Source organism: Pseudarthrobacter sp. Pseusp20 (assembly GCF_059492155.1).
Genome location: NZ_CP168521.1, coordinates 1,751,747 through 1,806,527, shown reverse-complemented (window position 1 = coordinate 1,806,527; position 54,781 = coordinate 1,751,747). Strand labels below are relative to the sequence as shown.

General features: G+C 67.3%; 58 protein-coding genes and 3 tRNA genes (2 of these 61 cut by a window edge). 21 read left to right on the top strand and 40 right to left on the bottom strand.

What is annotated here, in order from left to right; all coding sequences use genetic code 11:
• A protein-coding gene (locus ACEN9K_RS08390; protein ID WP_495635536.1) for a lipase maturation factor family protein crosses the window boundary here: on the top strand, window positions 1-320 show its 3' portion. It extends 1,150 nt beyond the left edge of the window; the window shows 320 of its 1,470 coding nt (coding positions 1,151-1,470); the start codon falls outside the window, past its left edge; it ends in the stop codon at window positions 318-320.
• 18 nt (window positions 321-338) lie between these two features.
• Here ACEN9K_RS08390 and ACEN9K_RS08385 read toward each other — a convergent pair whose 3' ends face one another.
• From ACEN9K_RS08385 to ACEN9K_RS08355, 7 genes are read right to left on the bottom strand one after another with little or no spacing between them, the layout of a single operon-like run.
• Entirely contained in the window at window positions 339-1,172 is an 834-nt protein-coding gene (locus ACEN9K_RS08385; protein ID WP_018771677.1) for an HpcH/HpaI aldolase/citrate lyase family protein, read from the bottom strand.
• Window positions 1,169-1,726, bottom strand: a complete 558-nt coding sequence (locus ACEN9K_RS08380) for a MaoC family dehydratase (protein ID WP_018771676.1) — start codon at window positions 1,724-1,726, stop codon at window positions 1,169-1,171. Before ACEN9K_RS08380 ends, ACEN9K_RS08385 begins: the two co-directional genes overlap by 4 nt.
• On the bottom strand, window positions 1,723-2,505 hold the full coding sequence (locus ACEN9K_RS08375; RefSeq protein WP_478222076.1) for a CoA transferase subunit B: 783 nt from the start codon (window positions 2,503-2,505) through the stop codon (window positions 1,723-1,725). The genes ACEN9K_RS08380 and ACEN9K_RS08375 overlap by 4 nt, the downstream gene beginning before the upstream one ends.
• A complete protein-coding gene (locus tag ACEN9K_RS08370; RefSeq protein ID WP_018771674.1) occupies window positions 2,502-3,305 on the bottom strand; it encodes a CoA transferase subunit A in 804 nt (267 codons plus the stop codon). The genes ACEN9K_RS08375 and ACEN9K_RS08370 overlap by 4 nt, the downstream gene beginning before the upstream one ends.
• A 35-nt stretch (window positions 3,306-3,340) precedes the next feature.
• Window positions 3,341-4,504 (bottom strand): acyl-CoA dehydrogenase family protein, encoded by a 1,164-nt coding sequence (locus ACEN9K_RS08365; RefSeq protein WP_018771673.1) that lies wholly within the window; start codon window positions 4,502-4,504, stop codon window positions 3,341-3,343.
• A 2-nt stretch (window positions 4,505-4,506) separates the two neighbouring features.
• Window positions 4,507-6,732 (bottom strand): acetyl/propionyl/methylcrotonyl-CoA carboxylase subunit alpha, encoded by a 2,226-nt coding sequence (locus tag ACEN9K_RS08360; protein WP_495635535.1) that lies wholly within the window; start codon window positions 6,730-6,732, stop codon window positions 4,507-4,509.
• Window positions 6,733-6,739: 7 nt separating this feature from the next.
• A complete protein-coding gene (locus ACEN9K_RS08355; protein ID WP_134164477.1) occupies window positions 6,740-8,347 on the bottom strand; it encodes a carboxyl transferase domain-containing protein in 1,608 nt (535 codons plus the stop codon).
• A 144-nt stretch (window positions 8,348-8,491) separates the two neighbouring features.
• Here ACEN9K_RS08355 and ACEN9K_RS08350 point away from each other — a divergent pair, with 144 nt between their 5' ends.
• Window positions 8,492-9,172 (top strand): SACE_7040 family transcriptional regulator, encoded by a 681-nt coding sequence (locus tag ACEN9K_RS08350; RefSeq protein ID WP_082581696.1) that lies wholly within the window; start codon window positions 8,492-8,494, stop codon window positions 9,170-9,172.
• A gap of 8 nt (window positions 9,173-9,180) precedes the next feature.
• Here ACEN9K_RS08350 and ACEN9K_RS08345 read toward each other — a convergent pair whose 3' ends face one another.
• The 3 genes from ACEN9K_RS08345 to pdhA are packed head-to-tail and all read right to left on the bottom strand — an operon-like array spanning window position 9,181 to window position 12,793.
• Window positions 9,181-10,617 carry a dihydrolipoamide acetyltransferase family protein gene (locus ACEN9K_RS08345; protein WP_495635534.1) on the bottom strand — a complete coding sequence of 479 codons (1,437 nt, stop codon included), beginning with the start codon at window positions 10,615-10,617 and terminating at the stop codon, window positions 9,181-9,183.
• On the bottom strand, window positions 10,614-11,624 hold the full coding sequence (locus ACEN9K_RS08340; protein ID WP_018771669.1) for an alpha-ketoacid dehydrogenase subunit beta: 1,011 nt from the start codon (window positions 11,622-11,624) through the stop codon (window positions 10,614-10,616). The genes ACEN9K_RS08345 and ACEN9K_RS08340 overlap by 4 nt, the downstream gene beginning before the upstream one ends.
• A complete protein-coding gene (pdhA, locus tag ACEN9K_RS08335) occupies window positions 11,624-12,793 on the bottom strand; it encodes a pyruvate dehydrogenase (acetyl-transferring) E1 component subunit alpha (RefSeq protein ID WP_056389949.1) in 1,170 nt (389 codons plus the stop codon). The genes ACEN9K_RS08340 and pdhA overlap by 1 nt, the downstream gene beginning before the upstream one ends.
• A 192-nt stretch (window positions 12,794-12,985) precedes the next feature.
• Between pdhA and ACEN9K_RS08330 the strand changes: the two genes are divergently transcribed.
• The 4 genes from ACEN9K_RS08330 (at window position 12,986) to ACEN9K_RS08315 (ending at window position 15,347) form a co-directional block, all read left to right on the top strand.
• Complete coding sequence (locus ACEN9K_RS08330) at window positions 12,986-13,459, top strand: Lrp/AsnC family transcriptional regulator (protein WP_018771667.1); 474 nt, start codon at window positions 12,986-12,988, stop codon at window positions 13,457-13,459.
• A 144-nt stretch (window positions 13,460-13,603) separates the two neighbouring features.
• Window positions 13,604-14,149, top strand: coding sequence for a hypothetical protein (locus tag ACEN9K_RS08325; protein ID WP_018771666.1), 546 nt, complete (start codon window positions 13,604-13,606; stop codon window positions 14,147-14,149).
• 170 nt (window positions 14,150-14,319) lie between these two features.
• Window positions 14,320-14,724, top strand: a complete 405-nt coding sequence (locus tag ACEN9K_RS08320) for a DUF4383 domain-containing protein (RefSeq protein ID WP_056389952.1) — start codon at window positions 14,320-14,322, stop codon at window positions 14,722-14,724.
• 2 nt (window positions 14,725-14,726) lie between these two features.
• Entirely contained in the window at window positions 14,727-15,347 is a 621-nt protein-coding gene (locus tag ACEN9K_RS08315; RefSeq protein WP_196804799.1) for a hypothetical protein, read from the top strand.
• A gap of 140 nt (window positions 15,348-15,487) precedes the next feature.
• Here the strand turns inward: ACEN9K_RS08315 and ACEN9K_RS08310 are convergent, their stop codons facing one another.
• Both ACEN9K_RS08310 and ACEN9K_RS08305 read right to left on the bottom strand, forming a co-directional pair.
• A complete protein-coding gene (locus ACEN9K_RS08310; RefSeq protein WP_018771663.1) occupies window positions 15,488-17,104 on the bottom strand; it encodes a monocarboxylic acid transporter in 1,617 nt (538 codons plus the stop codon).
• Window positions 17,101-17,481 (bottom strand): DUF485 domain-containing protein, encoded by a 381-nt coding sequence (locus ACEN9K_RS08305; protein ID WP_056389964.1) that lies wholly within the window; start codon window positions 17,479-17,481, stop codon window positions 17,101-17,103. Before ACEN9K_RS08305 ends, ACEN9K_RS08310 begins: the two co-directional genes overlap by 4 nt.
• Window positions 17,482-17,713: 232 nt before the next feature.
• Between ACEN9K_RS08305 and ACEN9K_RS08300 the strand changes: the two genes are divergently transcribed.
• From ACEN9K_RS08300 to ACEN9K_RS08280, 5 genes are read left to right on the top strand one after another with little or no spacing between them, the layout of a single operon-like run.
• Window positions 17,714-18,895 (top strand): sensor histidine kinase, encoded by a 1,182-nt coding sequence (locus ACEN9K_RS08300; RefSeq protein ID WP_056390028.1) that lies wholly within the window; start codon window positions 17,714-17,716, stop codon window positions 18,893-18,895.
• Window positions 18,896-18,928: 33 nt separating this feature from the next.
• Window positions 18,929-19,645 (top strand): LytR/AlgR family response regulator transcription factor, encoded by a 717-nt coding sequence (locus ACEN9K_RS08295; protein ID WP_018771660.1) that lies wholly within the window; start codon window positions 18,929-18,931, stop codon window positions 19,643-19,645.
• Window positions 19,642-20,013 (top strand): DUF485 domain-containing protein, encoded by a 372-nt coding sequence (locus ACEN9K_RS08290; protein WP_018771659.1) that lies wholly within the window; start codon window positions 19,642-19,644, stop codon window positions 20,011-20,013. Before ACEN9K_RS08295 ends, ACEN9K_RS08290 begins: the two co-directional genes overlap by 4 nt.
• A 52-nt stretch (window positions 20,014-20,065) precedes the next feature.
• Complete coding sequence (locus ACEN9K_RS08285) at window positions 20,066-21,529, top strand: sodium/solute symporter (protein ID WP_377204789.1); 1,464 nt, start codon at window positions 20,066-20,068, stop codon at window positions 21,527-21,529.
• Window positions 21,530-21,533: 4 nt separating this feature from the next.
• Window positions 21,534-22,226: a hypothetical protein gene (locus ACEN9K_RS08280; RefSeq protein ID WP_495635533.1), complete on the top strand. Its 693-nt coding sequence runs from the start codon at window positions 21,534-21,536 to the stop codon at window positions 22,224-22,226.
• A gap of 21 nt (window positions 22,227-22,247) precedes the next feature.
• Here ACEN9K_RS08280 and ACEN9K_RS08275 read toward each other — a convergent pair whose 3' ends face one another.
• From ACEN9K_RS08275 to rpsB, 6 genes are all read right to left on the bottom strand, one after another.
• On the bottom strand, window positions 22,248-22,832 hold the full coding sequence (locus ACEN9K_RS08275; RefSeq protein WP_018771656.1) for a DivIVA domain-containing protein: 585 nt from the start codon (window positions 22,830-22,832) through the stop codon (window positions 22,248-22,250).
• Window positions 22,833-22,951: 119 nt separating this feature from the next.
• Window positions 22,952-23,872 carry a phosphatidate cytidylyltransferase gene (locus ACEN9K_RS08270; protein WP_018771655.1) on the bottom strand — a complete coding sequence of 307 codons (921 nt, stop codon included), beginning with the start codon at window positions 23,870-23,872 and terminating at the stop codon, window positions 22,952-22,954.
• Window positions 23,872-24,429 (bottom strand): ribosome recycling factor, encoded by a 558-nt coding sequence (frr, locus tag ACEN9K_RS08265; RefSeq protein ID WP_018771654.1) that lies wholly within the window; start codon window positions 24,427-24,429, stop codon window positions 23,872-23,874. Before frr ends, ACEN9K_RS08270 begins: the two co-directional genes overlap by 1 nt.
• A 129-nt stretch (window positions 24,430-24,558) precedes the next feature.
• Window positions 24,559-25,296, bottom strand: coding sequence for a UMP kinase (gene pyrH, locus ACEN9K_RS08260; protein WP_018771653.1), 738 nt, complete (start codon window positions 25,294-25,296; stop codon window positions 24,559-24,561).
• A gap of 134 nt (window positions 25,297-25,430) precedes the next feature.
• Entirely contained in the window at window positions 25,431-26,267 is an 837-nt protein-coding gene (gene tsf / locus ACEN9K_RS08255) for a translation elongation factor Ts (RefSeq protein WP_018771652.1), read from the bottom strand.
• Between the two features lie 128 nt (window positions 26,268-26,395).
• Complete coding sequence (gene rpsB / locus ACEN9K_RS08250) at window positions 26,396-27,253, bottom strand: 30S ribosomal protein S2 (RefSeq protein ID WP_018771651.1); 858 nt, start codon at window positions 27,251-27,253, stop codon at window positions 26,396-26,398.
• 458 nt (window positions 27,254-27,711) lie between these two features.
• Between rpsB and ACEN9K_RS08245 the strand changes: the two genes are divergently transcribed.
• Entirely contained in the window at window positions 27,712-28,308 is a 597-nt protein-coding gene (locus tag ACEN9K_RS08245; protein ID WP_495635532.1) for a M23 family metallopeptidase, read from the top strand.
• 137 nt (window positions 28,309-28,445) lie between these two features.
• On the opposite strand, the gene ACEN9K_RS08240 is transcribed toward ACEN9K_RS08245, so the two are convergent.
• The 6 genes from ACEN9K_RS08240 to ACEN9K_RS08215 form a co-directional block, all read right to left on the bottom strand.
• On the bottom strand, window positions 28,446-29,636 hold the full coding sequence (locus tag ACEN9K_RS08240) for an acyl-CoA dehydrogenase family protein (RefSeq protein WP_495635531.1): 1,191 nt from the start codon (window positions 29,634-29,636) through the stop codon (window positions 28,446-28,448).
• A 144-nt stretch (window positions 29,637-29,780) separates the two neighbouring features.
• Window positions 29,781-29,854: transfer RNA gene (locus tag ACEN9K_RS08235), tRNA-Ile, on the bottom strand.
• Window positions 29,855-29,928: 74 nt separating this feature from the next.
• Complete coding sequence (locus ACEN9K_RS08230) at window positions 29,929-31,125, bottom strand: glycosyltransferase (RefSeq protein ID WP_495635530.1); 1,197 nt, start codon at window positions 31,123-31,125, stop codon at window positions 29,929-29,931.
• A gap of 112 nt (window positions 31,126-31,237) precedes the next feature.
• Window positions 31,238-32,146: a DMT family transporter gene (locus ACEN9K_RS08225; protein WP_018771647.1), complete on the bottom strand. Its 909-nt coding sequence runs from the start codon at window positions 32,144-32,146 to the stop codon at window positions 31,238-31,240.
• A complete protein-coding gene (locus tag ACEN9K_RS08220) occupies window positions 32,146-32,769 on the bottom strand; it encodes a CDP-alcohol phosphatidyltransferase family protein (protein WP_018771646.1) in 624 nt (207 codons plus the stop codon). The genes ACEN9K_RS08225 and ACEN9K_RS08220 overlap by 1 nt, the downstream gene beginning before the upstream one ends.
• A gap of 66 nt (window positions 32,770-32,835) precedes the next feature.
• A complete protein-coding gene (locus ACEN9K_RS08215) occupies window positions 32,836-33,687 on the bottom strand; it encodes a phage holin family protein (protein ID WP_026266129.1) in 852 nt (283 codons plus the stop codon).
• 181 nt (window positions 33,688-33,868) lie between these two features.
• On the opposite strand from ACEN9K_RS08215, the gene ACEN9K_RS08210 reads away from it, so the two are divergent.
• The 3 genes from ACEN9K_RS08210 to ACEN9K_RS08200 all read left to right on the top strand — a co-directional run bounded on the left by ACEN9K_RS08210 (window position 33,869) and on the right by ACEN9K_RS08200 (window position 35,928).
• Window positions 33,869-35,092 (top strand): multidrug effflux MFS transporter, encoded by a 1,224-nt coding sequence (locus tag ACEN9K_RS08210; protein ID WP_018771644.1) that lies wholly within the window; start codon window positions 33,869-33,871, stop codon window positions 35,090-35,092.
• 99 nt (window positions 35,093-35,191) lie between these two features.
• Window positions 35,192-35,455: a YMGG-like glycine zipper-containing protein gene (locus tag ACEN9K_RS08205; protein WP_495635691.1), complete on the top strand. Its 264-nt coding sequence runs from the start codon at window positions 35,192-35,194 to the stop codon at window positions 35,453-35,455.
• Between the two features lie 65 nt (window positions 35,456-35,520).
• Complete coding sequence (locus tag ACEN9K_RS08200) at window positions 35,521-35,928, top strand: hypothetical protein (RefSeq protein ID WP_018771642.1); 408 nt, start codon at window positions 35,521-35,523, stop codon at window positions 35,926-35,928.
• Window positions 35,929-36,000: 72 nt separating this feature from the next.
• On the opposite strand, the gene ACEN9K_RS08195 is transcribed toward ACEN9K_RS08200, so the two are convergent.
• The 11 genes from ACEN9K_RS08195 to ACEN9K_RS08145 form a co-directional block, all read right to left on the bottom strand.
• Window positions 36,001-36,073, bottom strand: a tRNA-Asn gene (locus ACEN9K_RS08195).
• 124 nt (window positions 36,074-36,197) lie between these two features.
• Window positions 36,198-36,270: transfer RNA gene (locus ACEN9K_RS08190), tRNA-Asn, on the bottom strand.
• Window positions 36,271-36,363: 93 nt separating this feature from the next.
• The gene (gene dnaG / locus ACEN9K_RS08185) at window positions 36,364-38,310 is read right to left on the bottom strand and encodes a DNA primase (protein ID WP_495635529.1); all 1,947 of its coding nucleotides are present in this window, start codon (window positions 38,308-38,310) and stop codon (window positions 36,364-36,366) included.
• Between the two features lie 28 nt (window positions 38,311-38,338).
• Window positions 38,339-38,599, bottom strand: coding sequence for a ferredoxin (locus ACEN9K_RS08180; protein WP_134164485.1), 261 nt, complete (start codon window positions 38,597-38,599; stop codon window positions 38,339-38,341).
• Window positions 38,596-39,918, bottom strand: coding sequence for an NADH-ubiquinone oxidoreductase-F iron-sulfur binding region domain-containing protein (locus tag ACEN9K_RS08175; protein ID WP_495635528.1), 1,323 nt, complete (start codon window positions 39,916-39,918; stop codon window positions 38,596-38,598). Before ACEN9K_RS08175 ends, ACEN9K_RS08180 begins: the two co-directional genes overlap by 4 nt.
• Entirely contained in the window at window positions 39,915-40,472 is a 558-nt protein-coding gene (locus tag ACEN9K_RS08170; protein WP_223994590.1) for a ferric reductase-like transmembrane domain-containing protein, read from the bottom strand. The genes ACEN9K_RS08175 and ACEN9K_RS08170 overlap by 4 nt, the downstream gene beginning before the upstream one ends.
• Window positions 40,465-41,619: an FAD:protein FMN transferase gene (locus ACEN9K_RS08165; RefSeq protein ID WP_495635527.1), complete on the bottom strand. Its 1,155-nt coding sequence runs from the start codon at window positions 41,617-41,619 to the stop codon at window positions 40,465-40,467. Before ACEN9K_RS08165 ends, ACEN9K_RS08170 begins: the two co-directional genes overlap by 8 nt.
• Before the next feature lies 1 nt (window position 41,620).
• Window positions 41,621-41,989: a hypothetical protein gene (locus ACEN9K_RS08160; RefSeq protein WP_478222090.1), complete on the bottom strand. Its 369-nt coding sequence runs from the start codon at window positions 41,987-41,989 to the stop codon at window positions 41,621-41,623.
• Window positions 41,990-42,107: 118 nt separating this feature from the next.
• Entirely contained in the window at window positions 42,108-43,421 is a 1,314-nt protein-coding gene (locus tag ACEN9K_RS08155) for a deoxyguanosinetriphosphate triphosphohydrolase (protein ID WP_051081449.1), read from the bottom strand.
• Window positions 43,405-44,583, bottom strand: a complete 1,179-nt coding sequence (dusB, locus tag ACEN9K_RS08150) for a tRNA dihydrouridine synthase DusB (protein ID WP_018771634.1) — start codon at window positions 44,581-44,583, stop codon at window positions 43,405-43,407. The genes ACEN9K_RS08155 and dusB overlap by 17 nt, the downstream gene beginning before the upstream one ends.
• A gap of 154 nt (window positions 44,584-44,737) precedes the next feature.
• A complete protein-coding gene (locus tag ACEN9K_RS08145) occupies window positions 44,738-46,249 on the bottom strand; it encodes a YibE/F family protein (protein WP_495635690.1) in 1,512 nt (503 codons plus the stop codon).
• Window positions 46,250-46,291: 42 nt separating this feature from the next.
• On the opposite strand from ACEN9K_RS08145, the gene ACEN9K_RS08140 reads away from it, so the two are divergent.
• From ACEN9K_RS08140 to ACEN9K_RS08130, 3 genes are read left to right on the top strand one after another with little or no spacing between them, the layout of a single operon-like run.
• A complete protein-coding gene (locus ACEN9K_RS08140) occupies window positions 46,292-46,510 on the top strand; it encodes a hypothetical protein (protein ID WP_495635526.1) in 219 nt (72 codons plus the stop codon).
• Window positions 46,462-47,187: an alpha/beta hydrolase gene (locus ACEN9K_RS08135; RefSeq protein WP_495635525.1), complete on the top strand. Its 726-nt coding sequence runs from the start codon at window positions 46,462-46,464 to the stop codon at window positions 47,185-47,187. Before ACEN9K_RS08140 ends, ACEN9K_RS08135 begins: the two co-directional genes overlap by 49 nt.
• Before the next feature lie 11 nt (window positions 47,188-47,198).
• Window positions 47,199-48,056: a lysophospholipid acyltransferase family protein gene (locus ACEN9K_RS08130; protein ID WP_495635524.1), complete on the top strand. Its 858-nt coding sequence runs from the start codon at window positions 47,199-47,201 to the stop codon at window positions 48,054-48,056.
• 74 nt (window positions 48,057-48,130) lie between these two features.
• On the opposite strand, the gene ACEN9K_RS08125 is transcribed toward ACEN9K_RS08130, so the two are convergent.
• The 3 genes from ACEN9K_RS08125 to ACEN9K_RS08115 form a co-directional block, all read right to left on the bottom strand.
• Window positions 48,131-49,171 (bottom strand): GNAT family N-acetyltransferase, encoded by a 1,041-nt coding sequence (locus ACEN9K_RS08125; RefSeq protein ID WP_495635523.1) that lies wholly within the window; start codon window positions 49,169-49,171, stop codon window positions 48,131-48,133.
• Window positions 49,172-49,173: 2 nt separating this feature from the next.
• The gene (locus ACEN9K_RS08120; protein WP_018771628.1) at window positions 49,174-50,559 is read right to left on the bottom strand and encodes a glycine--tRNA ligase; all 1,386 of its coding nucleotides are present in this window, start codon (window positions 50,557-50,559) and stop codon (window positions 49,174-49,176) included.
• Window positions 50,560-50,691: 132 nt separating this feature from the next.
• Window positions 50,692-51,690, bottom strand: coding sequence for a DMT family transporter (locus ACEN9K_RS08115; protein WP_495635522.1), 999 nt, complete (start codon window positions 51,688-51,690; stop codon window positions 50,692-50,694).
• A 32-nt stretch (window positions 51,691-51,722) separates the two neighbouring features.
• On the opposite strand from ACEN9K_RS08115, the gene ACEN9K_RS08110 reads away from it, so the two are divergent.
• A complete protein-coding gene (locus ACEN9K_RS08110; protein WP_144600388.1) occupies window positions 51,723-51,953 on the top strand; it encodes an RNA-binding S4 domain-containing protein in 231 nt (76 codons plus the stop codon).
• Between the two features lie 41 nt (window positions 51,954-51,994).
• On the opposite strand, the gene ACEN9K_RS08105 is transcribed toward ACEN9K_RS08110, so the two are convergent.
• A complete protein-coding gene (locus tag ACEN9K_RS08105; protein WP_056390009.1) occupies window positions 51,995-52,645 on the bottom strand; it encodes an alpha/beta hydrolase in 651 nt (216 codons plus the stop codon).
• Window positions 52,646-52,723: 78 nt separating this feature from the next.
• Here ACEN9K_RS08105 and ACEN9K_RS08100 point away from each other — a divergent pair, with 78 nt between their 5' ends.
• Complete coding sequence (locus tag ACEN9K_RS08100) at window positions 52,724-53,593, top strand: SGNH/GDSL hydrolase family protein (RefSeq protein WP_018771624.1); 870 nt, start codon at window positions 52,724-52,726, stop codon at window positions 53,591-53,593.
• 49 nt (window positions 53,594-53,642) lie between these two features.
• Window positions 53,643-54,248 carry a hypothetical protein gene (locus ACEN9K_RS08095; protein WP_056390012.1) on the top strand — a complete coding sequence of 202 codons (606 nt, stop codon included), beginning with the start codon at window positions 53,643-53,645 and terminating at the stop codon, window positions 54,246-54,248.
• A gap of 64 nt (window positions 54,249-54,312) precedes the next feature.
• On the opposite strand, the gene ACEN9K_RS08090 is transcribed toward ACEN9K_RS08095, so the two are convergent.
• A protein-coding gene (locus tag ACEN9K_RS08090; protein ID WP_018771622.1) for a CoA-acylating methylmalonate-semialdehyde dehydrogenase crosses the window boundary here: on the bottom strand, window positions 54,313-54,781 show its 3' end. Its footprint extends 1,016 nt past the window's final position; only the last 469 of its 1,485 coding nucleotides appear in the window; its start codon lies beyond the right edge, outside the window — the gene reads right to left on this strand; it ends in the stop codon at window positions 54,313-54,315.

Sequence of the window (54,781 nt, the reverse complement as noted above, 5' to 3'; positions counted from 1 at the left end):
GCCGGATTCCGCGGCAGTGGGCCCCGTACCACCTGCGGCTGGACTGGCTGATGTGGTTCCTGCCGCTGCGCAGCGTGCACGAGGAATGGTTCTACGCGTTCCTGGCCAAGCTGCTGGCGGCGGACCGGCAGATGCTGCGGCTGCTGCGGCATGACCCGTTCGACGGCGCCGCGCCGCACTGGGTGCGCGTGCGCAGTTACCATTACCGCTTCGCCACGCGGAAGGAGTTCCGGGAGACGGGGAACCGGTGGGTGCGGACCCTGCTCTACGAGCCCATCCCGCCAACGTCCCTGCGCAGGTCCCCGGGACGCCAACGCTAGCCGAACGTCCCGCTATGCCTACACAGCGGCGCGGCGCACGATCTCCTGGGCGTGCTTGAGGATTGGCCCGTCGATCATTTTCCCCTGGTACTGGAACACTCCCGATCCGGCTGATGCTGCGGCATCCAGGAGGGCAACCGCGGCGGCCACCTCGTCTTCCGAAGGCGCGTAGGCCTTGCGGACCACGGCGGCCTGGCTGGGGTGGATGCAGGCCTTCGAACTGAAGCCCGAGGCCACGGCGTCGGCAGCCTCGGCTGCCAGTCCGTCAAGGTCGGGGATGTTGGTGTAGACCGCATCCACCGCTTCCTTGCCGTAGGCGCGGGCTGCCAGCAGGACGGCGGAGCGGGCGTGCAGCGCAACCGCCCGGTAGGCGCCGTCGTCCTTCCGGCTGGACGTTCCACCCAGGGTGGCCAGCAGGTCCTCGGCGCCCCACATCAGGCCCACCACGTTAGGGGCGGCGGCGATGGCAGGCGCATTGAGCACGCCAAGCGCCGTTTCGCACAGGGCAATCACCTGGTAGCCCTCCAGCGCTTTGAGCTGTTCGGCGGATTCGGCCTTGGCCAGCATCACCGTGCGGTAGGGGGTGTGGGCCAGGCAGTGCAGGTCCTTTTCGAAGTCCTCAGTCCCCACGGGATTCACCCTGACAATGGTGCAGCTGGGTTCGAGCTCAGGTTCCACACCGGTGGTTCCCAGCTGGGCCAGGATGGCGCCTCGGGCGCGCTGCTTGTCGGCCGGCGCCACCGCGTCTTCAAGGTCCAGGATCACGGCGTCTGCCCGGGCGGCGGCTTTCTGGTAGCGCTCCGGCCTGTCGGCGGGGCAGAAAAGCAGTGCGGGGCCCATTACGAAAGTCATACCGGCATTGTCCCCTGTCCGGCGTCCTGCGTCTTGGCGTGGGCGTCGCGCGTCCACATGAGGCAGCTGCGGGTGGCCCGGGCCACGACTGTTCCGTCCTGGTTGCGCCCGGTGTGCTCCATGGTCACGATGCCCTGGCCGGGCCGTGAGGAGGAAAGCCGCTTTCCGGTGACGGCTGTCTCCGTGTAGAGCGTGTCTCCGTGGTAGAGCGGGTGCGGGAAGGAGACGTCGGTCAGGCCCAGCTGGGCGATGATGGTTCCCTGCGTGAGCTGGGTGACGGACTGGCCCACCATGGTGGCCAGGGTGAACATCGAGTTCATGAGCCGCTGGCCGAAGGGCTGCCCGGCGCTCCAGGCAGCGTCCAGGTGCAGGGCCTGGGTGTTCATGGTCAGCGTGGTGAAGAGGACGTTGTCGGCTTCGGTCACGGTGCGTCCGGGCCGGTGGGCGTACAGCACGCCCTCCTCCAGCTCGTCGAAGTACAGCCCGCGCTGCTCGATGACCCGCCGGCCGCCGTCGTCCTTTTGCCTGGAAACCGGACCGTTGCCATCCGTCATACGGTCAGTTCCTGGTCTTCCTCGAACAGGTCGGCGCCGGTGGCGGCCACCACGTCCTCGAGCGATACGTTGGGGGCCAGTTCGCGCAGCACCAGGCGTGAGGGGCCGCCGTCCTTCACGATGTCAATGACGGCGAGGTCCGTGATGATCCGGTCCACACAGCCCTTGCCGGTGAGGGGCAGGGTGCATTGTTTGACGATCTTCGGATTCCCGTTCCGGTCCACATGCTCCATCATCACGATCACCCTCTTGGCCCCGAACACCAGGTCCATGGCACCGCCCATGCCCTTGACCATCTTGCCGGGGATCATCCAGTTGGCGAGGTCGCCGTTCTCCGCCACTTCCATGGCGCCGAGGACGGCGAGGTCCACGTGGCCGCCGCGGATCATGCCAAAGGATGTCGCGGAGTCGAAGAACGCCGCTCCCCTGTTGACCGTCACGGTTTCCTTGCCGGCGTTGATCAGGTCCGGATCCACCGCGTCGTCCGCAGGGTAGGGGCCGACGCCGAGGATGCCGTTCTCCGAGTGCAGCACCACCTCCACCCCGGCGGGGATGTAGTTGGGGATCAGGGTGGGCATCCCGATCCCCAGGTTCACGTACTGGCCGTTGCGAAGCTCCCTGGCCACCCGCGCGGCGAGTTCGTTGCGCGTCCAGCCCTTCGTTTCGGCGGGGGACGTGGAGTCGCCGGGCCCTGCATGCTGCTGGGAACCGGCCCGCCGGTATTCCGCGCGGACGGCTTCGGGGCGCGGCGCTTCAGGGCTGTTCGGATCCATGGTCATGCTCCTGCCTGCTGGTGGCTGCCTGGTGTTCTTCCTCCTGGGCCCGGCGCCGTCAGGGCAACGGTCCGCTTTTCGATCCGCTTCTCCCCGTCCCGGGCCAGGACCACGCGCTGGACGAAGATGCCAGGAGTGTGGATGTGTTCGGGGTCCAGTTCGCCGGGCTCCACGAGTTCCTCCACCTCGGCGATGGTGATCCGGCCGGCCATGGCGCACAGGGGGTTGAAGTTCATGGCGGTGGCATGGAACACCAGGTTGCCGTGGCGGTCGCCCTTCCAGGCGTGCACCAGCCCGAAGTCCGGTGTGAGGGACTCTTCCAGGACGTAGTCCACGCCGCCGAATGACCGCACTTCCTTGGGCGCGGAGGCAACCGCGATGCCGCCGTTGGCGTCGTACTTCTGCGGCAGGCCGCCGTCGGACACCTGCGTGCCCACCCCCGCCTTGGTGTAGAAGGCCGGAATGCCCGCACCACCGGCCCGCAGCTTTTCAGCAAGCGTGCCCTGGGGTGTGAGCACCACCTCGAGCTCACCGGCCAGGTATTGGCGCGCAAATTCCTTGTTCTCGCCCACATAGGAGCTGATGGTGCGGCGGATACGCCCGTCCCGGAGCAGGATGCCCAGGCCCCAGTCGTCCACCCCACAGTTGTTGCTGACGGTCTCCAGACCGGAGGTGCCCGCCCGGTGCAGGGCGTCGATCAGGGCAACCGGAATTCCGCAAAGGCCGAACCCGCCCACCGCCAGCGAGGCGCCGTCCGGGATATCCGCAACCGCCGCGTCGGCGCTGGCAACAACCTTGTCAATCATCAGTGATCCTCTCAGGCCGGCTACGGTCCCAGGTCCTACAGACCCAGTTCGCGGGCGATCAGCATCAACTGGACCTCCGTGGTGCCCTCCCCGACTTCAAGGATCTTGGAATCGCGGTAGTGGCGCGCCACGGTGAACTCGTTGATGAAGCCATAGCCGCCGAATACCTGGGTGGCATCCCGCGCGTTGTCCATGGCCGCCTCGCCTGCGACCATCTTAGCGATGGCCGCCTGGGTCTTGAACGGCTTGCCGGCAAGCATCCGGAAGGCCGCGTCGTAGTACGCCAGGCGGGCGGTGTGGGCCCGGGCTTCCATGCGGGCGATCTTGAACGAAATGGCCTGGTACTTGCCGATGTTCTGCCCGAAGGCGCTGCGTTCCCTCGCATATTTGACCGAGAGGTCCACACAACCCTGGGCTGCGCCGGTGGCCAGCGCCGCAATGGCGATCCGGCCCTCGTCCAGGATGGACAGGAAGTTGGCGTAGCCGCGGCCTTCCACGCCCAGCAGGTTCGCTTCCGGGACGCGGACATCCTTCAGCGTCAGGGGGTGCGTGTCCGATGCGTTCCAGCCCACCTTGTTGTACGGCTTTTCCGCCTTGAAGCCGGGAGTGTCGGTGGGCACCAAGATGGTGGAGATGTCTTTTTTGACGGTGCCGTCCCCGCGTTCCTGCTGCCCGGTTACGGCAGTGACAGTGACCAGCCGGGTGATGTCCGTTCCGGAGTTGGTGATGAACTCCTTGGTGCCGTTGATGACCCAGTTGCCGTCTTCGCGCCGGGCGTGGGTCTTGGTCCCGCCCGCGTCCGACCCGGCCTCGGGCTCGGTAAGTCCAAAGCCTGCGAGCGCCTGGCCGGACGCCAGCATGGGCAGCCACTGCTGTTTCTGCGCGTCCGTGCCGAAGCGGTAGACGGGCATGGCCCCGAGGGACACCCCGGCCTCCAGCGTGATGGCGACGGACTGGTCCACCCGGCCGAGCTGTTCCAGGGCGAGGGCCAGTGCGAAGTAGTCCCCGCCCATGCCGCCGTATTCCTCGGGGAACGGCAGCCCGAAAAGGCCCATCTCGGCCATCTGCTTCACCACTTCGTACGGGAAGCTGTGCTCTTCGTCGTGCTTGGCGGAGACCGGGGCCACCACGTTGTCCGCGAAATCGCGCACGGTGTCGCTGAGGTCCCGGTATTCCTCGGTCAGTTCAAAACCGGTCATGGTCAGGCTCCTTCGCCTTGGATTGCAGCTGCGTCTGTTGCTGTTTCTGTGCTGTCTGTTTTTACGCCGGTGGCAGCGGGATGGATGGTGGCCAGCACCTGGTCGGCCTTCACCAGGTCACCGGTACGGGTGGCCAGGTGGACCGTCCCGGCCAGCGGGGCCACCAGGTGGTGCTCCATCTTCATGGCCTCCACGGAAACCAGGACTTCCCCGGCCTGGACGGCGTCCCCGTCGGCCACCGGGACGGCCACGACCGTCCCGGGCATCGGCGAGCGCACCTCCGGGTCGGCCGCCCCTTCCTGCCGCTGGATGGCGGCCAGCACGCGTTCCAGCCGCGCCTCCCGGGTCAGTACGTCCAGGCGGCAGGACCAGCCGTCGTTGCCGAGGTAGAGCTGTGTGGGGCCGTCGGGCACCGCGTTATCCCACGGTTGGACGGCAGCCCCTGTGGAGTCCGCAGCCAGCCGGTAGCCGTGGTGCTGGCCATCGAGGTCAAGTTCGAGGCCTTGCCGGCTGGACCACTGCAGGGCGGCCGGATGCTGCGGACCGCCGTTGACGGCGACCACGGCTCCGGCTCCCCCATTGGGACTGCCGCCGACCTGCACGGTGGCCACACCGCCGTCGGGCGTTCCCAGGCTGATCCGGCGTGATGCCGCTGCGCCGAGCCGCCAGCCATTCCTGCCCTGCCACGGCCCGCGCCCGGGGCCGGGGCCGGGGGTGTTCTGTGCTTGCAGCGACAGGACGAACAGCGCGGCGGCCACCAGTTCGGGGTTCCCGATGCGCCGGAATTCCAGTCCGGGCAGCTTCCGTTCGATCAGCCCGGTGTCCAGGTGCCCTGCCTTGACGTCGGAGTCGTTGACCAGGAGCCGCAGGTACTCGACGTTGGTCTCGATGCCCAGTGCCGTGTAGCCGGCCAGGGCACCATCCAGGGCGGCCAGGGCGGCGGCACGGTCCCCGGCCCAGGCGATCACCTTGGACACCATGGGGTCGTAGTGCGCCGACAGTTCCAGGCCTTCCACCAGCGAGGAGTCCACCCGTACCCGCCCCTGGGTGCCGGCGGGCAGTTCGTCGAGCATCAGCACGGTCCCGGTGGACGGGAGGAAGTTCTTTTGGGGCACCTCAGCGTAGACCCTTGCCTCCACGGCGTGGCCGGAAAGCTCCACGTCCGCCTGGCGGACGGTCAGCTCCCCGCCCGCTGCGATCCGCACCTGCCATTCCACCAGGTCGATGCCCGTGACCATTTCGGTGACGGGGTGTTCCACCTGCAGCCTGGTGTTCATCTCCATGAAGAAGAACTCGTCCGGCGCGTCATCGGAGACCAGGAACTCCACGGTCCCGGCGCCCACGTAGTTCACGCTGCGGGCCGCGTTGCAGGCGGCCTCGCCAATCCGGTCGCGCACTTCGGGGCCGTTGGGCAGGCCCTCGAGCAGGGGCGACGGGGCTTCCTCGATGACTTTCTGGTGCCGCCGCTGGAGGGAGCATTCGCGCTCGCCGAGGTGGATGACGTTGCCGTGGCTGTCCGCCAGCACCTGCACCTCGATGTGCCTCGGGGTGGTCACCAGGCGCTCCAGGAACAGGGTGTCGTCGCCGAATGCGGCGGCGGCGACGCGCCGGGCCGTGGCCAGGGCGGCGGGCAGGTCCGCCTGGTTTTCGACGGCGTGCATCCCCTTGCCGCCGCCGCCCGCGGACGGCTTGATGAGGAGCGGAAAGCCGACGGCGGCAGCAGCCTCCATCAGTTCGCTGTCCGTCATGCCGGGCTTGGCAATGCCGGGGACGACGGGCACGCCGTACCCCGCCACGTGGTTCTTGGCGCGGATCTTGTCACCCATGACGTTCAGCGCTTCAACGCCCGGGCCAATGAACGTGATGCCGGCCTTTTCCAGGGCCCTGGCGAAGTCCACGTTCTCGCTCAGGAAGCCGTAGCCGGGGTGTACCGCTTCCGCCCCGGACTGCCGGCACGCGTCCACGATGGCGTCCGCGTTCAGGTAGCTTTCGGTTGCAACGGCGGGGCCGATCCGCACGGAGGCATCGGCTTCGCGCACGTGCCGGGCGCCGGCGTCGGCATCGCTGTAGACGGCGACCGAACGGATGCCCAGCTGCCGCAGCGTCCGAATGACGCGGCAGGCGATTTCGCCGCGGTTGGCCACCAGCACGGTGCCGAAGAGGGGCTTGCCGTCGGCCGTTGCGGTGGGGACTTCCCCGGTTGTAGCTGTGTTGGTTTGCATGGTCATTGCTGGCTCACATCCGGAAGAGGCCGAAGGAGGTCTCCGGCAGGGGGGTGCGGGAGACGACGTCGAGCGCCAGGCCCAGGACGGTTCGGGTATCGGCGGGATCGATGACGGCGTCGTCCCACAACCGTGCAGTGGAGTAGTAGGGGCTGCCCTGGTCCTCGTACTGCTGCCGGATGGGCGCTTTGAACGCTTCCTCGTCATCGGCCGGCCAGTCCTCCCCCGCCGCTTCATACTGGTCCCGCTTAACGGTGGCCAGCACGCTGGCGGCCTGGTTGCCGCCCATCACCGAGATCCGGGCAGCAGGCCACATCCACAGGAACCTCGGCGAGTAGGCACGGCCGCACATGGAGTAGTTGCCGGCACCAAAGGAGCCGCCGATCACCACGGTCAGCTTGGGGACCCGCGCGGTGGCAACGGCCGTCACCATCTTGGCGCCGTTCTTGGCGATGCCGCCCTGCTCGGCGTCCCTGCCCACCATGAAGCCGGAGATGTTCTGCAGGAACAGCAGGGGGATACCGCGCTGGTCGCACAGTTCAATGAAGTGCGCGCCCTTGAGCGACGACTCGCTGAACAGGACGCCGTTGTTGGCCACGATTCCCACCGGGTGCCCGTGGATCCGGGCGAAACCTGTGACCAGCGTGGTGCCGTAGTCCTTCTTGAACTCATGGAACCTGCTGCCGTCCACCAGCCGGGCAATCACCTCGTGGACGTCGTAGGGAGCATTGACGTCCGTGGGCACCGCACCATAGAGCCCGTCCGGGTCCACGGCGGGTTCGACGGCGGCCTCCACCTGCCAGGCGGGCGCGGCGGGAGGCGGCAGGGTGGAGACGATGTCCCTGACGATCTGCAGGGCGTGCTCGTCATTTTCGGCCAGGTGGTCCGTCACACCCGAGACCCGGGAGTGCACCTCGCCCCCACCGAGTTCCTCGGCCGTCACGATTTCCCCGATGGCCGCCTTCACCAGCGGCGGTCCGCCCAGGAAGATGGTGCCCTGGTTCCGGACGATGACGGTTTCGTCGCTCATGGCGGGGACATAGGCGCCGCCGGCCGTGCAGGACCCCATCACGGCAGCGATCTGTGGAATTTTGGCGGCTGAGAGACGCGCCTGGTTGTAGAAGATCCGGCCAAAGTGGTCCCTGTCCGGGAAGACCTCGTCCTGCTTGGGCAGGAAGGCCCCGCCCGAATCCACCAGGTAGATGCAGGGCAGGCCGTTCTCCAGCGCGACCTCCTGGGCGCGGAGGTGCTTCTTCACGGTCATGGGGTAGTACGTGCCGCCCTTGACGGTGGCGTCGTTGGAGATGACCAGGACCTGCCGGCCGTGCACCAGGCCGATGCCGGCGATGACTCCGGCACCGGGTGCGTCATCGCCGTACATGCCGTTGGCGGCCAGCGGTGCGATCTCCAGGAACGGGCTGCCCGCGTCCAGCAACTGGTCGATGCGGTCCCGCGGCAGGAGCTTGCCGCGGGCCACGTGCCGCTCGCGCGACTTCCGGGGCCCGCCCAACGCTGCATCCGCCAGCCTCTTCCGCAGTTCGCCGGCGAGCGACAACTGCGCTTCCCGGTTGGCGCGGAAGGACTCGCTTGCGGGATCAAGCCGGGTGGCCAGGGTCTCCATCGACGGTCCGTCCTAAGGGTGGGCCAAGCCGGCCCAAGCCAACTCGGTTAGTGACTAATAACTGAAATTCAGGTTAGTCTCGATTAACTGTGATGTCCAACACACTGCTGCCTTGCTAGAATCTGCGGGGTCCAAGGAGGAAAAGTGCGCAGCAATACAGTGCAGCCGGCCCCTGCCACCCAGCCCGTTCCCACAACCCAGTCCGCTCCCACAACCCAGCGCGGCAAGGCCAAGGAGAACCGGCGGCAGGCTTTGCTGTCCGCCGCGGCCTCGTTGTTCGCGCTGAATGGCTTCAACCGCGTTTCGCTGGAGGACCTCGGCGCGGCGGCAGGCGTCAGCGGCCCTGCGGTCTACCGCCACTTTCCCGGCAAGCAGGCCGTCCTGGCCGACCTCCTGGTCACCGTGAGCCAGGAATTGCTGGACGGCGGGCGGCGGGTGGCGCAGAGCACGCCCAATCCCCTGGCTGCCCTGCGCCAACTGGTGGAATTCCAGGTGGATTTCGCGCTCGGAAAACCGGACGTAATCCGGGTGCAGGACCGTGACTTCAGCAACTTGTCGGAGCAGGACCAGTCCGCGGTGCGTACCCTGCAGCGCAGCTACGTGGAGGTCTGGGTGGACATCCTGGGCAAGGTGCACCCCGGCATCGGTGCGGCTGAACTGCGCATGCGGGCCCACGCGACATTCGGCCTGATCAACTCCACGCCGCACTCCGTCCGGCGCCACGGCACCGGATTGGCGGCCGGGGTTGCCCGCCCCCTGCTTGAACGGATGGCACTGGCAGCCCTGATGGTGGACAGCGCACCTACAGCCGAACGGGGCGCCTAGTCCCCCGGTCAGACCATCGTGAGGACCATTCCCGGCTCGGCAAGGATCGCTCCGACGTCGGCCAGGAACCGGGACCCCTGTTCGCCGTCCACCAGGCGGTGGTCAAAGGACAGGCTCAGCGTGAGCACCTGCCGCAGTGCCACCTCGCCCTTGTACTCCCACGGCATGGTCCGCACCGCACCCAGGCCCAGGATCGCCGCCTCCCCCGGGTTGAGGATGGGGGTACCCGCGTCGATGCCAAATACGCCGATGTTGGTAATGGAGATGGTACCGCCGGACAGGTCAGCGGGCTGGGTCTTGCCAGCCCTGGCGGTTTCCGCGAGCGCTGTCAGCGCCTGGGCAAGCTGCGGGAGCGCCATGGCGTCGGCGTCCTTGATGTTGGGGACCATCAGTCCGCGGGGTGTGGCGGCGGCAATGCCCAGGTTCACGTAGTTGAAGGTGACGATCTCCTGGTTGTCCTGGTCCCAGCGGGAATTCAGCGCCGGGTTCCGCCGCACGGCCACCAGGACGGCCTTGGCAGCGAGCGTCAACGGGGTGAGCCTGATTCCGGAGAACTCCCTGCTGTTCTTGAGTTTCGCCAGCAACTCAAGGCTGGGCGTGACATCCACGGTGAGGAATTCGGTGGCGTGCGGAGCGGTGAAGGCGCTCTGCACCATCGCCGCCGCGGTGAACTTGCGCACGCCCTTGATGGGAGTCCGGGTCTCCCGCTCCGCCGGCCGGGTTCCACCGGCTACCGGCACGGGTCCGGCCGGCGGCGCAGCAGGCTCGCCCTCGTGCCCTGCAAAGTCCTGGACGTCCTCCCGCGTGATCAGCCCGCCGGGACCTGTGCCGTGCACCTGCGCGAGGTCAACTCCCAGGTCTTTGGCCAGTTTGCGGACGGGAGGCGTGGACCGGGGTCGCTCGGCAGGCTGGACATGGCCAACCTGGATATCGGCAACCTGGACATCGGCAACCTGGACATCGGCAGGCCGGGCGGGCTCAACCACCGGCGCCAGGTTCCCGGAAGCCTCCACCGGGGCGAAGTTCCGCGGCCGCCGCGTTGGCCGGCCGGAACCTTCGACGACGGCGCCGTACCCCACCAGGTTGGGTTCCCGTTTCGGCGTCTCCCCTGCGCTTGGAGCTTCCGGGGGTGCTGCCTCCCCCATCCCCGGCGAAAAGGCGCCGGGCGCCTGCGCAGGTGACGCACCGGCGTCGTCCGCCACCTCGAAGGAGACGATCGGCTTGCCCACCTCCACCACGGAACCCGGCTGTTCGTGGAGTTCCTTGATGACGCCGGCAAACGGCGACGGGAGCTCCACCACGGCCTTGGCGGTTTCCACTTCGGCGATGACCTGGTTCAGGCTGACGGTGTCGCCAACGGCCACTTTCCAGCTGAGGATTTCGGACTCCGTGAGTCCTTCACCCAGGTCGGGGAGCCGGAATTCCTTGATCATGGTGGCGCTCATCCTTCCAGCCCGCTCAGGGAATTGGGGCGGCCCAGGGCGCGGTCCACGCCATCGAGGATGCGGTCCAGGCCCGGCAGGTGGTGCATTTCCAGCTTGGAGTACGGGTAGGGAATGTCGAACCCGGTCACCCTCACCGGAGCGGCCTCCAGATGGTAGAAGCAGCGCTCCGTAATGCTGGCCGCCACTTCCGCGCCCAGCCCGCCGGATTGTGCGGCCTCGTGCGTCACCACCAGGCGCCCGGTCTTCCGCACGGACGCCACCACGGGCTCATAGTCCACGGGCGCCAGCGAGCGCAGGTCGATGACTTCAATGGAGATGCCTTCGTCCGCCGCGGCGGAGGCGGCATCCAGGGCTGTCTTGACCAGGGGCCCGTAGGCCACCAACGTGACGTCGCTGCCGTCGGTCAGCACGCGTGCCTTGTCCATGGGCAGGGCGGAACTCGGGTCCACGGACTCGTCAACTTCGCCTTTGTCGTGGTAGCGGCGCTTGGGTTCGAAGTACAGCACGGGGTCGTCGCAGGCGATGGCCTGCTGGATCACGGTGTATGCGTCCTGCGGGTTGGCCACGGTCACCACCCGAAGCCCTGAGGTGTGGGTGAAGTAGGCTTCCGGGGATTCGGAGTGGTGTTCCGGCGAGCCGATGCCGCCGCCGAACGGCACCCTGATGGTGATGGGCATCCTGACCGCCCCGCGGGTGCGGTAGTGGAGTTTTGCCACCTGGCTGACGATTTGGTCGAACGCCGGGTAGATGAAGCCGTCGAACTGGATCTCCACCACGGGCCGGTAGCCGCGGTAGGCCAGGCCTACGGCGGTGCCCACGATGGCGGACTCCGCGAGCGGGGTGTCCACCACCCGGTGCTTGCCGAAGTCTTTTTGCAGGCCGTCCGTCACCCGGAAGACGCCGCCCAGGGCGCCGATGTCCTCGCCGAGGAGGACCACCTTGGAGTCGTTTTCCAGCGACTTGCGCAGCCCTGCATTGATGGCACGGGCAAAGGTCAACTGGGTCATCAGCGTGCACCTTCCTTGGAAACGGCTCCGTCGGGGTCACCGAAGGACGCCAGGTAACGGGCGTAATGCTCCTGCTGGCGTTCCAGCCAGGAATTGGGCGTGCTGTAGACGTGCTTGAAGATGTCCATGGGCTGGGGGTCCGGCATGGTGGTGCATCCTCGGCGCATCTCCGATGCAACGGCATCGGCTTTGTCCTTGACCTGCTGCTGCAGCTCCGCGGTCAGGATTCCCTTCCGGTCCAGGAGGCCGGCCAGCCGGGAGATGGGGTCCTTGGCGGCCCAGTCCTCCAGTTCATTGGCGTCCCGGTAACGGGTGGGATCGTCGGCGGTGGTGTGCGGGCCCATGCGGTAGCTGACGGCCTCGATGAAGGTGGGGCCGCCGCCGCGACGGGCCCGGTCCAGTGCCAGCCGGGTGGCAGCCATGACCGCCAGGACATCGTTTCCGTCCACCCGCAGGCTTGGGATGCCGAAACCCGTGGCCCGGTCCGCGAGCTGGATGTGGGTCTGCAGCCGTACGGGCTCGGAGATGGCCCAGTGGTTGTTGGTGCAGAAAAACACCACCGGGGCCTGGAAGCTGGCGGCGAACACCATGGCCTCGTTCAGGTCGCCCTCACTGGTGGCACCGTCCCCGAAGTAGGTAACGGCCACGGCGTCGGCGCCGTCATTCTGGATCCCCATAGCGTAGCCCGTGGCGTGCAGGGTCTGGGCGCCGATGATGATCTGCGGCGTTGCCATGTTGATGCTGTACGGGTCCCAGCCGCCGGAGGCGTTCCCCCGCCACACCCGGAGGAGGTCGGTCAGGTCAACACCGCGGCAGTACGCCACTCCGTTCTCGCGGTAGCTGGAGAACACGAAGTCGTCCGCCCGCAACGCCCTTCCGGACCCTATCTGGGCTGCCTCCTGGCCCAGGAGCGGGGGCCACAGGGCCAGTTCACCCTGCCGCTGCAGGGCCGTGGCCTCCACATCGATCCGGCGGATGACGGTCATGTCCTCGAAGAGGGAGCACAACTGATCGTCGGTAATGTCCCGGACCCAGAAATCAAACTCCGGGTGGCTGATGCGCTCACCTGACGGGGTGATCAGCTGGAGGAGATCCGGTCCGGCTTCGCCGGGGGTTTTCGTGCTTTCGGGGGTTTTTGCGCCGCCAGGGCCCGTTTCGTCTGTAGACACGATTGCCGCAACCTTCGTACGTCGTTGACCCGTGGTTTGCGGACTTTTGGCCCTGCCGCCACCGGCCTTCCGGGCGTCATTGCCCCAGATACTGTGACCCTACTCACAATGCCCAACGGGTACAACCACTGCGGCGCTTATTGAGCAGGATGCCCTGTCTGGAGAGCTGGCACCGTGCTAGCGTTGCGCATTATGCGAGCTTTGGATGGCACTGACACCCGCCTGTTGTCGGCACTCGCGCAGGATCCCCGCCGCACCGTGGTGGCCCTCGCGCAGAAGCTGGGTCTGTCCCGCAATACCGTCCAGGCGCGCATGGCCCAGCTGGAAAAGAAGCACGTCTTCCTGTCCTTTGAACGGCGCATCAATCCCGTGGCCCTGGGGTATCCGCTCATGGCTTTCATCTCCGTCCACGTGCAACAGCAGAGGCTCGGGCAGCTGGCGGAGGACATTGCCGCCATCCCCGAGGTGCTGGAAGGTTACGGGCTGACAGGATCAGCGGACCTGCTGCTGCGCGTGGTGGCCAGGGACGCAGAGGATCTCTTCCGTATCAACGGCAAGATCCTGGCCTGTGATGGCGTGGAGCGGGCTGACACCGCCCTGGCGATGGGTGAGTTGATCCCCTTCCGGGTGCAGCCCCTGCTGGACCGCGGCACGGAGGGCGCATAGCGCAGGCACCGGACCTTTCGCGCGGCGCTGCACGCACGACGGCGGGGGCAGGGTTATAGGCTGGATTCCGTCATATGCCGGGCCGGGAGAGGCCCGGGCCAGTACGCCGGCGCCACAGCGCCTGTCAGACGAGAGGCCTCCCTTTTGAGCAGTCCCCAGGATCCGTACCGGCAGGGCCGGGCGGGCTACACGCCACAGCAGTTTCCAGCACTGCCGGAGCAGCCCGCCCCGTTCGGCCTCCCGGGGGAACCGCCCCGGCAGCGGAGCCGGCGGAGGCTGTGGATCATCCTTGGCAGCATCGGCGGGGTGCTGCTCCTGGTGATCCTCGGCGTCGTCATCCTGGTGAACGTGGTGGGAAGCGCCACCAACCAGGCCAGGGGCCTGGCGGACGGCTTCACCAGGAAAGTCATCGCCGGCGACACCTCCCGCGCCTATGACGAATACCTTGACCCGGCCCTGCAGAAGCAGCTTTCCAAGGAGGCCTTCATCTCAGGGGTGAAGAGCCTGGAGATGGACAGTTCCTGCCAGCCCGCCTACAACGAGCTCAAGGTGGCCACCGACAACGGGATGAAGTCGGCCGAGGTAGTGGGCCAGATCAGCTGCACCGGCAAGAAGGTGGACCTCGCCTACCGCTTCGAAGGCACGGACCGGCTGCTGATGACCAACATCAAACTGCGGCCGGCAGCCTAGCCGGACGGCCGGCGCCCCGGGCAGCGCGGCACCGATCGGGAAAGTGGAAAGGGTACTGATCTTTTTACCCATCCATGCGCGGCCATGATCCGAATCGCTTCCGAGGGTCCCGACCAGGGGCCTGTTTATCCGGCGGGAACTGCTGCCCGCCCTATCGGAAGGAACCGGCCATGCGCAACTCACCCAACCGCCTCGTCGCCACCGTTTTCGGAGCCGTCTACCTGCTGGTGGGCCTCCTGGGCTTCGCTGTCACGTCCGGCGTCGGTTTCGCCGCCACCGAAGGCGCGAACCTCATCATCTTCGAAGTCAATCCGCTGCACAACGTCATCCACCTGGCCATCGGCGCCGCGCTGCTCTTCGCCGGGCTTCGCGGAACGGCCACCGCCCGAACCGTGAACGCCACGGTAGGCGCCGTCTACCTCCTGGTGGGCATCGTGGGTCTGTTCCTGCTCAACTCGCCGCTGAACATCATCGCCCTGAACGGCGCCGACAACGTCCTGCACCTCGCCAGCGCCGTACTCCTCCTCGGCGTGGGCCTGTCGCTGGACAAGTCCCCGGCCACCGCAAGGGCTTAGCCGTGGCGGTCCCGGTACCGGTCCGGCCGATGGCGCCGGACCAGCCAGGCCTGCAGGCGGGCAGTGCTGTTCGACTCGTCACCGGGTTTGCGGGCTTTGGTGCGGGATCGGTCAACCTCGCCATTTCGTCCAGTATCTTTTCGGCAGCAGCGGGACCTGCGGCCACCCCAGCGGTTGCCGCAGGTGTTGCGGCCGGGGCCTGGGGGCTGATGCTGCTCGCCGCTGCCGTGGTGTTCCTGGCAAGGGACCGGCTGCCGGGCGGCCGGAAGTCGCGGTATGTGCTGGCCGGTGCAGCCGCCGTCCACCTGGCCGCGATGGCATCACCTCCCGTTGCCGGCCCGGCCTCGGGCCTCAGCCTGACCCACCTTTCGGCGTTGCTGCTCACGCTGATGATCCTCGCGTCGCTCGGGTGGCTCCAGCGCGAACGGCAGCACCGCGAACCGCGGGTTCCGTCCGCAGGGGCCGGAGGGCGGCCGGGCCGGCTGTTGCTGGGAGCTTTCGCCGGCGCCGTCCTGGTGGCAGGGATTGCGACGCCGGGCCTCGCCGCCTCGACGGCCGGCCAGTACGCCGTCCCGCACGGCGGGCACGGGAACCCGGCGCCGGGCGGCCACCACCAGCACTGAATCCCCCCTTCCGGTAAACCGCGCGGGGGGCGGCAAACGCAAAGAGCCTCCAGGCCGCGGTATGCGGCTGGAGGCTCTTCGCTGTCATGCCGACGCTGCCGGCATATCCACCAGTGGCCAGCCAGTCAGTGGTCCGGCTGTCAGTGGTCCACGGCCTTTTCGGCTCCGATGCCCGTGAGCGAGCGGACTTCCATTTCCGCCTGCTTCGCGGGGTCTTCCGTCCTCTTGTCCAGGGTGGTGCCCAGCCAGCCCAGGAAGAAGGCCAGCGGAATGGACACAATGCCCGGGTTGCTGAGCGGGAAGAGGGCGAAGTTGGCCCCGGGGATCATTGAGGTCTTCGCACCGGAAACCACCGGGGAGAACACGATGAGCAGGATCGCCGCGGCCAGGCCGCCGTACATGCTCCACACGGCGCCCTGGGTGGTGAACTTCCGCCAGAACAGCGAGTAGATGATGGTGGGCAGGTTGGCTGAAGCGGCGACGGCGAAGGCCAGCGCCACCAGGAAGGCAACGTTCTGGCCGTTGGCGAAGATACCGCCCAGGATGGCCAGGATGCCGATTACCACCACGGTGCGCCGGGCCACCCGGACTTCAGTCGCCGCGTCGGCCTTGCCCTTGGCGATGACGTTGGCGTAGATGTCATGCGCAAAGGATGCGGCAGCCGTGATGGTCAGGCCTGCCACCACCGCCAGGATGGTGGCGAAGGCGACAGCGGAGATGAAGCCGAGCAGCAGCGGCCCGCCCAGGTGGAAGGCCAGCAGCGGGGCGGCAGCGTTGACGCCGCCCGGGGCGCCCTTGATGGTGTCCGGACCCACCAGGGCCGCAGCACCGTAGCCCAGCACCAGGGTGAACAGGTAGAACAGGCCGATCAGCCAGATGGACCAGACCACGGACTTGCGCGCTTCCTTGGCCGTGGGCACCGTGTAGAAGCGCATCAGGACGTGCGGCAGGGCTGCCGTGCCCAGGACCAGCGCCAGGCCCAGGGACATGAAGTCCAGCTTGGAGGTCTCGGTCTTGCCGTACTGCAGGCCCGGGTTGAGCACGGCCGGGTTGTTGGCCGTCTCCACCGCGCCGCCCAGCAGGGCGGAAAGGTTGAAGCCGTAGATGGCCAGGACCCACAGGGTCATGACTGCGGCGCCTGCGATCAGCAGCATGGCTTTGATGATCTGGACCCAGGTGGTGCCCTTCATGCCGCCGATCAGGACGTACATGATCATGAGGGCGCCGACGACGACGATCACCAGCGCCTGGCCGCCCCAGTCGCTGATGCCCAGCAGGAGCGAAATCAGGCTTCCCGCACCGGCCATCTGGGCCAGCAGGTAGAAGAAGCAGACGGCCAGGGTGGAGATGGCGGCCGCGATCCGCACCGGGCGCTGCTTCAGCCGGAAGGAGAGCACATCGGCCATGGTGAACTTGCCGGTGTTGCGCAGCAGTTCGGCCACCAGCAGCAGCGCCACCAGCCAGGCCACCAGGAAGCCGATGGAGTACATGAAGCCGTCATAGCCGTTGATGGCGATGGCACCGGTGATGCCCAGGAAGGATGCTGCCGACAGGTAGTCGCCGGCGATGGCGGTGCCGTTCTGCGAGCCCGTGAACGAACGCCCGGCGGCGTAGTAGTCGGCGGCAGTTTTGTTGTTGCGGCTGGCGCGGAACACGATCACCATGGTCACGGCCACGAACAGGCCGAAGATGCCCATGTTCAAAAGGGTGGTTTCCTTGAGGGCGGCAACGTCCACCGCGGCTGGGATTGCGATCATTTGTTGGCTCCGCCCACTCGGTTTCCATTCTTATCGAATTCGTGGCCCTCGATCTCATGCCTGATTTCCGAGGCGATGGGGTCCAGTTTCCGGTTCGAGTAGTGGACGTACCAGCCGGTGATGGCAAAGGTCGAGATGAACTGGAGCAGGCCCAGGATCAGGCCCACGTTGATGTTGCCCCAGACCTTGGTGGACATGAACCCCACCGCGTAGTCGGCGAGCAGAACATAGGCGAAGTACCACAGCAGGAAGGCCACTGCCATGGGGAAGACAAAGCTGCGGTGACGCCTGCGCAATTCCTGGAACTGCCCCGTCGACTGGACCTGCTCGAAGTCCACGGACGCCGCTGCGTCCGGAGTATGGGCATCATTACCCATGATTCCTCCTCATTGAGTTGCCGGTACACACCGGGCGGCAGGCCCTGGGACGAAGGCCCCGGGCTGGGGCTTCGGACAGGGACACTGCGCAGAGGCACTGCACAGGAACACCGCAGATGTGACACCAATCACTCTGCCGCTGCCGGCCTGCCCGTTCCAGAACTTCGCCGCCCACGGTCGCTCAACGGTCGCGATGCTGCGGCAAACGGCACCCGCCGCTACGCTGGGCACCATGCCGGACTCCCCCCTCCTCACCGCTGCGGCCGTTGCGGTGATCGCCATGGCCATTGCCGTCGTCGTCGGCGTGGGCCTGAAGGTGCTCCGCTCCTTCAGGGACCTTGGCACTGACGCCGAGCGCGCCACCTACCACACGCTCCACGCGGCATCCCAGGCCGGGCAGCACCTGCGCCGCGGCCTGAACCCGGCCGGCGCTGCCAAAGCCAGCCGGCAGCTGCGCACCCTCCTGGGCTGCGACGCCCTGGCGATCACGGACACGTCCGGCGTGCTGGCCTGGGACGGGGGCGCCGAGGACATCCGGCCGCACCTGATGGAACTCGCCGCAGGGGTCCTTTCGTCGGGCCGGACCGCTGTCCTCTCCGCAGGTGTGGACGGAACGGGCGGCCGCCTTGCCGGCGTCGTCGCCCCGGTGCGGGCCGGCACCCGAATAGTCGGCGCCGTGGCCGCCTTCGCTCCTTCCGCCGGGGCGGGCCTGGTCAGGGCGACGGGGGAAGTGGCCGACTGGGTGGCGGTGCAGGTGGAGCTCGCGGAACTGGACGCGTCCCGCACCCTGCTGATGGAGGCGGAAGTGCGGGCGCTGCGTGCCCAGATCAGCCCGCACTTCATCTACAACTCACTGAACGCCATCGCGTCGTTCATCAATACGGACCCTGAACGGGCCAGGGAGCTGGTGGTGGAGTTCGCGGACTTCACCCGCTACTCCTTCCGCCGGCACGGCGACTTCACCACCCTCGCAGAGGAGCTTCGCTGCATCGACCGCTACCTGCTGCTGGAACGGGCCCGGTTTGGTGAGCGCGTGCAGGTCAGCCTGCGCATCGCCCCCGAAGTGCTCAGCACCGTCATCCCCTTCCTCAGCCTCCAACCACTGGTCGAGAACGCCGTCCGGCACGGGCTCGAGGCCAAGGCGGGACCCGGTCATATCAGCATCACCGCCGAGGACGCCGGCGCATTCGCGGAAGTCACCATTGAGGACGATGGCGTGGGAATGGACCCGGAGCAGCTCCGGTCGGTGCTGGCGGGGCATGCGGACGGGGACCACGTGGGGCTGCGGAACGTCGATGCCCGCCTCCGGCAGGTGTACGGCAACGACCATGGACTGGTGGTGGAAACCGCGCCCGGTGAGGGAACGCTGATCACCATGCGGGTGCCAAAGTCCCAGCCCGGGCACGATGCGTGAGGCGGCCGCTGCAGCTGGAAGTACCCTAGGAGAATGATTAACGTCCTCGTCGTTGATGATGAGCTGCCCGCCGTTGAGGAACTGGCGTTCCTGCTGGGCAGGGACGAACGCATCGGCAAGGTGCTGCGGGCGACGTCCGGCGCTGAAGCACTCACGGCCCTGTCCGCCGGGAGCATCGACGCCGTCTTCCTGGACATCCATATGCCCGCCGTGTCCGGCCTGGACATCGCCGGCGCCATCGCCCGGAGCAGCAATCCCCCGGCCGTTGTCTTTGTCACCGCCGACGAGGAGCACGCCCTGGCGGCGTTCGAACTCGCCGCCGTGGACTACCTGCTCAAGCCGGTGCGTGCCGAGCGCCTGGCCCGCTCCGTGGGGCGGATCAGTGAACTGCGCGACGGCGGCGCGGCACCGGAGATGATCACGGTTGACCAGGGCGGGACCACCAGGATGATCCGCCGCGACGACGTCACCTACGTCCAGGCGCAGGGGGACTACGCGCGGCTGCACACCGCCGATGCCAGCTACCTCATCCGGGTGCCGCTGGCCGACCTTGAACAGCAATGGGCGGACGCCGGCTTCATCCGCACCCACCGCTCCTACCTGGTGGCACTGAAGCATGTGTCCTCAATGAAGCTGGCGGCCGACGGGCCGCGCGTCACGGTGGCGGGCGCGGGCCTCCCCATCAGCAGGCGGCACCTGCCCACCGTGCGGGAAAGGCTGGAGGCCACCAGGATCAGGCCGCACGCATGAGCCGCGTCCGGGTCACCGCACCGCACGCTTTCCCCCGGTCCCCGGCGCAGGGCGGGCGGCGTTCGCTCGAATCGCGTGAAGCCGCACAGGATTCCGAGGTGGGTCAGGTGTTCGTCCGCTCCCTCATCAGGTCCCAGCTGCGGCTTGCCCTGGTGGTGGCGGGCGGCTTCCTGCTGATCCTTGCCGCTTTCCCGTTGATCCTTGTGGTGGTTCCCGGCCTGGCCGAAACCCGGATCGGCGGCCTCCCGTTCGGATGGCTCCTGCTGGGGGTTGGGATCTACCCGGTGATCGGGTTGAGCGCCTGGCTGTACGTCAGGACTGCGGCGCGCAACGAGGCCCGCTACCGGGACCTGGCCGGCGAACCATGAACACGCGTTCGCACCACAACCCGGTGAGGTACGGGTGAATGCCGGCGTCGCCATGGCAGCCGTGGCGGTGGTGTCCCTTGCCACGGCCATTATTGGTTTCTACGGGCTGCGGATCTCACGCACCACGGGGGACTTCTACGTTGCCTCGCGCACCGTGCGGCCGTGGTGGAACGCGTCGGCGATCGGCGGCGAGTACCTGTCCGCCGCCAGCTTCCTGGGCGTGGCCGGGCTCATCCTGTTGTCCGGGACAGACGCGCTTTGGTTCCCGGTGGGATACACCGCCGGCTACCTGATGCTGCTGCTCTTCGTCGCCGCGCCGCTGCGGCGTTCGGGCGCCTACACCATCCCGGACTTTACAGAATCACGGCTCTCTTCCAGGACGGTGCGGAGGGTTACCAGCCTGGTGGTGGTCGTGGTGGGGTGGCTGTATATCGTCCCGCAGCTCCACGGAGCGGCCCTGACCATCCACATCGCCACGGGCCTGCCGTCCTGGGTGGGTTCCGTGGCCGTCGTGGTGGTGGTTTGCCTGACGGTGGTGGCGGGCGGAATGCGGTCCATAACCTTTGTCCAGGCGTTCCAGTACTGGCTCAAGCTGACAGCCCTGGCCGTGCCCATCCTGTTCATCATCTTCGTGCTGGCGGGCCACGGGGCCCAGCCGCAGTCCGCGCCGGCGGTCAACCCCACGGACCTGGCACCCGCCGGGCTGTACCAGAACGTGTCCCTGCTGGTGGCCCTGCTGTTCGGCACCCTGGGGCTGCCGCACGTGCTGGTGCGTTTCTACACCAATCCGGACGGGCACTCGGCGCGGCGCACCACCCTGATCGTCCTGGGCCTGCTGTCCGTGTTCTACCTCTTCCCCACGGCCTACGGCCTGGTGGCCCGCATGTACGCACCCGGCCTGGCCCGTTCCGGACAGCCTGACGCCATGGTCCTGCGGCTGCCGGGTGAACTCGTCGGCGGGATGCCCGGGGACCTGCTCTCTGCCCTGGTGGTGGCGGGCGCCTTCGCCGCGTTCCTGTCCACCACGTCGGGCCTGGTGGTGTCGCTTGCCGGCGTCATCAGCCAGGACGTCCTGGGCGGCAGCGTCCGCGGTTTCCGCCTCGCCGCCGTCGTGTCCGCCGTCGTCCCCCTTGGCTTTGCCTTCATGACGGGATCCCTGGCACTGGCCGGCAGCGTGGGCCTGGTCTTCGCCTTCACCGCCTCCACCGTGTGCCCAGTCCTGCTGCTGGGCATCTGGTGGCGCGGCCTGACCGACGCCGGGGCCATCGCCGGCATGCTGACCGGCGGGGTGCTGTGCGGCGGGGCAATGATTGCGGGCTCCGTGACCGGTTCGGTGCAGACACCCGCGTGGCTCGCGCAGCCTGCGGCGTGGAGCGTGCCTGCCGCCTTCGCCGTCATGGTCATCGTGTCCCGGGCCACCTCCCACCGGGTTCCCGCCACGATGCCGCGGATCATGACCCGCCTCCATACCCCGGAGCGGCCGCTGGCCACCGAACGGGGGCCGGGAGGACAATAACGCCATGTCCACCCAGGACGGCGGTACGTCCGACCAGCATGGTGCAGTTCCGGCCTCCGTGCGTGCGCAGCTGCTCGCCACGGAACACTGGGGCCTGCTGGCATCCCGCAGCACGGCCCAAGGCGAGGTACTGACCCGCATCAGCATGTTCCTCACCTTTACGTCGGCAAGCCTGGTCAGCGTGGCGCTGGTGGGGCAGGCCACAGGGTTTTCGGATGCCTTTGTCCTGCTGGCCGTGGTTATTCTCTTCATCGACGTGGCGATCGGGTTCCTGACCCAGCTCCGGGTCATGAACGTGGCGCACGAGGACCTCATGTACGTCACGGCAATGAACAGGTTGCGGGCTGCCTACGTGGACCTTGATCCGGGAGTGGCACCGTACCTGATGGCTGCGCACCACGACGACGAGCCAGGCTCCCGGCAGACGTACTACTTCTTTGGGGGCAGGGGCAGCTTCAGCCATGTGGCGGGCAGCAGCATGATCTTCATGGCGACGGCGAACGCCGCCTTGATTGCCATCCTTTCGGGCCTGCTGGTGACTCTGGCCGGAGCGGGTATGGCGGCAGCCCTTGTGGCGGGCGCCGCATGCGGTGCAGGGTTCCTCGGCGTGGCCGCCGTGAAGGGGTACAGGGGCTATCGCGATGTATGGCGTCGTTTTGCGCCGCTCTCCCCCACTCCGCCGCGGGACCGGGAATAGCGGCTGCGGGGCGTGGCCCCGTCAGTCGATGGCAGCCATCAGTTCGACGACGCGGTCCAGGAAGGCATCCACTTGGGATTCCTCGTAGCCATCCTGGCCAACCGCCGGGCGGAAGACTGCGCGGCGCACGCTGTCCACGCTCAACGGCTTGTCCTGTTCGAGGTAGGCGACAAGTTCGTGGCACAGCCGGTCGACGTCGGCCGTGTTGTAACTGCGGGCCTTCTTCTTGGTGGGCCGGCGGAAGCGGTCACCGTCCGGCCGGTGCAGCCGTCCCCGGAGGATGCCGGAGAGGCTTCCGATCTCGCGCAGCCAGGCTTCCTCGCCCTGGGCCGCGATGAGCTCATCCCGTTCCCGGCGGGCGAAGGCGTCCTCCAGCCGGTCCAGTGCGGCGTCCACGACGGCCGCGGAGTAGCCGCCCTTGACGGGGTCGAAGGACACGGCCCTGACATCGGCGCTGTTGACGGGGTCGGTGGCGGCATGGGGTGTTTCCAGCGAGACCCGCGCCCGCTGCAGGAACTCGTCCACCTGCTTGGCGTTGTACCCGTACTCACTGCGCTGCACGCGCTCAAAGGACGCAGGGATTTGCCGATGAATGTCCAATGCCACTTCGATTCCTTCAATGCTCTTCAGCCGTAGTGCTTCCGCACCAGTCTAGGATGCCGGGGTTGCTTCAGCCGCCCGGGCCCTTTTTATGTCGGACGCCCGGTTGTGCCGGGACTGATGGGTTATGCGCCGGCCACGAGCCCGTACAGGATGAAGGCCACGGGCGAGGCGAAGACGATGGAGTCCAGCCGGTCCATGACACCCCCGTGTCCGGGCAGGATGCTGCTCATGTCCTTGACGCCCAGTTCACGCTTGACCATGGATTCGCCAAGGTCACCGGCTGTGGCCGCGGCAACGGTTCCCACCGCCAGCACCACTCCTACCCACCAGGGCTTGTCCAGCACGAAGATGGCAGCCAGCACGCCGATCAGCATGGCGCCCGCCGCGGACCCTGCGAATCCCTCCCAGGATTTCTTGGGGCTGATCTTCGGCGCCATGGGGTGCTTGCCGATGGACGCGCCCACGAGGTAGCCGAACGTGTCGTTGGAGACCACCAGCAGCAGCATGACGGCAATCTCCCACGCACCGATGGGGGCGGCGCCGCCGGGCCAAAGCCCCAGCGGCGTGGTACCGGCCGCATGCAGCGGCAGTGCCGCGAAGCTGATGAAGAACGGTACCCAGCCCAGCGTGAAGACACCGGCGAAAATGCTGTTGGCCGATCCGGCGGCGCTTTCGATCGACCGCCACAGCAGGACTGCCACGGCGCTGAGGAGCAGGGCAAACAGTTGACTCTCGATGCCGCCGAAGTAGGCGGCGAAAGGCAAGGCCACCGTGCCGGTCATGACCGGCACGATGGGCATCCTGGTCCCGTTGTGCTCCAACGCCCGGTAGATCTCCCACACGCCAAAAACGGCGAAGGCCGCGACGATGGCTACGAAAGCCAGCGGGATGAACAGCAGGCCGCCCAGGACGGCAAGCAGCATCGCCAGGCCCACCACGACGGCGGCGGGCAGGTTCCGCCCGGCCTTTGGCGTCGGGTTGCTCCTGGGCTGCTTCCCCCGTGTGCGCGCCCTGGGTGCGGGGGCCTGATCTGCCTGGCCCATCAGACTTCGAGCAGCTCTGCTTCCTTGCGCTTGAGCAGCTCGTCGATGCCGTCCACGTGTGCCTTGGTGAGGCTGTCCAGTTCCTTTTCGGCGCGGGTGCCTTCGTCTTCGCCGGCCTCGCCGTCCTTCACCAGGCGGTCAAGGGTCTCCTTTGCCTTGCGGCGGATGTTGCGGATGGAGATCTTGGCGTCTTCGCCCTTGGTCTTGACGATCTTGACGTATTCCTTGCGGCGTTCCTTGGTCAGCTCCGGGATGGTGATCCGGATGACGTTGCCGTCGTTGGACGGGTTGGCGCCGACCTCGGAATCGCTCAGTGCGCGTTCGATGTCGCGCATGGCGGACTTGTCGAACGGGGTGATCAGGATGGTCCGGGCGTCCGGGATGGCGAAGGAGGCCAGCTGCTGCAGCGGGGTGGGAGAGCCGTAGTAGTCCACCAGGACCTTGTTGTAGAGGCCGGGATTGGCGCGACCGGTACGAATGGAGGCGAAGTCTTCCTTGGCTACCTCAACCGCCTTGTCCATCTTCTCTTCGGCCTCAAGCAAGGTATCTTCGATCACGGTCTCTCCTGACGGTTCTGGTGCAGTCCGGGGCGCCGGTTCCCTGCACTCACGTGGTTCTTTGTTGCCGTTTCCGTCCCCGCCGGGAGGGGCGGGGACGGAACTGTCCTGGAATCATCCTAGCCGGAGCTAGGCAGTGACCAGCGTGCCCAGCTTTTCGCCGAGGATGGCGCGGGTGACGTTGCCTTCACCCTCCATGCCGAAGACCACCATGGAGAGGTTGTTGTCCTTGCACATGGTCATGGCCGTCTGGTCCATGACGCGGATGTCGCGGCGCAGCGCATCGTCGTAGCTCAGGGTCTCCAGGCGTTCCGCGGTGGGGTCCTTCTTGGGGTCTGCGGTGTACACGGCGTCCACCCCGCTCTTGGCCATGAGGACCACGTCGGCATGCACCTCCAGGGCCCGCTGGGCTGCCACGGTGTCGGTGGAGAAGTAGGGCAGGCCGGCGCCGGCGCCGAAGATGACCACGCGGCCCTTCTCCATGTGGCGGATGGCACGGCGCGGAATGTAGGCCTCGGCCACCTGGCCCATGGTGATGGCACTCTGGACGCGGGTTTCCACGCCCGCCTGCTCCAGGAAATCCTGCAGTGCAAGGCAATTCATGACCGTGCCCAGCATGCCCATGTAGTCGGCGCGGGATCGGTCCATGCCGCTCTGGGACAGTTCGGCGCCGCGGAAGAAGTTACCGCCGCCCACCACGATGGCCACTTCCACCTGCGGGACGGCCGCCGCAATCTGCTTGGCGACGTCGCGGACGGTCTCGGGGTCGACACCGAGTTTCCCGCCGCCGAAGACCTCGCCGGAAAGCTTCAGGAGGACCCGCCGCTTGTTCTTCTCGGAATGGATGACAGTGTTGACGGCTTCCATGATGCCTTCCCGTTGATGACTCTGAAAAAAGGGTATCCTGCCGGATCCTGTGGTCGGAACCGGCCGCGCTCCATGTGGACTGCGCGCATGCAAAAGGGGCGGCCACCGAAGTGGCCACCCCCTTGCGGAATCGACTAGGAGCCGACGCGGAAACGCGTGAACGCGGTTCCCTTGACACCGGCCTCTTCGAGGATCTGTGCCACGGACTTCTTTGCGTCCTTCGCGAATGCCTGGTCAACCAGGACCTCGCCCTTGTAGAAGCCCGTCACGCGGCCTTCCACAATCTTGGTGAGGGCAGCTTCGGGCTTGCCTTCGGCCTTGGCGGTCTCCTCGGCAATGCGGCGCTCGGACTCAACGAGCTCGGCAGGAACGTCCTCACGGGTGAGGTAGTTCGGAGCCATGGCGGCGATGTGCACGGCGACGTCGTGGGCGGCGGTGGCGGCGGCTTCGCCTTCACCGTCGACAGCGAACAGGACGCCAACCTGGGCCGGGAGGTCCTTGGAGGTCTTGTGCAGGTAAGCGTCAACCGTTGCACCCTCGATGCGGGAGATGCGGCGGACAACAACCTTCTCGCCCAGGACTGCGCCCTCTTCGATGACGACCTCGGACAGCGGCTTGCCGTCGACCTCGGTGGCGAGCAGGGTTTCGAGGTCGGCGGCGCCGGACTCGACGGCGACGGCCAGGACCTTGTCGGCCAGCTGGATGAACTTGTCAGCCTTGGCAACGAAGTCGGTCTCGCAGTTGACCTCGATCATGACGCCGACGCCATTGCTGACCTTGGCGGCCACGAGGCCTTCAGCGGTGGAGCGGCCTTCGCGCTTGGTAGCGCCCTTGAGGCCCTTGATGCGGATGATCTCGATGGCCTTCTCGGCGTCACCGTTGGCTTCGTCAAGAGCCTTCTTGACGTCCATCATGCCGGCGCCGGTGCGCTCGCGCAGGGCCTTGATGTCCGCGGCAGTGTAGTTCGCCATGTGAACCCCTCTGTCTAGAAAATGTGTGGTGGTGTACGGACCGACAGGACGGCGGCCCACAAGGTGGGCTGCCATCCTGTCAGCAGTTCCGGCTGCGGACAGCGCGGAAAATCCGGATTTAAGTTGTGTTACTTGGCGTCTTCGGCGGGAGCCTCGGCGGCGGCCGGAGCTTCGGCTTCTTCAGCCGGAGCAGCGGGGGCTGCAGCAGCTTCCTCGGCCTTGCTGCCTTCGAGGAGCTCGCGCTCCCACTCAGCCAGCGGCTCTTCCGGAGCTTCGGTGGCGCCCGTGCCGCGGTTGTTGCGGGCGATCAGGCCCTCGGCAACGGCGTCGGCGACAACGCGGGTCAGGAGGTTCACGGAGCGGATGGCGTCGTCGTTGCCCGGGATCGGGAAGTCGACTTCGTCCGGATCGCAGTTGGTGTCCAGGATGGCCACAACCGGGATGTTCAGCTTCTTGGCCTCGTCAACGGCGAGGTGTTCCTTCTTGGTGTCCACGACCCAGAGCAGGGACGGAGCCTTGGTCAGGTTGCGGATACCGCCCAGGTTGGACTCCAGCTTGGTGAGCTCGCGCTTGAGGAGCAGCAGCTCCTTCTTGGTGTACGCGGAGCCGGCGACGTCGTCGAAGTCGATCTCTTCGAGTTCCTTCATGCGCTGGATGCGCTTGGCGACGGTCTGGAAGTTGGTCAGCATACCGCCGAGCCAACGCTGGTTGACGTAGGGCTGGCCCACGCGGGTGGCCTGCTCGGCAATTGCTTCCTGGGCCTGCTTCTTGGTGCCGACGAAGAGCACGGTGCCGCCGTGGGCAACGGTGGCCTTGACGAACTCGTAGGCACGGTCGATGTAGGACAGCGACTGCTGAAGGTCGATGATGTAGATGCCGTTGCGCTCGGTGAAGATGAAGCGCTTCATCTTCGGGTTCCAACGGCGGGTCTGGTGTCCAAAGTGGACGCCGCTGTCAAGCAGCTGGCGCATGGTTACGACGGGCATTCCGACGCTCCTTATTTTCCGGCAGGTCATTCATGAGAAAACCCGGAGGCTTCTTACCCTGCCAATAGTTGACGGTTGATTAGCGTGGCCCGGGCGGGCCGTGCTCCTGGCATCCACCGCCCTTCCCATCAGGACCAAAGCCTGACCGCAGGAAGCGCAGTCCTCCGTGCACGACACCGGGGCGTCGGCAGCCGGAGGGCTGGATGCGCGTAGTCAGCCGCCGCTCCCCCACACTTCTGAATGAGATGTGCCGACGCAATCCGGACAGGGGTATGTACCGCGGGGGTAAACCACTGGGACGGGAAGCGTTGAGGGCGCAGCAAACTGCTCCATCAAGTGTACTACAGGCGTCCCCTTCCACCGGACACCCGGCGCTGCCGGCGCACGCCGCCAGGTGGTTGTCCACATAGGCGGAAAATGCCCTGCCGGTACCACGCGCGGCCGGGCAGGCTGGTCCCATGAAACCACCGGTGCTCCTGGCCGCACTCCTGCTGTTGCCTGCGTCCGTGGCCTCGCCCGGCCCGGCCCTGCCGTCCGGCGCTGGCACACTCCAGGCAGCCACACTCCAGGCATCCACCCGCGCGGCAACCATCCACAGGGACAGAACGACGGCGGCTGCCGCGGCGGGTGCAGCACCTTCCTGGCAGTGGCCGCTGGCACCGCGCCCGCCTGTGCTGCGCGGTTTCAATCCCCCGCCAAAGCCCTGGCTCAGCGGCCACCGGGGCGTTGACCTGGGTTTCGCCGTGGCCGGGGCCCCCGTCACGTCCCCCACGGCGGGAACGGTGAGCTTCGTGGGGGTCGTGGTGGACCGGCCCGTGATCACCATCGACCATGGCGGTGGACTGCGGAGCAGTTTCGAACCCGTGGAGAGCACCCTGGCAGTAGGGGCCACCGTAACTGCGGGCCAGGTGGTGGGGGCCGTGCTGCCGGGACACTGCCCGGCGGCGCATTGCCTGCACTGGGGAGTCCGGGACGGAGAGGACTACGTCAATCCGCTGCAGTTCGTCCTGGACCTTCGCCCGTCCATCCTGCTTCCGCTTCCAGGCCCGCCGTGACCTGCAGTCCGGTCGGTGCCAGCCGGACAGTGCCTGAGGGCCGGTCGGGAGCGGCGGGCCGGTCGGGAGCGGCGGGTCGGTCGGGAGCGGCGGGTCGGTGGCGGCCAGGCGGTGGGGTGGCACCTTGGGAATGCTGGCTAGACGATGGCCGAGATGCCCGTGATGGCCCGCCCGGTGACCAGCGTGTTGATCTCGGCTGTGCCCTCGTAGGAGTAGATGGCCTCGGCGTCGGCGAAGATCTTGGCCATCTCGAAGTCGGTCACGATTCCGTTGCCGCCAAGGATGCTGCGGCCCAGCGCCACGCTGTCCCGCATGCGCGCCGTGGCGAAAGCCTTGGCCAGCGCCGACTGTTCGTCCCTTGCCGCGCCCTCGTCCTCCAGCTGTGACAACCGGACCATCATCCCCGTCGAACTGACGGTGTTGCCCAGGATCCGGACCAGCTGGTCCTGGATGAGCTGGAAGGAAGCCAGGGGGCGGCCGAACTGGTGGCGCTCCACGGCATAGCGGCGGGCAACGTCGAACGCGGCCAGCTGGAGACCCACGGCCTGCCAGGCGACGGACAGGCGGGTGGCCTTGAGTACTTTGTTGACGTCCCGGAAACTGTTGGCGTTGGCCAGTTTGAAGCGTTCCGGGACCACCACGTCCGCCAGGACAATGTCGGCGTTTTGGACGGTGCGCAGGGAGATCTTGTTCTCGATCTTCGTCGCGCTGAACCCGTCAAGCGTGGTGTCCACCATGAAGCCCTTGACCTGGTTGTCCGCCACGTCCCGGGCGTACACCACCACCCAGTCGGAAAAGGTGGCGTTGCCGATCCACCGTTTTGCCCCGTTGAGAATCCAGTTGCCTCCGTCTTTCCGCGCCGTGGTGCGCGTTCCGCCGGCAACATCGCTGCCGCCCAGCGGCTCAGTCAGGCCGAAGGCACCGATCTTCTTCAGCGAGTAGATGTCGGGAAGCCACGCGTCCTTCTGCTCCTGGGACGCCAGCAGCTCGATGGAACCGGTGAACAGCCCGTCGTGCACGCCCAGGAATGTGGCGATGGAGGCGTCGGAACGAGTGACCTCGGCGTGCAGCATGCCGGCGAAGAGGTTGGAGTACCCCTGCCGGCGGACGGGGCTGACCAGGTCCAGGCCGGCAAGCTTCGGCACCAGGTCCGCTGGGAACTCACCGCGGTTCCAGCAGTCCACCGCGATGGGCCTGACCTCACGTGCCAGGAAGTCGCGGACCTCGGCGAGGCGGTCCTGTTCCTTGCCGGAGAGAAGCTGTTCGAAGGCAAAGAAATCCCCGTCGGCGTAGGGAAGTTCGTGGGGATCGGCTGCGGAGCTGGCCATGGGTACCTTCTTTGGTGATCAGCGCTGACCATGCCGCGGAGCGGAGCACGGTATGTTACTGGTCAGTAACATACCGCAGGAGGCGGGGTTAACCAAGAAAACCGCGGCCAACGAAGATCGTCGGCCGCGGTTGTCGATTGGCGGTAGGGCTACTCGGACTTGAACCGAGGACCTTAGGATTATGAGTCCCGCGCTCTAACCAGCTGAGCTATAGCCCCAAACCCCCGCAGACACGTGGTCAAACGCCACGCTCCGGCAGGGCAGAAACACTCTAGCAAACCCGGGAAAGAGTTCAGACCACTTTGTCCTCGTAGGTGGCGCCGCGGTAGAGGTCCTCGAAGGTCTGCAGCGTCGTCTGGATACTGTGCGGCTCCACCATGTGGCGGCTGGCACGGCCCATGGCGCGCTGTTCTTCCTTGGGCAGCTCCAGGACCTGGGTGATCTTCTTGGCGAGGTCGTCACTGTCGTTGGGCGTGAACAGATACCCGTTCTCGCCGTCACGCACCAGGTGCGGCAGCGCCATGGCGTTCGCAAGGACCACCGGGGTGGAGGCGGACATCGCTTCCAGGGTCACCAGCGACTGCAGTTCCGCCGTTCCGGGCATGCAGAACAGGTCCGCCCGGATGTAGGCCTTACGCAGGTCCTCGTCGCTGGCAAGGCCCAGGAACTTCACCCGGTTTCCCAGCCCCAGACGCCGCACCAGGTCCTCCAGGGCGGAGCGCACTTCGCCGCCGCCCACGATCTCCAGATGGACGTTCAGCTCCGGCGGGGTCTTGCCGATGGCCTCGATGAGCACGTCCACATGCTTTTCCTCCGCCAGGCGTCCGGCAAACAGGACGGTGGGGTTGGCATGGGGCTCGATGTGTTCGCCCGGCTTGAGTTCGTAGGCCGCGGAGTCGATGCCGTTGGACAGCGGGAGGACTTTCCGCAGGAAGGCGTGGTCGTGCATGGCCCGGGCGGCCAGGGGCGTGGGGGTGGTCACCACGTCTGCCTGTCCCATGACCTTGCCCATGTCCTTCCAGGAGACGCGCCCGATGATGTCCTTGAACCACTGCGGGAAGGGCAGAAAGGGGTTGAGGTTCTCGGGCATGAAGTGGTTGGTGGCAATGATCCTGACGCCGCGTTTCACGGCCTCATAGAGCACGTGCTCGCCGATCATGTAGTGGCTCTGGATGTGCACCACGTCCGGCTTGACCCGGTCGAAGAGCAGGCTGATGTCCTTCTTGATTTCCCAGGGGAAGCAGAGGCGGAAGGTCTCGTGGGTGAACGCCCTGTGCGAGCGCAGCCGGTGCACGGTTGCTTCCTCGCGGAACTCGGTGAAGCTCTTTCCCTTGCTGTCGCGGGACGCCAGGACATGGACGTGGTGTCCCCGTGCAGTCATGCCCTTGGCCAGCCGGTATCCAAACTGTGCCGCGCCGTTCACGTCCGGCGGATATGTGTCCGCCGCGATCAGGATGGTCAGGGGGCGCTGGTCGGCTGGCGTGGTCATATGGAGTACTCCTGATGGTCACGGTGCGGGCAGCGTGGAACTGACAGCACGGTTGGCAGGCGGCGCAGTTGGCCCGCGGCCTCGTGGGATTGCTTGGAATTGCTGGAATGGGCTAGTGGGACGGCCTGCCGGCGGCCTTCCGAGCGTCCTTCTTGCGCTTGGTGACCTCCGGGTGGTGCCGGGAAAGGGCGATAACCCCAACGATAGCAAGGCAGGCGGCCGTTCCCATCGCAATCGCCATGACGGCATGGACGTCGGGACGCAGCTCACCCAGGATGATGATGCCAATCGCGATGCCCACCATGGGGTCGACAACCGTGAGGCCGGCAATCACCAGGTCCGGCGGACCGGTGGAGTAAGCGCTCTGCACGAACCAGGACCCCAGGCCGCCGGCCGCGACGATGGCCACCACCGAGTACCACTGCACGTTCAGCAGGAACAGGCCGTTGGGGTCCAGGAGGTGCTTGCCGATGATCCTGGTCAGGACCGCGACGAAGCCGAACAGGATACCGGCGCCAAGGATGTAGACGAACGCGTTCATGCGGTGCTTGAACATCACGGCCAGCGTGCCGAACAGGCCCACCGCCAGGGCGAGCAGCAGCACGATGGTGAGTTCGTCCGCCAGGCTGACGTGGTGGCTCTCCTGGGTGACGTTGACCGCCAGGAGGACAAAGAGCGCCGAGCCGGTGACGCATGCGGCGATGGACACGGTGGTGGCACGGTTGATGGTCAGGTCCTGGTCCCGGGCGTTGACCACGGTGGTGATCACCAGGGCGATGGCGCCGATGGGCTGGACCACGGTGAGCGGCGCGGAGACCAGGGCCACCGCGTTCATGGCCATTCCGGTGCAGAGCAGCAGGAGCCCGAACATCCACCGGGGGTTGCGCAGGAGACGCAGGAACCCGTTGGAACTCAGGGCGAGGCCGCCGGTGTCGGCTTTGACAGCGCTGCCCTGGCGCTGGGCGCCCAAGGCCAGGCAGAAGGCGCCCAGCACCGCCAGGCCGACGGCAACCCACACCATCAGCCGTTCCCGCCGTCGTGCTGTTTCAGTTCCCTGCCCTTTCGCAGGATGGCCCAGAAGTAGTTGTAGGCGGCCACCCAGTGGCCAACCAGGCCAAGGCCCAGCACCACCCAGGCGGCGATGAAGAGTTGGCCGGCGAAGCCGGTGTCCAGGCGGGAGAGGACCAGCAGCGGCGTCCCCAGGAGCAGCAGCCCGGTCCGAACCTTGCCCACCACGCTGACAGGAAGATCCGGGTGACCGCGGAAAAGGGAGAGCGTCAGGACCAGCAGGACGGCGTCGGGGACTACCAGCGCGGCCAGGTACAGCCAATGCACGACGCCGGCAATCACCAGGGTGAACGCTACGGCGAGCAGCGCCAGCCGGTCGGCGATCGGGTCAAGGACCCTGCCGAGCTTGGAGGCCTGGTCGAAGCGGCGGGCAATGTAGCCGTCGATCCAGTCCGTTCCGGCCATAATTGCCAGGACGACCACGCCGGCTCCATATTCCTTTTGGGCCAGGACGAGCCACATGAAGAGCGGAACGCCCATGAACCGCACCACGGTGAGCAGGTTGGGGATGGTGAGTACGAGGTCGTGGTCCACCTGCGGACGGCCGGGGCGGGCACCTGCACCAATGAACTTCACCCGTCCCCCTCTCCTTCCTGCGCCGCGTGGCGGTCTTTCGGTCATGAGTTGTTGAGCGGAAACGGCCTAGTTGGAGCGGAGCAGCTTTCGGAGGAGGACCACCAGGACGGTTCCGGCTGCCACGAAAGCTGCCAGAGGCTTCCACCGCGTGGACAGGTCCGCGGATCCGGACAACGCCGCGAACCTCTGCCCAGCGGCCTCCACACCGCGCTGCGCCAGCACCTGGCTCTCGCGGGCTTTGACCTGGGCGGCGGCCAGCACGTAGCGGGCCTGCGTCTTGAGGTCCAGCTCCACGCCGAGTTCGTCACGGACCTCGGTGATGTGGTGGCGCCGCTGGCTGAGCCGGCGGACAAGCTCGGGCTCGGATGCGTGCGGGAATTCCTTGTCGTGCTCGGCGGCCTTTGCCGCCTTCTCGGCCTTGGCCTTGGCAGCTGCTTCAGCCTTGGCGGCCTTCGCAGCCTTGCCCTCCGGGCTTTCAGGATCCAGCACAGCCGGGTTGAAGGCGGACCCTTCGCGGGCCACGCCGATATCGTGCCTGATGCCGCGGATGGTTTCCTCCGGCATCAGCGGCATGGCCTTCTTGAACCTCGCGAGGCCAACCAGTCCGCCAATGAGGGCCACCAGCAGGAAAGCGGCGGACACCAGGAGGGCTGCCAACCAGGCGGGCATGATGGTGGCCAGTCCCATGATGGCTGCGACAATCAGGCCCACCACCAGGAAGGCAAGGAACAGGAGCGCCACGGCGAAAAAGGCCGCAGCCACGCCGACCTGGATTCCCTTGCGCTTGAGTTCGATCTTGGCGAATGCGATCTCGTCATTGAGCTGGCGGGGCGCCAACCGGAATAGGAGTCTTGCCGTCCCGGGCAGCGCAGTGATACGCAATCCGGGGCTGGTGCGCCCGCTGTGACGTCCGCTCATCGGTTCCGCCTTACTGGTCTCATGGGTCACATACTGCTTCCGTCTACTGCGGAAATGTGCAGCCGCACAGTCCACGCCACCCAAACTACCATTCAGGTTCAGGGCGAACTTGGGGGCTTGCCGGGCGGCGCGGCCTACAACGCTGCAAAAACTGCCGTGGCCGGGCCTAGGATTGTTCTCCGTGACCAATCCCCCCAATCCGGGCGACCTGCTGAGCCGCCGCCGCAAGCTCCTGTACATCCTCCTCCTGGGCGCCCTCACGGCCCTCGGCCCGTTCACCATCGACCTGTACCTGCCGGCCTTTCCCGCGCTGGAGGCAAGCCTGGGGGTAACCGAGGCGCAGGTCCAGCTCACCCTGGCCGGGACAACGGTCGGTTTTGCGTTTGGTCAGCTGGTGGTGGGTCCCTTCAGTGACAGGTTCGGCCGGCGGACCCCGCTGATCCTGGCCACGGCAGTGCACATTGCGGCCTCCCTGGGTGCTGCCCTGTCCACGGACATCGCCACCTTGGGAGTCTTCCGTGTGCTCATGGGGGTCGGCGCGGCCGGGGGCGGCGTGGTGGCCATGGCCATGGTGCGTGACCTGTTCTCCGGCTATGCCATGGTGCGGATGTTCTCCCGGATGTCCCTGGTCAACGGGCTGGCACCCATCCTGGCCCCCGTCATCGGCTCACAGTTGCTCCTGGTGATGCCGTGGCCCGGCATCTTTGTGTTCCTGGCGGTATACGGGACGTTGGTGATCGTGGCCGCCCTCCTCCTGGTGCGCGAAACCCTTCCGCCGGAGAAGCGGGGCCAGAGCGGCATGACGGCCCGGCAGCGCTACAAGGCACTCTTCAGCGACCGGATCTTCGTGGGGCTGTTGATGGTGGCCGGCTTCAACTTCGGCGGCCTCTTCACCTACCTCTCCGCCTCCCCCTTCCTGTTCCAGGAAGTGTTCGGATTCTCTGCCCAGCAGTACGGGCTGCTGTTCGGCATCAATTCCCTGGGCATCGTGGCCGGCGTGCAGACCAGTGCCCGGCTGATCAGGATCGTCCCGCCGCAATGGATCCTGGCAGGGGCCACCGCCTGGATGTTCCTGATGGGCCTGCTGATCGTGGTGTTCGACCGGGCGGGCCTTGGGCTGTGGGGCGTGATGGTCCCGCTGTGGTTCTACATCCTGGGCACGGGCTTCATGTTCCCCTGCGTGCAGGTGCTGGCGCTGGCGGGCCATGCGGCCCAGGCCGGGACTGCGGCATCGCTGCTGGGTGCGGCCACGTTCCTCATGGCAGGACTGATTTCCCCCGTGGTGGGCTGGCTGGGCATCACCAGCGCCGCGCCGATGGGTGCGGTGCAGGCCTCCTGTATCCTGCTGGCCATCGCCGCCCTTTGGCTGGTGGTCCGGCCGCGCACCGTACCTTCAATCCACTGAGTGCCTTCAATCCACCGAGCCCCTTCAATCCACTGAGCCCCTTCAATCCACTGAGCCCCTTCAATCCACTGAGCCCCTTCGATCCACTGAGCGCCGTCAATCCACTCCACGTTCCAGCCGTCCTGTGAAAGGCAGCCCATGAGCAGCAAACCGCACCGCAACGGCAGGGGACTTTTCCTCGGGGCGGTGCTTGGCGCCGTCGTGGGCTATTTCGCCGGCCGCGCCCTTGGCAACCCTGCCATCGGCATCGTCGTGGGGATGCTGGCAGGCGCCGCTCTCCTCTACCGCGTGAACCCTGGACCGGGGAAGGGCGGACCGGGGAAGGGCGGACCAGGGAAGCGCGGGCGCAGGAACCGCCGCTGACCGACATGCCGCACCGGGGCGGCCTTCCCTGCCCCTGCGGCTGCCTGCAGGGATAAAATAATCCCGTGTCCAGCTGGCAGAACCAACCGCCACTTCCGGCCACATGGCAACGGTGCGACGCCCGAATCCTGCCACTGTGGTGGGAGCGGCTGTGCGCGCAGGCGGGCCAGCAGTCGGCGGCACTGTACGCGGCCGGGCTGTTCACCGAAGACCGGCGCCGGCCCATCGCCCAATGGTTCAACCCCGCCTTCAATGCAGCCCTGCTGGTGGCGCCGGAGACCTCGCCGGAATGGCCCGTGCAGCGGTTCGGCATCTTCTACGCCCCGCCGGACGCCGGTTTTGTCAGGATCCACTCCGCTCCGCACGAATGGAACCCCCGCGAGCCCCGGAAGTCACCTACCGAGAAGGAGGCCTTCGAGGCAGCAATTGCCGAGGCCGAAAGATTCCTGCAAGTGGAAATGGACTTCGTCTAGCCCGGCTTCCCGCCCCGCGGAAAGAAAAAATCCCCGTTCCTCCGGGTGGAGGAACGGGGATTTTTCGTAGCGCTCCTCCTGCTGGACTTGAACCAGCAACCCTTCGATTAACAGTCGAATGCTCTGCCAATTGAGCTAAGGAGGAATGAAGCAGGTATGACATTAGCAAAGGATTCCGGCCCAAGGGAAATCGGCGGTTTCACCGGCCCACACGCCCCATATGGGAGACAAAAAATCCCCGTTCCGGAGGCCGGAACGGGGATTGGAAGCTCCTCCTGCTGGACTTGAACCAGCAACCCTTCGATTAACAGTCGAATGCTCTGCCAATTGAGCTAAGGAGGAATGAAGCGGGTATTAGCCTAGCAAACACCTGCGGCGGAAACGAAATCGGGCGGCCGGTGACCTCTGCCACGCCCGCCCGCTCCAGGCTCCCGCCTACGTCTCCGCGCGCAGTGCCCTGCGTTCCATCTCCAGCATCATCAGTTCACGGTTGAGCCGCTGGTAGGTTTCCGGATCCGTTGCGGCGTCCAGGCGCTGCAGCTGGCCCATCTTGTCCGCCTTGACGCGGGTGATCTGGAGTTCGAAAAGCCGGGACAGGATGTCGCGGCAGTACTTCAGCACGGCTTCCTCCGTGTGGGCAGGCAGCGGCACCACGGCAAGCTCCGAGACGAGCGGGCGGAGGGGCTCGGGAACCTCGTGCATGACGTGCTCCACCCAGCGCACGGGATCGCCCACAAGCCCGGGGCCGGTGGCGCGCATGGCGTCATGGACGGCCTGGAAGGCGGGGGTGGCAAACCTGGCGGCGGCGAACCGCTCCCAAACCCCACCGGCCAGCAGCGACGGCTGCTGCAGCGCCACTTCCAGCGCCTGCCGTTCCATGGACGCCACGGGGTCCCGCGGGTCGGGGCGGTGGTAGGAGGGCACAGCGCCCGACGACGGCCCGGCAGCCACGCCGGGCCCGCCGGCCTGGGCGGTGGCGGAGTTGGCAGTGGCCGGGTGGGCAGCCCCTCCCCCCTGCTGTTGGCCGGGTGCGGCGGGGCGCCCCGTGTCTCCGCGCTTTACGGCCGCATTGACCAGGCGCAGGACCTCGTTGGGGTCCGGCATGCCCAGCCAGCCGGTCAGCGCCTGGCAGTAGCCGGTGCGGGTGGAGGCGTCGCGGATGGCCGCCACCACGGGCACGGATGCCTTCAGGCCCTGCACCCGGCCCTCGACGGTGTCCAGGTTGAACTGCTTCAGCGTGGTGCGGATGGCGAACTCGAACAGCGGCCGCCGGGACTGGATCAAGGCGTGCACGGCTTCATCGCCCCGGCTGAGCCGGAGGTCGCAGGGGTCGGCACCCGTGGGTTCCACGGCCACGTAGGTCTGCGCGGTGAACCGCTGGTCCTCCTCGAAGGCCCGGAGGGCCGCCTTCTGGCCGGCGGCGTCGCCGTCGAAGGTGAACACCACCTCTCCCCCGGTGCCGTCGTCTGACAACAGCCGGCGGGCTATCTTGATGTGCTCGGTGCCGAACGCGGTGCCACACGTGGCCACCGCCGTCGTAATTCCCGCCAGGTGGCAGGCCATCACGTCGGTGTAGCCCTCCACCACCACCAGCTGGCGGTCCTTGGCGATGCTGCGCTTGGCGAGGTCGATGCCGTACAGGACCTGTGACTTCTTGTAGAGGGTGGTTTCCGGGGTGTTCAGGTACTTGGGGCCCTGATCGTCCTCGTAGAGCTTGCGCGCGCCGAAGCCGATGGTGTCGCCGGCCATGTCCTTGATGGGCCAGATGAGGCGGCCACGGAAACGGTCGTAAATTCCCCGGTTGCCCTCGCTGAACATCCCGGTGAGCTTGAGCTCGGCATCGGTGAAACCGCGGCCGCGGAGATGCTTCAGGAGGGCATCCCACCCTTGCGGGGCGTACCCGCAGCCAAAGTGTTCCGCCGCTGCCCTGTCAAAGCCCCGGCCAAACAGGAAATTCCTGGCCTCGGCGGCGCCGGGGGTGAGCAGCTGGGCGCGGAAGAACTCGTCCGCGATCTTGTGCGCGTCCAGGAGCCGCTGGCGGAGGCCCACCTCCTCGCGGTTGGGCCCGGTCCCGCCGTCCTCGTAGCGGAGCTCGTAGCCGATCCGGGCGGCAAGCTTTTCCACGGCTTCCTGGAAGGAACTGTGGTCCTGCTTTTGCACGAAGGCAATGACGTCACCGTCCTCGCCGCAGCCGAAGCAGTGGTAGCGGCCTACCTGGGGACGGACGGTGAAGGACGGCGAGCGCTCGTCGTGGAAGGGGCACAGACCCTTGAAGGTTCCCAGCCCGGCACCCTTGAGCGTGACGTAGCCGTCCACCACTTCCTTGATGTCCGTGCGCTGGCGTACTTCGTCGATATCTTCACGTTTGATCAGCCCAGCCACACAGCAATCTTAGTGTCAGGCCTGGCCCCTACCGGCCAGGCACCCTCTGGTCCGGTTGCTGCGGCGTCCGCCCGTGCAGGCTCAGTGCCAGTTTGGGGCAGAGGAAGACGGCCTCCTGGGCGGCTTCCCGGTCGGCTTCCCGCAGGGGCACGTCCGTGCGTTCGCGGCCCGCCTTGCCGCGGGCCACGGGATACCCCCAGTCGTCCCGGTCCAGCACGCCGGGAAGAAGTTCGGTGCACAGGCCCCGGCCGTCACAGCTGGTCCAGTCGATGTGCAGGTACGTCGTCATGCCGCTGCGCCTCCCGGACCCGTGCAGTATCCGGAAAGGTGGGCCCGGAAGTCCGGGGCAAACACCTCAAGGGCGCTGCTGACCAGTCCGGTGGTTCCCTCCGGATGCCGGCAGGCGCCGCGGCCGGAAACCAGCCGCCCCAGGCGGTCCAGCTCGGAGGCCAAGCGGGGATTGCGTTCCCCTCCGCCAATCCTGTTCAGGACGGATGCCATGGCCGGCAGGCCGAACATGCATGGCCCGCATTGCCGGGCGGACTGGTTGGCCAGGTAGCTGACAATCCGGGCCGTCGCCTGGATGCCGCAGTCCTGCAGGTCCAGGGCATGGATCACTCCTGCACCCGGCCGGGCGGTCCGGTCCGGCGGTCCCGCGGGCGAGATGGCGTGTGCCCCGGGACGTACCCACCGGCCGTGGTAGCCGCCCACCAGGACGGCGGACAAGGAGGCAGGATCCATCCCCGCTTCCTTCAGGACCGCGGAAAGTTGCACGCCGCCGGGCACCTCCAGCACCACATCCCGGACCGGGGCGGGGCCGGACACGGACACCAGCCGGGTGCCGGGATCCGTTGCGGTGCCGGCCTGGCGGAACCACTGCGCCCCGTAGCGTGCGATCAGGGCAACCTGGGCCAGGGTTTCGACATTGGCCACCAGGGTGGGGCGGCCGTTGAGTCCCGACTCGCTGAGGCGCCCGCGCTGGTCCGTGGGCACGGCGGCACCGTTGGCAATCATGTTGACCACCGCGCTCGACTCCCCGGAGATGAACGTTTCGGGCGACTCCACCAGGCGGATCTTCGCGGCCCCCGGGCGCTCTTTGAGCGCCTGCCGCATGCGGGGCAGGCTGGCCGCCGGCGCGTAGACGTACATGCCGGCGCCGCCCAGGGCAGCGGCCAGGACCAACAGTCCGTCGATGACGAGATGGGGCGCATGGGCCAGGAGCGTCCGGTCCTTGAAGCTGAGCGGTTCGCCTTCGGCGCCGTTGGCGATCACCACAGGTTTGGCGGAAAACAAACCCTTCCTGCCCTGGCCGGCGGCCGCCGTGGCCTTGCGCCAGGTTTCGAAGGCGGCCCCACCCCGGCCAGTCAGTCCGGCCACCGCCAGCGCCTTCAGCAGGCCGCCCGCGGCAGGCTGCGGCTCCCAGGGCCCGAAGGTTTCCAGGTGCTGGGCCCACCCTGCGTCGGGGCCTGCGGCCAGGAGGCGCGGCTCCTGGTGGCTGCTGTCCCGGGATGCCGGCCGGTGACCGCTGTTGTGGGGGTCATCGTGGCCCTTCCGGGACACCGTCGGCTGGATCCCGGAGGCCACCTGGGGGTGCATGTCACGGCTCACGGGAGGTTTCCTTGCCTGGCATGCGAGGTCTCGAGGAAGGACGGGCTCAGCCGCCACAGCAGGGCCGCGGCAACAGCCACCGCGGACGCCACAGCCAGCAGGAGGAACCAGCCGCTTGAGGCGTCGGTGCCGTTGCCGAGGGCGTGCGCCATTGCCACCGGCCACACGCCGTAGCTGAGCCAGTGGACGGCCTTGAAGCTGCGCAGCCCGATCCGGTGGCGCAGCAGCCCCGTCACCACCACAGCCAGGACAAGGTCCAGGGCCACCGTCCCCAGCCCCTGCCAGAACGGCTGGAAAGAACCAAGGAACGGCACCACGATGTCCACCGGGTTCAATTTTGCGTAGGAGTCAAGAAGCAGGGAGCCCACGTGCAGCCCCAGGAAGACCGTGGCGAGCAGGGAGATGTTCCGGTGCAGGAGGCTGATGGAAAACCGGGGCAGCACCATGAACGGCCGGCCGGACCGGTTCAGGATCCCCAGCAGTACGGATCCGGTGAACAGGGCAAGGGACACAAACCCACTGACGCGGCCAAAGGCCCACATCGCTTCATCCATGGCGGACACCCCCACCGGCCGTGAAGCTTCCAGCGCTGGTGCCTGCAGCGTTTGCGGCAGGGCGGCAGCCACCGGCCGGCCAGCCACCGGTGGTTGTCACCCTGCCTCTGCTGTCCACGAGCCGGGCCGGGATCCCTTCGGCCCGGAACCATTCCAGGGCCGCGAAGCCGCGGACTATGGCAGCAGTACTGAACGCGTTGGCTTGCAGGCAGGTAAGGGCCGCCACGGTCACCGAACGCCAAACTGTTTCGGCCGGGAGGCCAAAGCGGGGGTCAAGGATGTGGTGGACGGTCGTCCCTTCGTGCGTCCAGCGGCGCTTTTGGGTACTGGACGTAGCCAGGGCATATCCCGGCGCCAAAGAGATTTGTTGGGCTGGGTCTGCGGGAAGGTCCTGAACCAGGATCTGCCACTGGCCCGGCTTCCCTTCCACCGTGGGTCCCGGCCCTGCGGACGCAAGGTCGCCGCCCAGGCCCACGAGGACCCCGCAGCCCAGCTTCCGGTGCACCTCGGCGGCGGCAAGATCCGCGGCGACAGCCTTGGCTGACGCGCCCAGGTCGAGGCGCAGGTCAGCCGGTACGGTCAGCTTGGCCGAATCGAGTGTTACCCGGGACCATCCCGGGAGCCTGGGAGCAGGGTCGGGCGGCAACGGGACGTGCGGCGACGGCGCGGGCAGCGCCGGCACCGGCACGCTGTGCAGCCCGGGCCGGCCCTGCATCTCCGGGCCGTGGCCCAGGGCTGCCAGGTCTGCCCCGAGCGTGGGATCCACATCGCCGCCGGTCATCTCCGCCACGTCCAGGGCGCGTTCCAGGAGCAGCCGGAACAGTGGGCTTACGCTGACGCCCGACGCCATTCGCGGCTGGAGCCGCACCAGTTCAGAATCGCCGCGGAAACGGCTGCAGGCGAGGTCGACGGCGGCCACCACGCCGCGGACAATGGCTTCCGCCGCGGCAAGCCTGCCGGGATCGGTAACGGTCACGGATGCGTCCAACTGCCAGACTGTCCAGCTGGATTGCGCTGTGCTTTCCGGAGTTGCTGTGGCTTCCGGAGTTGCAGTGGCTTCCGGAGTTATGGTGTCGACGGAGGCTGCTGCGCCGCCGGTGGTGGTGGAACCAGCAACCCCGGTACCGGAAACATCTACGCTGTCCACGTCAGGACCCCGAGGACCTGCCATGGACGGTGGCGCCGTTCCCGGGCTGGACCGGACTGGTGCTGCCGTTATTGCCATAGCTCTTGGAGCGGCGCGTGCTGTTGTCTTTGCGGGTTCCGTAGTCGTCGCCGTCAGAGCGGGAAGAACCGGATTTGGGCGTGCTCCCCTGGGTGCTCTTGTCCTGCGTGCTCTTGTCCTGGGTGGTCTTGTCCTGGGTGCTGCTGTCCTGGGTGTGGGTGGTCCTGGCTATCACGGACGGCGTTGCAGCATAGACGGCAGCCGCCGCCACGCCGGCAGCGGCGAAACTGCCAACGCCCACGGCCGCGGTAATCCCGGTGGCGAGGCGCTTGCCCCTGCTGCGAGTACTCATGACCTGCTCCCGATCCTAGCGGCCCGTCTTTCCTCCCATGGTGCGCTTCATTCCTGTGTAGATCCTTTAAGGAAGCTGTTGATCCGGCCGATGTCCAGGGGCGGTCTTCACGGGCGGTTCACCAGAGCGAGGGCAGGCTCCCCACCAAACGCTCGTACATGGCCAGGGCGGACCCGTCGGTGAGGGACGCCACCTGGTCGATGATCACGCGAAGGCGGGCGCCGTCGTCGTCCGCCGCCCGCCAGTCCGCCGCGAACATCGGCTCCAGATGCCGGTCCCCCGTGGCGCTGAGGGCTGTCACCAGGGCGTGCAGCACCTCGCGCTGGCGCTCATAGATGGGCTGCCGGTGTTCGGTGGTCATCACGAAGGTGGTGGCAAGGCCCTTCATCACCGCGATTTCCATGACGGTCTCGTCCGGGACCATGAGTTCGGCGTTGTAGCGCGTGAGGTTCTCCGGCCCGTAAACGGCCCGGGTGGTTTCCAGGGCGCTCTGGCAGAACCTGCCGATCAGCTGGCTGGTCATGTTCTTCAGGGCAGCCATGGACTTGCGGCTTCCATCCGCCTCGCGGACCCAGACGTCGGTGGCTTCGAGCCGTCCCAGGGCGGCGTCGATGGCGGCGGGGTCGTTGTGCGGGAGATACCACTGCTTGGCGTACCCCACCACCCGGGCGCGGTGGTCCGGGTTGTCCATCCAGCGCAGCTGGAAGTGGCCGGCAACGATCGCGTCCTCCACGTCGTGCACCGAGTAGGAGATGTCGTCGGCCAGGTCCATCACCTGGGCTTCCAGGCAGGTCCGGCGTTCCGGGGCGCCCTCGCGGATCCAGTTGAAGATGGGCAGGTCGTCCTCGTACGCGCCGAACTTGCTGGTGCGCTGGCCGTGGATCACCGGCGCTTCCAGCGCGGACCACGGGTATTTCGACGCCGCGTCAAGGCTGGCGCGGGTGAGGTTCAGTCCGGCAGGCCGGCCGTCAGCAGTGAGCACCTTGGGTTCGAGCCGGGTGAGCAGGCGGAGGGTCTGGGCGTTGCCCTCGAAACCGCCGATGGCATGGGCCACCTCGTTCAGCGCCGATTCGCCGTTGTGGCCGAAGGGCGGGTGGCCCAGGTCGTGGCTGAGGCAGGCGGTGTCCACCACGTCCGGATCGCAGCCCAGGGCACGGCCCAGTTCGCGGCCTACCTGCGCCACTTCCAGGCTGTGCGTGAGGCGGGTGCGGACAAAGTCGTCGGTGTCCGGTGCCACCACCTGGGTTTTGGCGCCCAGCCTGCGCAGGGCCGAGGAATGCAGCACCCGGGCGCGGTCCCGCTCAAAGTCGGACCGGTAGGTGCTCTTCGGCGGCTCCTCAAACCAGCGGGCAGAATCGTGCGTGTCGTACCCGGGGAGCGCCAGGGCGGCGGTGGGGGTTCCTGCCGTCGGTGTTTCAGCCACCGGAAACATCCAGTTCTGCGGCGGAAATATCCCGGGACTGATCATCGTTCAGGGCCCGGGAGTCCAGCCAGTCCTTGGGCAGGGCAGGCCTCTTGGGTGAGCCGGCGCGGCCGCGCGGGCCCTCGGCGTCCACCCCCGGATAGGGCGAATCCAGGTCCAGCTCGGCCAGGGTGTCCCGGAGTACCTCCAGGCTGGTGACCAGGGCCAGCCGGGTGCGCAGTTCCCCGCCCACCACGTAGCCCTTGAAGTACCAGGCGATGTGCTTGCGGATCTCGCGCAGCGCCTTCCCTTCATCGCCGAAGGTTTCCACCATCAGTTCTGCATGGCGGTAGACGCCCTCTGCCACCTGCCGCAGGTTGGGCCGGTGGCGGACGTCGCTGCCTTCGAAAGCGGCCTGCAGGTCGCCGAAGAGCCACGGCCGGCCCTGGCAGCCGCGGCCCACGACTACGCCGTCCACGCCGGTTTCGCGGACCATCCGGACGGCGTCCTCCGCGGACCAGATATCGCCGTTGCCCAGCACCGGGATGTCGGGCAGGGCCTCACGGAGCCGGGCGATGGCGGACCAGTCGGCCTTGCCTGAGTAGAACTGGGCGGCGGTGCGCCCGTGGAGGGCGACGGCGGCAACGCCGGAATCGCGGGCGATGCGGCCGGCGTCGAGGTACGTCAGGTGGTCATCGTCGATGCCCTTGCGCATCTTGATGGTCAGTGGAACGTTGCCTTTGGAGGCTTCCCTGACGGCGGTCTGCACGATCGAGGTGAAAAGGTCGGTCTTCCAGGGCAGGGCGGAGCCGCCGCCGCGCCGGGTCACCTTGGGAACGGGGCAGCCAAAGTTGAGGTCGATGTGGTCCGCCCTGTCTTCCTCCACCAGCATCCGGACGGCGGCGCCGACGGTGACGGGGTCCACGCCGTACAGCTGGACGGACCGGACCTTTTCGTCCTCGTCATGCGAGATGATGCGGAGGGATTCGGGTGTCCGCTCCACCAGCGCGCGGGAGGTGACCATCTCCGCCACGTACATGCCGCCGCCGTACTCACGGCAGAGCCTGCGGAAGGCGGAGTTGGTGATGCCGGCCATCGGGGCCAGGATCACCGGGGTGTCAACCGTGATGGGTCCCAGCTTCAGGGGCGGGAGTTCCAGCTTGGGGGCGGGGGGAGTTGCTGCAACAGTCACCTGTCCATTGTTGCAAAGCCGGGCAAATCGGCCATTCCCGCCAGTGCCAGTGGCCCGTCGCAGGTTTTGGGCAACCGGATTTCCAGGCTGGCCGACGCCCAGCAGCACGCGGCAGCAAAGCAGCCCGCTGAAAGGCCGTCCGTCGTAAGGCTGTTCAGCCGCGGTCGGCCCGGCGGCCCCGCCGGGTGGCGGGTTCGTGCACTTGTTCGTTCACTTGTTCGTGCGGGGGTTCGACGGCGGCGCGCCGGCTGCGCTGCTCGAGCGCGGCAGCGGCGAGCGCCCCGGTGTCCGCAACGTCGTCCGCGGGGCTGTGCCCGCCGTCGTTCTTTCCGTCTCCTGCTGCAATGTCCCGCGCCCCAATGTCCTGCGCCTCAGTGTCCCGTGACCCGGCAACCGCAGGCGCGGCGTCCGCGGCCCTGATACCGGTTGCCTTGACTACGAGCACGGCGATCAGGGTGGTGACGGGGATGGCCAGGACCAGCCCGATCGATCCCACCAGGGTCCGGATGACTTCCTCGGACAGTTCGGCGCTGGTGAGGGTGTCCAGCAGCGGCCGGTCGTAGAGCATGACGATGATGAGGATGGGCAGTGCGGCCCCGGCGTAGGCGAAGGCGATGGTGTACACGGTGGAGGCGATGTGGTCGCGGCCGATCCGCATGGCGGAGGTGAACAGCTTCCGCGCACTGCTGGCCGGTGCCAGTTCGTAGAGCTCCCACACCGCGGAGGACTGGGTGATGGTGACGTCGTTGAGGACACCCAGGCCGGAGATTATGAGTCCGCAAAGGATCACCCCCGAGATGGAGATGTTGGCCGAGGTGTTCACCAGAGTGGCGGCGTCGTGGCTGCCCACTCCGGCAAGGTTGGCGGCGTCGGTGGCCCAGGCTGCCAGCAGCGCGGTGATGGCCAGGCCGAAGATGGTGCCCAGGAGTGCGGTGGACGTGCGCGCGGAGAATCCGTGCGCGAAATACAGCACCCCGATCATGATCACGGTGGAACCCACCAGGGCCAGCAGCAGCGGCGGTTTGCCTTCCACCAGGCCTGGAAGCAGGAAGTTGGCCAGCACGAAATAGGCGCCCACCAGCCCGATCAGGGCCCGGAGGCCGCGCCACCTGGCGACGGCGATGACCACCGCGGCGTAGAGCACGGCGAGCAGGACAACCGGCAGCGTGCGGACGAAGTCCACGAAGATGTAGGCCGGTGAGCCCTGCGAGCCCGTGGCGCCCTGGACCTTGGAGAGATTCAGGTACCGGATCTGGTCCCCGGGCTTGACCCCGTGCGAGGAGGCCACATCCGGGTTGATGACCACCTTCACCGGGCTGCCGCCCTTGTCCGGCTCCGTGAAGGCGAAGGTGCAGTCCGAGCCCTGTCCCGGCGGCTGCTGTGTGGAGCCCTGTTGGCCCGTGCCCTGTTGACCTGTCCCCTGTTGGCTGGTGCCCTGTTGACCTGTCCCCTGCTGGCTGGTGCCCTGCATGCAGTTTTCGGTCACCACATTCTGGATGGTGCCCGTATCGAAGGTCACCCCGGGGGCTGTGGAGTACGGGTTGGCGAGCGAGACACCTTCCCTGCTGCCCGACGGCCACAATGCGGCCATCCCGGCCAGGGTCAGCAGCGCCAGCGGAATGAGCACCGCGGCAAGGATACGGTTCGCCTTGCTGCGGGCAGCCATCGCCTGGGGCGTCGGCTCCGAATGATCCAAGGAAGCATGGGAGTGACCGGCGCCCATCAGCAGTACAACCTCATGGTTGAACTCTACGTGGGCCGCCATAGGGTTTATAAATGGACCATCGGGATGGGGAGGAACCAGGCATGGGCAACCGTGGTACGCATGGGCCAGGCGTTCAAGGCGCAGGAGTTCAAGGCGAAGGTGACGCCGGCGGGGTGCAGGCCGGGCAGGCGCCGGTGGTTCCCGGCCACCAGCCTGTACTGAGCGTCCTCGAAGCATCCGGCGACACCAAGGGCGTGGTCCTGGTCCTGCACGGCGGCAAGGCCCACAGCCGCGATCCGGTGGAGGCCCGGCACCTGAGCCCGGCCAGGATGGTCCCCTTCGCCAGGCACCTGCACCGCGCCGGCCGGAAACACGGGCTGGCCGTCTGGTCACTGCGCAACAGCGTCCGCGGCTGGAACGGGCCTGACATGTCGCCGTTGCAGGATGCCCGCTGGGCGCTGGGGAAGATTTCCGAACGCCACCCCGACGTTCCGGTCTTCCTGCTGGGCCACTCCATGGGCGGCCTGACAGCCGTGTGCGCAGCGGACCACGCCCAGGTTGAGGCCGTTGTGGCGCTTGCCCCGTGGCTGAGCCCGCAGACTCCCGCAGCCAGTGTCGCCGGAAGAAAAGTCCTGATCATCCACGGCACCACCGACCACATGACCAGCCCCTCCCAGTCCCTTGCCTTCGCCCGCCGGGCCTCGGCCGACGCCACGAGCATGCAGTATGTGGCCCTCAAGGGCGTTGGGCACTTCATGCTCCGTAAGATCCGGGTGTGGCAGACACTCGCCACCGGGTTCGTCATCAAGTCCTTTGCCGAGAGCACGGGCGCCGCAGTCCGGCCGTCGTCTGCCTTCACCCGGCTGCTGCCTGACTCATCCGTCCAGGTCACCCTCTAGGCAGTTTCCCCATGCCCTGGCGTCCCCCAACCAACGACCGCTTCTACCGGCTGATCGTCCGGACCGGGCAGTTCCTGCGCTGGGCGCTGCGGCTGGACATCCACGCAACAGGCCTGGAACACCTGCCCGAAAAGGAACCCACAAGGGGAGCCTCCCGGGAGGTTGTCCCCGGCAAGGGAGCGGTGTTCGCCGTCACGCATTTCGGCTACCTGGACTTTGCGGTGCTGGAGCTGCTCCTGTGGCCGCACACCCGTGCCCAGCTGCGGTTCCTGGTCCACCAGGGCGCGGCAGACCATTGGCTTGCCGGCCCCGCCATCAGTGCCAGCGGCCACGTGGTGGTGGGATACACAGACCGTTCGGACGCCTATGACGCCGCGGTGGCCAAGCTGCGCGATGGCGAGTACCTGGCTGTGTTTCCGGAGGCGGGGGTCAGCCGCAGCTTCACGGTCCGCGAGTGCCGCACAGGGGCTGTCCGGATGGCGGCGGAGGCCGGCGTCCCGGTGATTCCGGTGTCCGTCTGGGGCGCCCACCGGGTGTTGACCCGTGGCCACGGCTTTTCCCTGCGCCGCAGCTGGCGCGCCCCGGTACGGGTCCACGTGGCCGAGCCGGTGCTCTTTCCGTCCGACGTTGACGTGGAAGCGGCCACGGAAGCACTGCGCAGCACGCTGCAGTCAGGGATCGACCATTGCATCGCCGGCTTTCCCCTCCGCCCGGAATCCGGCGCGTGGTGGATGCCGGCGCATTTGGGCGGCGGCGCGCCGACCGACGCCGAGCGGCAGCTGCTGGACGCGGCAGACGCAGCCGCGGGCCGCCGTCGTGCTCCCCGCCAAAAGCAGGCCCGGCAACGCATAGCCCGCTCCCCCAAGTGACTCGCACTTGTCCGTTCGCAAGCACCGTGTGCGGGCGGTTGGTGCGGGCCGCCTGGGGGCAGGCAGGCAGTTCCTTAGTCCGAGACCACCAGGGTTTCAGACCCCGCCAACCGTGCCTTGCCGCTTTCCAGCAGGGGCTCGACGGCGGCGCGCAGGGCGGCCATGGAGTCGTCCAGTTCCAGCATGACCGGGTGCTGGTACGCGATCAGGGCAAGCATGTCCCGGACCGCCTCCGCGGCATCGTCGGCGTCCAGCGAAGGCTCGTGCCCCACGAACACGTCGGTGGGCGTCTCGGACCCCCTGCTCGCGGCCACTTCCGGATGGGGTGCGGCGTCGGGGTCTGCCGGCGCCGCGTAGCTTACGGCGAAGGCACGGATGCGGCCCTTTTTGCTCGGCACAACACCGGCCCCGAACGCGGACTCCGGCTGCGCCCGCAGGACGATGGCTCCGTGGGCCCCGGTGAGCTCGTCCAGGAACAGCTTCTGCACCTGCCCCACGGACAGGACGCCGGGCGAGTCCCACCCGTGGATGGAGGTGTAGTACCGGCCCACCACGTCGGTCAGCTCCACGGAGCCGGTGGCCAGGTCCATCACCACGTCCGAGCCGGCGTTCTCGCCACTGGCCGCGCCGCCGTCGTCCTTGGCGGGGAACACCGGAAGCCGCAGGGCGCCCGGCTCCACCACCACAAGGCGGGAACGCTGGATGGGTGCCAGCCCAAACGCCTCGGCGAAGGCCGCCCCCGCGGTGCCGGGCTCCACCTTGGCGCGCAGCCTGGTGACCCCCGACGGCGCGTGTTCGGCCTCGCGCCGCAGCATGGTCAGGAGGCTCGCCCCGATGCCCGCGCGGCGGTGGTCGCGGGCCACCTCGATGTAGCACCAGAGGCGTTCCGGGTGCAGGGAGGCCTCATAGACGACGCCGGCCGCCACCGGAATGCCCACGCCGTCAATGACGTCCTCTGCCACGACGCAGCGGCGCCACGGGGAGCCGTCCCTCCCGTTGGAGGACACGGCCAGGGCCCCGCGGAACTGGCGGGCCTGGGCGGTGTCCGGGTCGCCCCAGATTTCCAGGAGCGCCAGGTCGTCGCCGTCCCGCCATTCGCGGTATTCGATGGCCATGCTCAGGCCCCGATCAGCCGTGCCGCCAGGTAGCCCTCCACCTTGTCCAGGGAGACCCGCTCCTGGCTCATGGTGTCCCGCTCGCGGATGGTGACGGCCTGGTCCTCCAGCGTGTCGAAGTCCACGGTGATGCAGAACGGGGTGCCGATCTCGTCCTGGCGGCGGTAGCGGCGGCCGATGGCGCCGGCGTCGTCGAAGTCGATGTTCCAGTTCTTCCGCAGCTGCGCGCCGAGGTCCTTGGCCTTCGGGGACAGGTCCTCGTTGCGGCTCAGCGGCAGCACGGCGGCCTTGACCGGGGCCAGGCGCGGGTCCAGCTTCAGGACGGTGCGCACGTCCACGCCGCCCTTGGCGTTGGGGGCCTCGTCCTCGGTGTAGGCGTCCACCAGGAAGGCCATGAAGGAGCGCGTGAGCCCGGCCGCAGGCTCGATCACGTACGGGGTGTAGCGCTCGTTGGTGGCCTGGTTGAAGTAGCTCAGGTCCTGGCCGGAGGCCTTCGAGTGCGTGGTGAGGTCGAAGTCGGTGCGGTTGGCGATGCCTTCGAGTTCGCCCCACTCCGAGCCCTGGAAGCCAAAGCGGTATTCGATGTCCGTGGTGCCCTTGGAGTAGTGGCTCAGCTTCTCTTTCGGGTGCTCAAAGAAGCGCAGGTTTTCCTCGCGGATGCCCAGGCCGGTGTACCAGGCCATGCGCTCCTTCATCCAGTACTGGTGCCATTCCTCATCGGTGCCGGGCTCGACGAAGAACTCCATTTCCATCTGTTCGAATTCACGGGTGCGGAAGATGAAGTTGCCGGGCGTGATCTCGTTGCGGAAGGACTTGCCGATCTGGCCGATGCCGAACGGGGGCTTCTTCCGGGAGGTGGTGAGGACGTTGTTGAAGTTCACGAAGATGCCCTGGGCGGTTTCCGGGCGGAGGTAATGCAGGCCTTCCTCGCTGGCCACCGGGCCCAGGTAGGTCTTGAGCAGGCCGGAGAACTCCTGCGGTTCGGTCCACTGGCCGCGGGTGCCGCAGTTGGCGCAGGCAATGTCCTTCAGGCCGTTCTCGGCCGGCCGGCCCTTCTTTTCCTCGTATTCTTCCTCGAGGTGGTCGGCGCGGTAGCGCTTGTGGCAGGAGAGGCATTCCACCAGGGGGTCGGAGAAGACCTCCACGTGGCCGGAGGCTTCCCATACCTGGCGGGGCAGGATGACGGATGAGTCCAGGCCCACCACGTCTTCGCGGCCGCGGACCATGGACTGCCACCACTGGCGCTTGATGTTTTCCTTCAGCTCCGCACCCAGGGGGCCGTAGTCCCAGGCAGAGCGCGAGCCGCCGTAGATCTCACCGGCCTGGAACACGAAGCCCCTCCGCTTGGAGAGGGAAATGACCTGGTCGAGGACGGACTTTGCTGCCATGGGGTAACTCCAATTTCTACAGGGCCGCTGGGTGCGGTCCGCGGGTTGTCAGGCCCCGGCCGCCGTATGCCTGGAGGCACAGTGGGCAGGGTGCCGGGGCGAATGAAGGAAGATCGTTGAAAAGCTCGTGTCCTAGCGTACCGGCCGCTGCCTGCGGAGCGCGCCCCGCGGCCACGGCAGAGTTGCCAGGATGATCGCGGCGAGGGTCAGCAGGGTCCCGAGGACGGTGGCCGGGGCGACGACGGTGCCCGGGGCGGGCAGCGCCAGGTCCAGGGCCAGCGAGCCGAGCAGCTGGCCGGCAATCATGCCCAGCCCGGTGACCAGTACGCCAAGGCTGCGGACCAGGAGGGCGCCGAGCCCAATGAAGACGCAGCCCATGGGACCGCCCAGGTAGTACCACCATTCGGACGGCAGCGGGTTGGCTGGGCCGGCCACCGCCAGCTTCACCGCCAGCGCTGTCCAGAGCACGATGCAGCCGGCCCCGAAGTTGACCAGGGTGGCCGCGATCGGTGTGCCGTAGTGGACGGTGGCGGTGCCGTTCATGGCCTGCTGGAAGCTCATCAGGAAGCCAGCCGCCACGGGCAGCAGGATGGGAAGCAGCAGGGAGGACGGACCACCGTCGGTTCCGCCGGCCCCCGCGCCGCTGAACCGGGGCGAAACCGCCCAGGCGACGGCGGCGATAGTGAGGACGCAGCCAATGATGCGGATGCCGGTGACGGATTTCTTCCCGGCCGGCCCGATTCCCAGGCGGTCCACCAGCAGGCCGCTCACGGTCTGCCCGGTGACCGTGGCCACGGTGAAGAGTGCCACGCCCAGGATGCCCACCGTGAACGACTGGGCAAAAACGAACAGCGCGCCGATGGCACCGGCCACCACGTAGATACGTGGAAAGGCGCGTTTGCGGACCGCGGGAAGGATGGCCGCCAGCCCCGCCCGCCCGCGCGGCAGGACCAGCGAAATCACGATCATGACCAGCAGGCCTGTGCTGAAACTCACGGCCGCCGCGGCGATGCCGTCACCGAGGCGGGCGCCCAGGGCCCCGTTGATGCGCCCCTGGACTGGGATGGCAAGGCCGGAACCCACGGCCAGGGGCAGGCCTGCGAGCACCGGCAGGCGGGAAGGGGAGGTCATTGAATCCACCTTAGTTCAGGCATTATTGCTCTATGAGCAACCCCATTGACGACGTCCCCATCCGCGACAGCATGATCCGGCTGGGCCAGCTGCTGAAGCTCGCCAACCTCGTGGAGGACGGCGTGGAGGCGGCGGAGCTCATCAAGAACGGGCTGGTCAAGGTCAACGGCGAAATCGACGATCGCCGCGGCCGCCAGCTGCACAACGGCGACGTTGTCACGGTGAACGGACAGAGCGTCCGGGTAGTGGCGCCCGAGGCCTGACTAACAGCGGCGGCTGCTTCGCCGTGCCCGCCGTCGTACGCCTACTTGTTCAGCACCTCGTGAGTGAGGAACTCCCCCACGTGCCCGATCTCCTGCTGGTTGATCCCGTGCCACATGCCGGTGTAGAGCACCTTGGTGAGCTTGACGTGCTTGCGGACCCAGCCCATGGTGTACTCGATCTTGTCCTGGGTGATCACCGGATCCTGCTGGTCCCGGCCCCAGAACATGGGCACGGTGCCGTCCAGCTCATCGTCCCTGAACGAAGGGTCGCCGGCTGCGTCCACCACGAAACCGGACAGTCCGACGACGGCAGCGAAGTCCGTGGGCCGCTGCCGCAGGAGCGTGGTTGCCATGGCCATGCCCATGGAGAAGCCGAGCAGGGTCACCGACGGATGCCCCACCCGGATGGTGTCGATCCACTCCAGTACGTATGCCGAGGCCTTCTTGACCCGCTCCAGCGAGTACTCGATGGAGGCCGTGAGCGGGAACCAGGTGTAGCCGGGGCCCGTGGCGATCGGCGCACGCACGGACGCGACGGCGAAGTCCCCGGGCAGCAGGTCGGCCAGGCTGAGCAGGTCCCGCTCATTGGCGCCGTAGCCGTGGAGGAGCACCAGCAGCGGCTTGCCGTCGCGCTGGTCCTCCGGATGGGACCACAGGACAACGGGGGCAGGAAATACTTCGGCGTCAGTCATGGTTTCCATTCATATCAGTTACCCACAAGTAACAACCTACGTTCGCGTAGGCAGTGAAACGGAAGGCAGGATAGGACCGTGACTGACGCAAGTGACATCAAGGCCCCGTCCGCGCACCCGGGATCCCACCCGTGGACCCGTTACGTGGCGATGGGCGATTCCTTCACCGAGGGCATCGGCGACCCCGAACCCGCGAGCCCCGGCGGCCACCGCGGCTGGGCCGACAGGGTGGCCGAGGAGCTGGGCAGGACCCAGCCTGACTTCGCCTACGCCAACCTGGCCGTCCGCGGCCGCCTGCTGCAGCAGATCGTTGACCAGCAGCTGGCGCCTGCCCTGGAGCTGAAGCCGGACCTGGTCACCCTGTCGGCGGGCGGCAACGACCTCATCCGCCCGGGCGGCGACCCGGACGTGCTGGCCGAAAAGCTCGATTCCGTGGTCCAGATCCTGTCCCTGGGTGGTGCCACGGTGGTCCTGTTCAACGGACCTGACACCGGCTCGTCAGTGCTCGGCAGGATCCGCAGCAAGGTGGCCATCTACAACGAGAACCTGCGGACGGTGGCAACGCGGCACGACGCCATCATCGCGGACATGTGGTCGCTGCGGCAGTTGAGCGATCCGCAGATGTGGGACCAGGACCGGCTGCACTTCTCCCCGCTGGGGCACCACACCATAGCGGCCATGGTGCTGGACGCGCTCAACGTTGAGCATTCCCTGGAGCCGCTGCAGCCCAAGCCCCTGCCGCCCCGGACCTGGCGCGAGGCCAGGAGCGGGGACCTGGTGTGGGCGCGCGAATACTTCGTGCCGTGGGTGCTGCGGCGGTTGCGCCGCCAGTCCTCCGGGGACGGCATCACGGCAAAGCGGCCGACGCCGGGCCCCGTCTTCGGTCCGGGCGTTCCCTTGGGTGCCGGTGAGGGCCCGTTGGGAACGTCGGAGCCCAGCCGCCGGTAAGGCCGCCCGGGGTTAGGCTGGAAGGACAACACTCGAGAGGCGCGGCACCGTGAGCAGCTTGTTTTTCTGGATTATCGTCCTGTCCTTCGTCGTCCCCATGGCCATGCGGATGTACCGGCGGTCCGTGGCACGGCGGGACCGGGACCAGTCGTTGCCCGGGCGCTTCCCTGAACAGTTCCCGGGGCAATACGGACAAGACGGGTATCCCGGCCCCGGCCAGTACCCGGGACCGGGCCAGTATCCAGGCTCGGCCGGGCCGCAGAGCAACCAGCCCCGCGACGGCTATACCCAGCAGGACTACTTCTCCGGCGGCTTCCGCAGTATCCAGCGGCCGCAGCCCCTGGGCGACCCGCAGCCGTTGCCCCACCAGTACGGCCAGCAGCCTCTGCCGGACCCCGGCTACGGTCCCCCGCAGGGACAGGGGTTTGGTCAGCCAGGCTTTGGCCGGCCCGGCTTTGATCAGCAGGGGTCTCAGCAGCCGCGTCCCGGAGAGCCGACGCCGGGACAGTCCCCAGCGCCGGCCACTCCCCCGCCGCCGGCGGCACCGCAAGGGTACCGCGCCCGCAAGCTCGCGGAACTGGACCAGCAGTACACCAACGGTGAGCTGTCCATGGAGGACTACATGAAGCGGCGCAGCGACATCATGAACGGCTAGTAACAGGAGCGCCACCGGGCCTGCCCGGTGGCGCTCCTTTATGCGTTCAGTGCTCCTGTCAAGCTCAGTGGACCTGCGGGAAGCCCAGGTCAATCACCGAGGTGGAGGGATCCGGCCAGCGCGTGGTCACCACCTTGCCCCGGGTGTAGAACCGAATGCTGTCCGGGCCGTACATGTGGGTGTCGCCGAACAGCGAGTTCTTCCAGCCGCCGAACGAGAACGTGCCTACCGGAACCGGAATGGGCACGTTGACGCCCACCATGCCTGCCTCGACGTCGAACTCGAACTGCCGGGCCGCCCCGCCGTCACGGGTGAAGATGGCCGTGCCGTTGCCGAACTCGTTGTCGTTGACCAGCTTCACGGCGTCGCCGTAGGTATCGACGCGGACCACGGACAGGACCGGGCCGAAGATCTCGTCGTCGTACACCTTCATGCCCGGCTTGACGTGGTCCACCAGGCTGACGCCGATGAAGAATCCGTTTGAATCGAACTGCTGCGAGCGCCCGTCCACAACCACGGATGCGCCTTCATTT

Coding starts and splice junctions, on each gene's coding strand:
- ACEN9K_RS08385 (WP_018771677.1), bottom strand. CDS start 1,172: ATGACTTTCGTAATGGGCCCCGCACTGCTTTTCTGCCCCGCCGACAGG.
- ACEN9K_RS08380 (WP_018771676.1), bottom strand. CDS start 1,726: ATGACGGATGGCAACGGTCCGGTTTCCAGGCAAAAGGACGACGGCGGC.
- ACEN9K_RS08375 (WP_478222076.1), bottom strand. CDS start 2,505: ATGACCATGGATCCGAACAGCCCTGAAGCGCCGCGCCCCGAAGCCGTC.
- ACEN9K_RS08370 (WP_018771674.1), bottom strand. CDS start 3,305: ATGATTGACAAGGTTGTTGCCAGCGCCGACGCGGCGGTTGCGGATATC.
- ACEN9K_RS08365 (WP_018771673.1), bottom strand. CDS start 4,504: ATGACCGGTTTTGAACTGACCGAGGAATACCGGGACCTCAGCGACACC.
- ACEN9K_RS08360 (WP_495635535.1), bottom strand. CDS start 6,732: ATGACCATGCAAACCAACACAGCTACAACCGGGGAAGTCCCCACCGCA.
- ACEN9K_RS08355 (WP_134164477.1), bottom strand. CDS start 8,347: ATGGAGACCCTGGCCACCCGGCTTGATCCCGCAAGCGAGTCCTTCCGC.
- ACEN9K_RS08345 (WP_495635534.1), bottom strand. CDS start 10,617: ATGAGCGCCACCATGATCAAGGAATTCCGGCTCCCCGACCTGGGTGAA.
- ACEN9K_RS08340 (WP_018771669.1), bottom strand. CDS start 11,624: ATGACCCAGTTGACCTTTGCCCGTGCCATCAATGCAGGGCTGCGCAAG.
- ACEN9K_RS08330 (WP_018771667.1), top strand. CDS start 12,986: ATGCGAGCTTTGGATGGCACTGACACCCGCCTGTTGTCGGCACTCGCG.
- ACEN9K_RS08320 (WP_056389952.1), top strand. CDS start 14,320: ATGCGCAACTCACCCAACCGCCTCGTCGCCACCGTTTTCGGAGCCGTC.
- ACEN9K_RS08310 (WP_018771663.1), bottom strand. CDS start 17,104: ATGATCGCAATCCCAGCCGCGGTGGACGTTGCCGCCCTCAAGGAAACC.
- ACEN9K_RS08305 (WP_056389964.1), bottom strand. CDS start 17,481: ATGGGTAATGATGCCCATACTCCGGACGCAGCGGCGTCCGTGGACTTC.
- ACEN9K_RS08300 (WP_056390028.1), top strand. CDS start 17,714: ATGCCGGACTCCCCCCTCCTCACCGCTGCGGCCGTTGCGGTGATCGCC.
- ACEN9K_RS08295 (WP_018771660.1), top strand. CDS start 18,929: ATGATTAACGTCCTCGTCGTTGATGATGAGCTGCCCGCCGTTGAGGAA.
- ACEN9K_RS08290 (WP_018771659.1), top strand. CDS start 19,642: ATGAGCCGCGTCCGGGTCACCGCACCGCACGCTTTCCCCCGGTCCCCG.
- ACEN9K_RS08285 (WP_377204789.1), top strand. CDS start 20,066: ATGGCAGCCGTGGCGGTGGTGTCCCTTGCCACGGCCATTATTGGTTTC.
- ACEN9K_RS08280 (WP_495635533.1), top strand. CDS start 21,534: ATGTCCACCCAGGACGGCGGTACGTCCGACCAGCATGGTGCAGTTCCG.
- ACEN9K_RS08270 (WP_018771655.1), bottom strand. CDS start 23,872: ATGGGCCAGGCAGATCAGGCCCCCGCACCCAGGGCGCGCACACGGGGG.
- pyrH (WP_018771653.1), bottom strand. CDS start 25,296: ATGGAAGCCGTCAACACTGTCATCCATTCCGAGAAGAACAAGCGGCGG.
- tsf (WP_018771652.1), bottom strand. CDS start 26,267: ATGGCGAACTACACTGCCGCGGACATCAAGGCCCTGCGCGAGCGCACC.
- rpsB (WP_018771651.1), bottom strand. CDS start 27,253: ATGCCCGTCGTAACCATGCGCCAGCTGCTTGACAGCGGCGTCCACTTT.
- ACEN9K_RS08245 (WP_495635532.1), top strand. CDS start 27,712: ATGAAACCACCGGTGCTCCTGGCCGCACTCCTGCTGTTGCCTGCGTCC.
- ACEN9K_RS08240 (WP_495635531.1), bottom strand. CDS start 29,636: ATGGCCAGCTCCGCAGCCGATCCCCACGAACTTCCCTACGCCGACGGG.
- ACEN9K_RS08230 (WP_495635530.1), bottom strand. CDS start 31,125: ATGACCACGCCAGCCGACCAGCGCCCCCTGACCATCCTGATCGCGGCG.
- ACEN9K_RS08225 (WP_018771647.1), bottom strand. CDS start 32,146: ATGGTGTGGGTTGCCGTCGGCCTGGCGGTGCTGGGCGCCTTCTGCCTG.
- ACEN9K_RS08215 (WP_026266129.1), bottom strand. CDS start 33,687: ATGAGCGGACGTCACAGCGGGCGCACCAGCCCCGGATTGCGTATCACT.
- ACEN9K_RS08180 (WP_134164485.1), bottom strand. CDS start 38,599: ATGACGACGTACCTGCACATCGACTGGACCAGCTGTGACGGCCGGGGC.
- ACEN9K_RS08170 (WP_223994590.1), bottom strand. CDS start 40,472: ATGGATGAAGCGATGTGGGCCTTTGGCCGCGTCAGTGGGTTTGTGTCC.
- ACEN9K_RS08160 (WP_478222090.1), bottom strand. CDS start 41,989: ATGAGTACTCGCAGCAGGGGCAAGCGCCTCGCCACCGGGATTACCGCG.
- ACEN9K_RS08155 (WP_051081449.1), bottom strand. CDS start 43,421: ATGTTTCCGGTGGCTGAAACACCGACGGCAGGAACCCCCACCGCCGCC.
- ACEN9K_RS08145 (WP_495635690.1), bottom strand. CDS start 46,249: ATGGCTGCCCGCAGCAAGGCGAACCGTATCCTTGCCGCGGTGCTCATT.
- ACEN9K_RS08130 (WP_495635524.1), top strand. CDS start 47,199: ATGCCCTGGCGTCCCCCAACCAACGACCGCTTCTACCGGCTGATCGTC.
- ACEN9K_RS08125 (WP_495635523.1), bottom strand. CDS start 49,171: ATGGCCATCGAATACCGCGAATGGCGGGACGGCGACGACCTGGCGCTC.
- ACEN9K_RS08120 (WP_018771628.1), bottom strand. CDS start 50,559: ATGGCAGCAAAGTCCGTCCTCGACCAGGTCATTTCCCTCTCCAAGCGG.
- ACEN9K_RS08115 (WP_495635522.1), bottom strand. CDS start 51,690: ATGACCTCCCCTTCCCGCCTGCCGGTGCTCGCAGGCCTGCCCCTGGCC.
- ACEN9K_RS08110 (WP_144600388.1), top strand. CDS start 51,723: ATGAGCAACCCCATTGACGACGTCCCCATCCGCGACAGCATGATCCGG.
- ACEN9K_RS08105 (WP_056390009.1), bottom strand. CDS start 52,645: ATGACTGACGCCGAAGTATTTCCTGCCCCCGTTGTCCTGTGGTCCCAT.